We start from the raw sequence: 56,981 nt of genomic DNA on the forward strand, positions 1-56,981 counted from the left end.
GGCCGGACGGCTGGCCGCCGCGCGGGTGGAACACCCGCCGTGGCCGCTGCACCACGCCCATCTCGACGGCCTGGACCAGAATCTGGTCCAGGCCGCGGGCCTGCCGGCTCCCGCGGGGCGGCCCGCGCTGCACGCCTCGCCCGGGGTGCCGGTCAGGGTGGGCATGTGGAGCTGGTGACCGCCGGAAGCGCGCGCCGTACATCTTCTCCCGCCGCCCGCTCCTTGTTATGGGCCGCCATTCCGGGGCAATCGGGTTCAGGCCGACACATATGCCACGCAACGTATTGCCCTGACGACGGGTCGTACAGCCCAAGCGACGACGATCATGAGGACGACGTATGCACACCGACAAGTACGCCCGCGCGCTCGGGTGGGTCAGTCTCGCGTTGGGAGCGGCGCAACTGACGATGCCCCGCACGATCACCCGCCTGAGCGGCCTGGACGACGCCCCGGCCGCCGCGACGATCACCCGGCTGGTGGGCGGGCGTGAGCTGCTGCACGCGGCCATGCTGCTGGGCGGCCGCAGCCCCGCTCAGTGGGCGTGGACGAGGGTCGCGGGCGACACGATGGACCTGGCCCTGCTCGGCGGGGCGATGCGGAACCGCGAGGGCGCCCGGCGCCGCCGGGCGGGCGCCGCGCTGGCGGTGGTGAGCGCCCTCACCGCGCTCGACACCGTGTGCGCCGCCGGCGCCCGCAGGCGGCCGCAGGGCCCTGCGGAAGTGCGGGCCTCGATCACGGTCAACCGGCCCAGGGACGAGGTCTACCGGTTCTGGCGGGACCTGGAGAACCTGCCGGCGTTCATGATCCACCTGGAGTCGGTGCGCGAGCTCGACGAGCGCCGCTCGCGCTGGCAGGCCAAGGGCCTCGTCTGGGAGGCCGAGATCACGGACGAGCGGGCCGGCGAGCACCTCGTGTGGGGTTCGGCGCGCGGCTCCGGCGTCGAGGCCGGCGGCGCCGTCACCTTCACCGACGGGCCAGGAGGCCGCGGCACGGTCGTGGACGTCGTCCTGCGCTTCGGCATGCCGGGCGGCGTGCTCGGCGCCGCCGTCGCGCGGCTCATCGGCGAGCATCCCGAGCAGCAGATCCGCGACGACCTGCGCCGCTTCAAGCAGATCATGGAGACCGGCGAGGTGCTGCGCTCGGAGGGCAGCCCCGAGGGCACCTACGCCGTCCGCCAGCGCGGGCAGCGCCCCGCCCAGCCCGTGGGAGGCCGGCCATGAAGGCCAACTGTTTCGCCGGTCGCAACACCGTCGAGGTCAGGGACGTCCCCGACCCGCGCATCCTCAACGCCCGCGACGCCATCGTGCGCGTCTCGTCCACGGCGATCTGCGGCTCCGACCTCCATCTGCTGGACGGCTACATCCCGACCGTCAAGCGAGGCGACATCCTCGGCCACGAGTTCATGGGCGAGGTCGTCGAGGTCGGTCCGGCGGTGACGAAGCTCAAGGCCGGCGATCGCGTGGTCGTGCCGTTCCCGATCGCCTGCGGCGCCTGCTTCGCCTGCGAGGCGGACCTCTACTCGCTCTGCGAGAATTCCAATCCCAACGCCGGCATGGCCGAGAAGCTCATGGGCCACAGCCCGGCCGGCATCTTCGGCTACTCCCACATGCTGGGCGGTTTCGCCGGCGGGCAGGCCGAGTACGCGCGCGTGCCGTTCGCCGACGTCGGCCCGATCAAGATCGAGGACGACCTGCCGGACGAGAAGGTGCTGTTCCTTTCCGACGTCCTGCCGACGGGCTTCATGGGCGCCGACATGTGCGACATCAAGCCCGGCGACACGATCGCCGTCTGGGGCGCGGGAGCCGTGGGGCTGCTCGCCGTGGCCAGCGCCTTCCTGCTGGGAGCCGAGCGGGTCATCTGCGTCGACCGCTACGGCTACCGGCTCAGGAAGGCCCAGGGACTCGGCGCTGAGGTCCTCGACTACAGCCAGGCCGACGTGCTGGACGCGCTGCGCGACATGACCGGCGGGCGCGGCCCGGACGCCTGTGTCGACGCCGTCGGCATGGAGGCGCACCACCCCACGCCCGCCATGTACGCCTACGACCGCGCCAAACAGGCCACCCGCCTGGAGACCGACCGGCCGTACGCGCTGCGCGAGGCCATCATGGCCTGCCGCAACGGCGGCGTCGTCTCCGTCATCGGCGTCTACGGCGGCATGGTGGACAAGTTCCCGATGGGTTCGGTGATGAACCGGTCGCTGACCATCCGGACCGGGCAGTGTCACGTCCAGCGCTACCTGGAACCGCTGCTGGGCCGGATCCGCGAGGGCGCGATCGACCCGAGCCTCGTCGTCTCGCACACGCTGCCGCTGGCCGACGCGCCACGCGCCTTCGAGATGTTCAAGCACAAACAGGACGAGTGCACCAAGGTCGTGCTCAAGCCCTGACCGCCGGAACGATCCGCGGCCGGGCGGCCTCGTCTCCGCCGCGCGGCGGTGGCGGCGTCGGCCGATCAGGTGGGACAGGGCGTGTAGAGCGCCCGGGTGCCGGTGGGGTAGGCGGTGGCGTCGGTGAAGCGGCAGCCGTAGGCGGGGGCGGCCAGCGTGGCGGGGGTGGTCACGTCGTCGCCCGCGGGCCGCCGGCCGGTGCGCTGCCAGCGTACGAGGTCGTCCCAGGCCGCGCCGGCCTCGGCCGCGCTGAACTCGCAGTGCCCCGCCGTGCGGATCGCCCGCTGCACCAGCAGCCCGGACCGGCCGTGCGCGGCCACGTCGGCGCGATAGTACTGCTCCATCGAGAACGGCACGAAGTTGTCGCCCAGGCCGTGCAGCGACAGCACGGGCACGTCGATCCGGCCCGAGACGGCGGGCACCGCGGTCAGCGCCCGCGTGCGGCGGGCCACCGGATCCGCCGGATCCACCCGCTGGACGGTCGCGTTGACGTTCACGGGCGTGGCGGGCCGGTAGACGGTGCCGCGGTTGGTCGCCACCCTGCCGGGCTCCTCCGCCAGGCCGCCGCCCTCGTCCGGCCCGGCCAGCCCGAACAGGAAGTCCTGCCAGTACGCGAACGCCGCCGCGGCCCCGGGACGCTCCCCGCCGCCGAGGCCGACGACGATCGAGCGGAACTGCCCGCCGAGCTCACCGGACGGATCGGCCCCGCCGGTGAGCCCCAGCCGCTCCTTGATCCGGGGCACGACCGAGGTCGTGTAGTCGGCCGGGATCGGATAGGCGGGCACGTCGGCCAGGTCCTGCGCGACGAGGTGGAAGTCGAGGAAGAAGTCGAACAGCTCGTGGTCGCCGAGCACCCCGCACATGGGCAGCGCGGCGGCGTACCGGCCGGGGTACTGCTCGATGGAGCGGGCGGTGACGTGACCGCCCATCGACACGCCCATGAGGTACGTCCGGCGCGGCCGGCCCACCGTCCGCGCGAAGCGTTCGGTGAGCGCGTGCGTGCTGAGCACGCCCGAGCGCACGTCGTACCCGTTGGCGTAGTAGGAGGAGGCGGCCCAGGCGTAGCCCTGGTCGAGCAGCCGCTGCCGCAGCCCGTAGGCGGGCTCGTCCACGGTGAGCACCCGCGTGTCGCCGCGGTAACCGTGCGCCCACATCACCAGGTCGCCGTTCCAGCGCGGCGGCACCTCGGCGGTGAAGGCGGCGTGCTCGTGCACGCCCTGGTGGACCCGGCTGGGCCGGCCGCCCACGAGCGCCGGAGCCAGGGGCGGGTTGTCGATGGTGTACCCCGGTAAGGGCCGGTCGCCGGGGGTCGCCGACGCGGCGGACGGGGGCAAAACCACGCACATCGCGGCGGCCAGGACGACCGCGAGGGGGGAACGCATCGGCCGTCACCCTTCTTCTCGACGGGAGTGCCGCTAGGCGGCCGGCTCCCGTGCCCGTTCGTCGCGCCGCCGCCGGATCCGCTTCAACCTGCGCTGCACCCGCCACGCCGCCCACATCACCCGTTTGACGGCACGCCGTTTCGTCCGCAGGTCCGCCGGAGACTGCTGGAGGACCTTGATCGCCAGGTTGAGGTCTGTGAGGGCCCGCTGGACCTCGAGATCGTCTGCCACCACCTCACGTTACGCCGCCCCCGTGGACACGTCACCGCCGATGTCCGGCACCGGCCGTCCCGGGGTTCAGCCGGGGCGGTCGGCCAGATCCCTGACGTCGCCGGTAAGGCTGGTGGCCGCCAGCGCCGTGGCGAACAGGATGAGCTGGTTGAGCACCTTGAGGAAGAGCAGCATCGCCACCGCTCCGGCCACGACCTGGTAGGCGGGGTTGGAGGCGGTGATGTTGAGCAGGGCCTGGCCGACGGTCTTGAGGATCTCCAGGCCGATCGTGATGACGAGGGCCGGCCCGACCACCCGGCGCAGCGGCAGGTGCAGCCGCGGGGGCGCGGTCAGCAGCGCCATGGCCAGCAGCATGTTGACGCCGATGCCCAGCACGAACGCCGCCACCGACAGCACCCCGCGGGCGGGGGTGGCCTCCACGCCGACGGTGTTGACCGCGATCCAGGTCAGCACCCATTCGGCGGCGAAGGCGACGCTGAGCGACAGCGACAGCAGCACCCCGAGCCCCGCCACCACGCCCAGGTCGATGACCTGACGCAGGAAGAAGTTGCCCGGATACTCCTCCAGCCGCCAGATGGCCCTGGTCGCCGAGCGCAGCGTGTCCATCCAGAACAGGCCCGTCAGCGGCAGCACCACGCAGGCCACCGCCCCGGCCGTCCCGCCGGCGTCGCGCAGCGCCCGCACGTCGAGGCGCGGGAAGGTGTCGCTCAAGTAGCGCTGCACCTGGGCCAGCGCCGGCGGATAGTCCAGGAAGTGGCTGAGGATGGCGAAGCCGAGCAGGGCCAGGGCGAACGTGGCGAAGAAGGAGTAGTAGGTGAGGGCGGCCGAGAGCCGGCCGGCGTCGGACTTGTCGTAGCGGATCAGGGCGCGCACCGTGTGATCCAGCCAGCCGTGCCGGCTCCTCGCCCGCTTCCAGCCCGCCGCCATCCGGCCGGCCCAGCGCCGGGCGGCGTTCATGGCCGGAGCCGGTACGCCGGCGGGACGTGGGCGTGATCGCCCGCCGTGGTCGTGTCAGCGAAAATGGCTCACCGCGCCGTTGTGAGAAAGCTGCAGGGGGGAGTGCATCCTACCCCGCGTCATCACGTTCACCGCCCTGCCGGGGCACGATCGGAACCGCCCTGCGCGGCCGTCGCCGGGTTGTGACGGAAGGGGCTGCCGGGGTTACAAGGGCGGGAGGCGCGGCTAGGTAAGCACACACGGCACGTTCACCGGGGCATCGGTGGTCGTGACGGGCATAGGTCAGCATGTCTATACAAAGAGATGACATTGAGGTACAACCAGGGCTAGCTCGTTGGTCTTGGAGGTGTCCTGTGAGACGTACCCCGATCGTGCTGGCCCTGCTGGGCGCGCTGGCCCTGACCGGCTGCTCATCCTCGGGAGGTCAGAGCGGGCAGAGCGCCCCTCCCGCGACCTCCGCCGCCGCCCCCGCCTCCGGAGGCGGGGGCGACTTCGCCGTGATCACCCACGGAGCCCCCGGCGACTCCTTCTGGGACGTGGTCAAGAACGGCGCGGAGGCCGCCGGCAAGCAGTACGGCGTGAGCGTGACGTACCAGGGCGACGGTGACCCGGCCAAACAGTCGCAGCTCATCGACCAGGCCGTCTCCGAGAAGGTGGACGGCATCGTGGTCTCCCTGGCCAACCCCGACGCGCTGAAGGAGGCCATCGGCAAGGCCGTCGCGGCCAAGATCCCCGTCGTCACCATCAACTCGGGCGCCGACTCCTCCAAGGCGCTGGGCGCGATCACCCACGTCGGCCAGTCGGAGGACGTGGCCGGGCGCGGCGCCGGCGAGCAGCTCAAGACGGCCGGCGTCAGCAAACTGCTGTGCGTCATCCACGAGGCCGGCAACGTCGGCCTCGACCAGCGCTGCAAGGGCGCCGAGGAGACCCTGGGCGGCACGGTCGAACGGCTGCAGGTGGACGTGAGCAACCTGGCCGACGTCACCTCGAAGGTCACCGCCAAGCTCCAGTCCGACCAGGCGGTCAACGGCGTGCTGGCGCTCAACCCGGCCGTCGCCGTGGCCGCCAGGGACGCGATCAAGGACGCCGGCTCGCAGGCGAAGCTGGCCACGTTCGACCTGTCGGCCGACGTGGTCACCGCGATCAACGACGGCGAGATCCTCTTCGCGGTGGACCAGCAGCAGTACCTCCAGGGCTACCTGCCGATCACCTTCCTCAACCTGTACAAGGCCAACCTCAACACCGTCGGCGGCGGCCTGCCCGTCAACACCGGGCCCGGCTTCGTCACCAAGGACAACGCCGCGCAGGTGGCCCAGCTGGCCGAGGCGGGCACACGATGACGATGACGGCGGATGAGCGGGTCGCCGACGTCGGGATGGCCCGGCGCCTGCTCATCAGGCCGGAGCTCGGCGCGGTCGTCGGGCTCGTGGTGGTGTTCGTCTTCTTCTCCGCACAGTCCCCGGTCTTCCGCTCGCCGGCCGGCATCGCCAACTGGCTCGACCCGGCCGCCACGCTCGGCATCATGGCGGTCGCGGTGGCGCTGCTGATGATCGGCGGGGAGTTCGACCTGTCGGCGGGCGTGCTCACGGGCACCAGCGGGCTGATCCTGGTGACGCTGGCCACCCGGTTCGGGTTCAACGTCTGGCTGGCCATGCTGGCCGGGCTGGTGGTCGCGCTGGCCGTCGGGCTGGCCAACGGGCTGATCGTGACCAGGACGAGGCTGCCCAGCTTCATCGTGACGCTGGGCACGTTCCTCATGCTGCAGGGCGTCAACCTCGGCGTCACCAAGGCCATCACCGGGACGGTGCAGGTCAGCGGGCTGCGCCGGGCCGAGGGGTTCGAGGGCGCGAGCGCCGTGCTGGCCGGCACGATCGAGATCGGCGGCACCTCGTTCCGGATCGCCATCCTGTGGTGGATCCTGGTGACGGCCGTGGCCACGTGGGTGCTCATGCGGTCGAGGGCGGGCAACTGGATCTTCGCGGTGGGCGGCAACGAGCAGGCCGCGCGGGCGGTGGGCGTGCCCGCGGCCCGTACGAAGATCGCGCTGTTCATGACCACGGCGTTCGCCGCCTGGCTGGTCGGCTCGATCCTGGCGCTGCGCTACACGTCCGTGCAGGCCAACATCGGCATCGGGCAGGAGTTCATCTACATCATCGCCGCCGTGATCGGCGGCTGCCTGCTCACCGGCGGGTACGGCTCCGCCATCGGGGCCGCCATCGGCGCGGTCATCTTCGGCATGGCCGACAAGGGCATCGTCTTCCTGGGCTGGGACGCCGACTGGTTCAAGTTCTTCCTGGGCGGGATGCTGCTGCTGGCGACGCTGGCCAACCGCCTGGTCAGGCGGTACGCCGAGGAGGTGAAGCATTGATCCTGGAGACCAGGGGCATCGGCAAGACGTTCGGCTCGGTGCTGGCGCTGCGGGACGTGTCGATGGGCGTCGCGGCCGGGCAAGTCACCTGCGTGCTCGGCGACAACGGCGCGGGCAAGTCCACGCTCATCAAGATCCTGTCCGGAGTGCACCAGCACGACGCCGGCAGCTACCTGGTGGACGGGCAGGAGGTGCGCCTGTCCAGTCCCCGCGACGCGCTCGACCGCGGCATCGCCACCGTCTACCAGGACCTGGCGATGATCCCGCTCATGTCCGTCTGGCGGAACTTCTTCCTCGGCTCCGAGCCGCGTAAGGGCCTGGCCTTCGACGTGGCCAAGGCCAGGCGGGTGGCCAGGGAGGAGCTGCGCGCGATGGGCATCGACATCCGCGACGTGGACCAGCCGGTCGGCACGCTGTCGGGCGGCGAGCGCCAGTCGGTGGCCATCGCCAGGGCCGTGCACTTCGGCGCCCGGGTCCTCATCCTCGACGAGCCCACGTCGGCGCTCGGCGTCAAGCAGGCGGGCGTGGTCCTGCGCTACATCGCCCGCGCCCGCGACCGGGGGCTCGGCGTGGTCTTCATCACCCACAACCCCCACCACGCCTACCCGGTGGGGGACCGGTTCCTGCTGCTCAACCGGGGTACGAGCGTGGGCGAGTACGCCAAGGCCGACATCACCACGCAGGAGCTGACCGCGCTCATGGCGGGCGGGGCAGAGCTGGAGGAACTGGCCCACGAGCTCGAACGCGAGTGACCTTGGCCGACATTTGACGTGTTCGGGCGATCCCCTGGACGGCACTTCAGGCAGGAACACCTCAAGGCAGGTGTGCGCCGAGTGATCGGGGGATCGCCATGACCACCGTGCCCGAGCGGGCGGCGAGGCGGCTCGCCCCGCTGGGACCGTTATTACCCCGCGCCCTGCACCGGCCTGGGGCAGGACCCCGGGCCGGTCAGGGCGGCCCCGCCGGGACAGGCCTCGCTGGGACAGGCCTCGCTGGGACGGGGCGGCCCCGCGGGGAGAGGGCGGCCGCGCGGGGGAGCAGGGCGGGCCGCACAGGGCGGGAGGCCGGGCCGGGCGCTCCGCACAGGGGCGCCGCCGCGGGCCCGCCGTAGGGTGCGGCCCAGATTCCGCCCCCTCCGAGGAGCAGCCATGACCGCCATCGACTCCGGCACGATGCCCATCGGCCAGGCGTTCGACCGCATGCCGTTCACCCGCCGGCACGTGCTCATCGCGCTCGCGCTGTTCATCGCGTTCGTCATCGAGTCGTGGGAGCAGCTCGCCCTCGTCTACGTCTCCGGCGACCTCGGCGCCGAGCTGGGCATCGACGAGGCGGGCGTCGGCCTGGTGCTGTCGGCGGTCGCGTTCGGCATGATCCCCGGCGTGCTGGTGTGGGGGCCGGTGGCCGACCGGCTCGGACGCAGGCCCACGGCGTTCTGGTCGCTGCTGGCGTACGGGATCGTCGCGCTCGCCTCCGCGTTCGCCCCGAACGCGGAGGTGCTGGTGGCGCTGCGGGTGGTCTCGGGGCTGGCGCTGGCCGGCGTCTACACGATCACGTTCCCCTTCTTCCTCGAACTGCTGCCGACCCGGCACCGGGGGCGGGCCGCCGTCTACCTGTCGATCGGCTGGCCGATCGGCATGCTGGCCGCGATCGGGGCGTCGGTGACACTCGGCGATCTGGGCTGGCACGTGGTCGTGGTCGCCAGCGCGGCGGCGGGGCTGTGGGCGTTCGCGATCAGGGCGTGGGTGCCGGAGTCGCCGTACTGGCTGGCCGGGCGCGGCCGGCAGGAGGAGGCGCGGGCGGTGCTGCGCTCGCTGGGCAGCCCGGACGCGCAGGCCACGTTCACGGTGGCGCGCGGCCGCGCGGGCCGGCCGCTGGACCTCTTCAAGGGCGGGCTGGCCCGCATCACCGTCGTCATGCTGCTGCTGAACTTCGTCTTCAACTGGGGCTACTGGGGCCTGCAGACGTGGCTGCCGACGCTGCTGCAGGAGAAGGGGCTGACGCTGTCGGCCTCGCTCGGCTTCGCCGCGCTGAGCGCCCTGATGATGATCCCCGGGTACGTCAGCGCCTCCTTCCTGACCGGCCGGTTCGGCCGCAAGAAGGTCTTCCTCGTGTACGTGGTCGCGGCGGCGCTGGGCGGGCTCTGGTTCGCCACCGCCGACTCCATGACCGGGCTGTACCTGGGCAACTTCGTCCTGTCGTTCTTCAGCCTGGGCGCGTGGGGCGTCTGGAACACCTGGAACGGCGAGTTCTACCCCACCGCGCTGCGCGGCACCGGCTACTCGTGGGCCACGGCCGCGCAGCTCGTCGCCACCACCGTCGCGCCTTCGGCGGTGGGCGCGCTGCTCGCGAACGCCACGGGCTTCACCGCTACCATGCTGATCATCAATGCGTTCATGGTCGCCACGGCGCTGCTGGCGGTGCCGCTGCCGGAGACGGAAGGACGCGAGCTGGAGTGATCCTCGGCGTCGCCCTCGGGGAGTCACCGCCGCCGATGGTGGCGGTCAGTGACGGCACGCCCACCTGGCCGGTGCCCCGCACCGCGGCCCGTACGGCCGAGCGGGCCTTCGTGGCGGTGGACCTGAGCGGGGCGCCTCTGGCGGCGGTCGCGGCCGTCCGGGTCGGCGGGCCGTGCCCAGAAGCGCTGCGCCCGGCCGCCGGGCCGGGGGTCGCCACCATCGTGCGCGGCGGCCACAGCGTGACGGGCCGGCCGCTCGCGCCACTGGACACCGAGGCGGTGCGCCGGTTCGCGGGCACGTGCGGGCTGATGGACTTCGCGGTGACGGCGACCGGGTCGCCGATGCTGACCGATCACGAGCTGGCCGTGGCGGCGATCATCGCGGCGGAGGTGCCGGGGGCGCGCATCACGTTGTCGTACGAGTTCGGGCATCCCGGGCTGCGCGAACGGGAGACGGAGGCGATCCGCAACGCGGCGCTCGGGCCGGCGGCGGGGCGGATCGCCGACGAGGTGGCCGGCGAGCTGCCCGGGGTGCCGGTGTACTTCGCCAGGTCGGACAGCGGGGTGGTGTCGGCGCACTACTTCCGGCGGTATCCGCTGGCCTGCGACCTGGGGGCGACGGCGAGCCTGGCCCACGGGCGCGCGGCACTCGAACGGCTCCGCTCCGGCGGCGGTCCAGGTGGAGGGGAATTCGGCGGGCCGGCGTCCAGCGGCGGGGATTCGGGCGGAGGTCCCGGCGGTCCCGGCGGGGGTTTCGGCGGGGTGGAGTCGGGCGGCGGGGAGGGGTCAGACGGGGTGTCGGACGGGGTGTCGGACGGGGTGTCGGACGGGGTGTCGGACGGGGTGGTCGCCGCGTACGGGGCGGCGCTCGGGCGGCCGCGGGCGCAGGTCGAGCGGATCGTGCAGGCGCGCGGCCGGGCCGAGCTGGACCGGGCGCTCCAGGACGCCAGGGACGAGGCGCTGACCCGGGCGGTCAGCGCCGGGGCGGCCCCGGGCGCGGCGACGATCACGGAGACCACGGTGAACCCGCTGTCGTACCTGCCGGACGGGCTGTACCGGGTGCGCGTGACGGCGGACGGGCGGCCATGGGCCGGCTGATCGACCGCGGCGGGCTCGACCGGCTGTCGGCGGGGTCACGGGTGTTCGCGACGGGGGCCGCGGAGTCGTCGTACAACCTGGCGCTCGACTGGGCCCGCTCGGTGCTCGGGCGCGGCGTCGAGCTGGTGCGGGCGGACGAGCCGGCGCCGGAGACGCGCTGCGTGGCGGTCAGCCTGGTCGGCTCGACGACGGCCCTGGGCGAGCAACTGCCCGCCGGCGACGAGCCTGAGCGGGCCGTACGCGCGCTGGAGCGCCGGCTGGGCGAGCGGGCGGGCGCGGTCGTGGGACTCAACCTGGCGGCGGAGAACGCGCTCATCCCGCTGATCGCGGCGGCCGCCCTGGGGGTGCCGCTGGTGGACGGAGACGGCACCGGGCGGGTGTTCCCGCTGGTGGAGCAGACCACGTACACGCTGGGCGGGATCAGCCCGGCACCGCTGGCGCTGGCGGGCGGATCGGGCGAGCTGGTGCTGCTGGAGACGGCGGCCGGCCGGGTGGAGGAGCTGCTGCGTCCCGTGGTGCTGTCGGTCGGCGGCTGGGCGGTGGCGGCGTGCTATCCGATGACGGCGGGCGAGCTGACGCGGGTGCTGGTGCCGGAGACGGTGAGCCTGCTCATGCGGGCGGGCGAGCCGGGCGTGCCCCGGTCGGCGGCGGCGCCGTACGGGGTGCGCACGTTGTGCCGGGCCCGGATCATGAGCGTCGAGGGAAGCACCGGGCACGGCGCCGACCCGGGGCCGCCGGCCCTGCCGTCGTTGCCGTCCCTTCCGTCCAGCATCGTGCTGCGTGAGTCGGAGGGACTGGGGCGGCTGGTACGGCTGGAGGCGCACAACGAGATCGTCCTGGCCCTGGCCGACGGGGCGGTGGTGGCGACGGTCCCGGACCAGATCTGCATGATCTCGACCGGCGACGGGATGGTCGTGGACGTGGACAAGGCCGAGCCGGGCCTGGAGGTGGACATCATGGTGGTCAGCGCGGCACCGGTGTGGCACACGGAGCGGGGCCTGGCCCTGGGCGGCCCCCGCGCGTTCGGCCTCCCGCTGTGATGAGCGCGGTGCGGGCGTCCGGGTGGGAGGCGCCGGTCACGGTGGCCGAGCTGGTCGACGCGGGGCCGCTGGCCGGCGCGCGCATGTACGGCGGGGGCGAGAACCCCGTGCGCGGCGTGCGGATCGTGGACGAGCTGTCGGTGTTCGCCACGGTCGCCCCGCACACGGCGGTGGTGCTGATCGGCACGGCGGCCGGCGGCGGCTGGGCGGTGGAGATGGCCATGCGCCGGGCCTGGGAACAGGCGGCGGCGTGCGTGATCGCGCCGGCGGGCGGGCTGAGCGAGGGGTCGGGCGAGGTGCTGGCGGAACGGCTCGGCGTGACCCTGATCTTCGTGGACGAGGACCCGCTGATCGTCGCCGTCCGGGTGGCCTCGGCCGCCTCCCGTCCCGACGCGGCCCGTACCCAGCTCGTCGCCCGCTGCGCCACCCGGCTGGCCGAGGCGGGAGCGTCGGCGCGGCGGGTGCTCGGGGTGCTGAACGCCGAGCTGCCCGGCACGTCGGTGGCCTTCCTCGACCGCTACGGCCGGCCCCTGGCGGGCCGCCGCGACGCCGCGGCCGGGCGCTGGTCGGCCGAGGTGACGGTGCCCGACCGGGAGGGCGGTGTGCTGGGCACCCTGGTGGCCGGCGGGTCGTCGCGGTCGCCGGGCTGGCCGGCGGTCGTGCGTACGGTACTGGGCCTGGCGGTGGCGCCGCTGACCGCCTGGACGGCGCAGGAGAGCCTGACCGCCGCGCGCGACTTCGCCCTCCAGTCCGCACTCGCCGAACGTCTGATCGGCAGCCAGATGAGCGAGGCAGGCGGGTCCGGCAAGTCCGGCAAGTCCGGCGAGATCGGCGAGCGCAGCGGGTCCGGCAAGCCCGGCGATTCTGGCGATTTCGGCGAGGCGCGGGTGGCGGCGACCGCGCTGGGCTGGCCGGTCGGCGGCCCGATCGCCGCCTACCAGCTCCGCCCGCTCACGCCGGCCGCCGACGCGTCGCTGGTGCAGGCGCTGGTGACCGGCGCGCTCGGTCAGGTGCCGGTGCTGGTCAGGGGTGAGGGGTGGGCGGGCTGGTCCGCGTCCGGTCCGGAGGAGCTGGCGGAACGCCTCCACCACTGCCTGCGTACGCTGCCGTGGCCGTGCGCGGGAGGCGTCGGCGCGCAGGTCGACGGACTCCCGGCGGTGGGGGAGTCGCTGCTGGGCGCGGAGGCGGCTGCGTACGTGGCGGGGGAGGGCAGCGTGGTGCGGGCCGACCGGATGGGCCCGGCCGAGCTGCTCGGCGCCCTGCCCACCGGCGTCCTGCGCGCGCCGGCGGCCGTCGTGCTGCGCCCGCTGCTGGAGATCGACAGGGACGGCACGCTGCTGGAGACGCTGGCCGCCGTCCTGGACGAGGGCGGCGCGCTGAAGGCGGCCGAGCGGCTGGGCGTCCACCGCAACACGATCACCACCCGTCTCGACCGCATCAGATCGGCGGGCTTCGACCTCGACGACGCCGCCACCCGGCTGGCGCTCCAGCTCGCCTGCCATGTGATGCTGAGCTGATCATGGCATGCTCGTAGAGGCCATCCCCGGAAGAGGAGACACCCGGTGCCCGCTCCCCGTACGGACGCCAAGCTGCTGGCGGTCAGCGACCTGCACGTCGCCTATCCCGAGAACAGAGCCGTCGTCGAAGCGCTGAAACCCCTGACCCCCGGCGACTGGCTGCTGGTGGCGGGCGACATCGGTGAGCGGCTGACCGACATCACGTGGACGCTGCGCCTGCTGGCCGGGCGCTTCGAGCGCGTCGTGTGGGTGCCGGGCAACCACGAGCTGTGGGCCAGGCCCGGCGAACCCGACGGGCTGCGCGGCGTGGCCCGCTACGAGCACCTGGTGAGCATCTGCCGCGACCTCGGCGTCATCACCCCCGAGGACGACTACCCGCTGTGGGAGGGCGCGGGCGGGCCGGTGCGGATCGTGCCGCTCTTCCTCCTGTACGACTACACGTTCCTGCCCGAGGGTCACCACACCAAGGAGAGCGCGCTGGCCTACGCCCACAGCACCGGCGTGGTCTGCACCGACGAATACGTCCTGCACCCCGACCCGTACCCGACCCGCGACGCCTGGTGCCGCGCCCGCGTGGAGCTGACCGAGCGGCGGCTGGCGGAGCTGGACGACGACGTGCCGCTGGTGTTCGTCAACCACTATCCCCTCGTCCGCGAGCCGACCGACGTCCTGCGCTACCCCGAGTTCGCGCAGTGGTGCGGCACCACGGCCACCAGGGACTGGCACCGCCGTCACCCGACCGCCGCCATGATCTACGGCCACCTGCACATCCCGCGCGTCACCTGGTACGACGGGGTCCGCTTCGAGGAGGTGTCGCTCGGCTACCCGCGGGAGTGGCAGCCGCGCCCCGGTGTCCGCCGCCTGCTGCGCGAGGTCCTGCCCGAGAGCTGAGCGCCCTTGATCAGGAGGCGGTGAACACGGGATTGCGCCGCAGCAGCGCCGCGCACCAGCGGAGGTGGCCGTCGTCGGCGCCCATGCCGAACAGGTCGTAGCTGATCAGGGCGTACACGGCCTGGTAGACGGCGAGGGTCTCCTGCGGGTGGCCGAGCCGGTCGGCGAAGAGCCGGGTGAGCTCCGTGGCGTGCTCCTCGGCGTACGGGCCGTACATGTCCCAGAAGGCCGCGGTGACCGCCGCCTCGAACGCCGGGTCGCCCGCGGTCGTACAGAAGCCGAAGTCGAGCACCGCGACCGGCCGGCCGGCGGCGTCGACGTGGATGTTGGGCGGGACCAGATCGCCGTGGATCGCGGTGACCGGGCCGGTGGGCAGCGACCGCAGCGCGTCCAGCGTGCGCTTGACGCCCGCGCCGAAGTCCGGCGCCCGCGAGCCCGGTGCGGCGCCGGGCCGGCCCGCCGTCCGCTCGACCAGGGCGGCGAGCGCGTCGCCGTTGCGGGCCACCGCCCGGCCGACCAGGGCCGCGAGCGCGTCCTGGAAGCGGTCGTGCCCCTGCCACAGCGGGCGGTCGTCGCCCTGGAACGTCAGCCGGCGCATCGCGTCCGTGCCCGGCACGGAGGCCAGCCCGCGCAGCACGGTGAGCAGCGCGTCCGCGTGGTGGGCGGGCAGCTCCCGCCCGAACTGCTCCTCGGGGTGGTCGCGGCCCATCGGGACGCCGGGCAGTTCGCGCTCGTACGTCACCAGCACGCCCTCGTGCTCCACCACCTCGAAGATCTCCGGGGTGGCGAACGGCAGCCGGTGCCGCGCGAGGTCCGCGTACACCCGGCGGGTGAGCTCGATCGGCGGCCGACCGGCCCACACCTTGGCGACCCGGCCCAGGCCGAGCCGGTAGACGACGCCCTCGGCGCCGGAGCCGATCCGGAGAGCTCCCGGGTGGCCCCGGCCGGCGAAGTATCCGGGCCACGGATCGTCGGCCCGTACCTCCTGGGAGATCTCCATCCGCGCATCAAACCACCGCCGCGACGGGACGGCCAGGCGTTTTCGCCGGCCGCGGGCCGACCAGCGGTAAGGGGCATGACCCGGGTCCACTCCGTACGGCGGGATGATCGCATACGGCCTCCTTCTCGTGGCGCGGCAGGGCAGGATGCGCCCTCACCTGCACAGATCGCGCTGGGCCCGATCTGATTCAGGCCTTGAAGTAAGAAGTGGCTAACCTAACGTGTTCGTTCGATCACGTTGCGTATAGCGTGCGGGATGTCCACGCAGTCAGCGAAAGGAATCCCCCATGAAATCCGTCAGCCTGCTCCTCGCTCCGGTCCTCGCCGCCGCCGTCGTGGCCGCGCCCGCCGCTCCCGCCCAGGCGGCCGTCCCGGCCTGCCACGCCCACGTGTGCCTGTGGACGGGGGCCAACTACACGGGTGCCGTCTACACCTGGTGGGAGGCCAACGGCAACCGGTTCATCGGCGGCACGCACGCCGACAACGTCGGGTCGTTCGTGGCCACGAGCGGGGCCTGCTTCGTCGACACCGCCGACACCGAATGGAACTGGCGGGCCAAACGGCTGGCCTCCGGTGGCGACTACAGCTCCAACTATCGCGGCCGGTTCGGCGGCGTGATGGACCGCATCGCCCCTGCCCGCTACTGCTGACCCGGCACCGGCCGGACCTCCCTCACCCGGCCCCCCGTCCGTGACCGGACTGTCACCTGCGGCTGGGTCTCCCTCACCCAGCCGCCCGCTGCGACCCGCCCCTCACCGGCGGCCCGGCGCGGTCAGCAGGTGGCGAGGGCGTGTCGCCACACCTCGTCCAGCGCCATCTGGATCGCGCCGGTGAGCACCGTGCCCTCGGCCAGCTCCGACAGCTCCACCCGGGGCGCCGTGAGCGTCAGCCCTTCGAGGTGTCCGACGATCGCCTCCAGCAGGACCGTGCCGGCCCGGGCGATGCCGCCGCCGATCACGATCGCGTGCGGCGACAGCACCAGGACGGCGGGCGCGACCGCCTCGGCGAAGACGGCGGCGACCCGGTCGACGACCTCGGCGGCGAGCACGTCACCCGCCGCGGCGGCCGTGAAGACGGCGGCCGCGTCCGTCACCTCGGCCAGACCCGACCCCGGTCGCCCGGCAGCGTGGCGACGGGCCAGGCCGACGATCGCCTCGGCTCCGATCGCCCGCTCCAGCGGCCCCCGCCCATCGCCGTCCCCGCCACTGCCGGTCTGACCGGAGGGACGGATGAAGCCGATCTCGCCGGCCTGGCCCGCGCCCCGGTGCAGGCGGCCGTCGATGACGACGCCGGCCCCGAGCCGTTCGCCCCACTGGACCGCGAGCAGGGTGCCCGCGTCGGTGTGCCGCCGGGCGGCCGCCAGGGCGGCGAGGTCGGCGTCGTTCTCCACCGTGACCGCGCACCGGAACCGGTCCCGCAGCCGGCCGGCGAGGTCGATCTCCGACCAGCCCGGCACGCTCGGCGCGAACAGGACGCGGCCGGTGCCCGCCTCGACGATGCCAGGGGTGGCCGCGGTGACGGCCTTGACCTGGTCGGTGGCCAGACCGGCGGTCGCCAGCGCCTCCTGCGCCGCCTCGTCCACCGCCTGGAGCAGATGCCGGGCGTCGCCGTGCCCGACCGGTCGGCGGACCTCGGCGAGGCGCTCGCCGGCCAGGTCGGCGACGGCCGCCGCCACGGTGTGCGGGCCGACGTCCAGGCCCAGGACGGGCGCGGCCCGGCCGTTCAGCGAGAACCGGGTGGCCGGCCGGCCCACCGCGGCCGGTCGCGGCGCGTGCTGCCGTAACCAGCCGGCGGCCAGCAGGTCCTCCACGGCCTGGGCGACCGTCGGGCGGGTGAGCTCGGTCAGCCGGGCGAGTTCGGCCACCCGTACGGGCTCGGGCGCCTGCCGCCGGATCGCGTCGAGCACCGCTGCCCGGTTCATCCTCCGCAGCACCGGCGTCCCCGGCGGCCTCTCCTGCTGCATGCGCACCCCTCGACCATCCGTTTCCCCACAGATCTTGACCTCGGGCGGACTGCAGCTGAGTATCTTTCCGCAGCGATTTTACGAAAAGTCCTTACATATCGGACTTTTGCTCACCAGAGGTGGCCGTCATCATGCCCCACTCCCGCCCCCCACAGAGTCCCCTATACCGCTTACGACACCGTCTGGCGGCGGCGCTCGCCGTTCTGCTCACGGTGCTCGCCGCCCCGTTCGTCTCCCCACCGGCCGCCGTCGCCGCCACGCCCGCGCCACCCACCTCGCCTCCCGCCACCTCCTCCGAACGCCCCGGCGGCGGAGGCGGGTCAGGCAGCACAGGCGGCCCGGCGGCGCAGGCCCTGGAGCGGCTGATCGGCGCCCCGCGCGCCGCCCAGGTCACCCTGCGCACGATCGACAAGGGCACAGGCAAGGACAGGTTCGAGGTGTACGCCGAGCGCGGCCGTCTCGTCGTCGCCGGCACGACCCCCGCCGTCCAGCTCACCGGCTTCGGCCACTACCTGCGCCACGTGGCCCACGCCGACATCGCGATCAACGGCTCCCAGACCGACCTGCCGCACCGCCTCCCGCTCCCCGCGTCGCGCCTGGCCAGGGACTCCTCGGTGGATCACCGCTTCGCGCTCAACGACACCAACCAGGGCTACGCGGGCCCGTACCTGAGCTGGCAGGAGTGGCAGCGCCGGATCGACGTCCTCGCGCTGCACGGGATCAACGAAGTGCTCGTGTACGAGGGCCAGGAGGCGGTCTACCAGCGCACGTTCACCGAGTTCGGCTACACCGACGCGGAGATGCGGGCGTGGATCCCGCAGCCGGGCCACCAGGCCTGGTGGCTGCTGCAGAACATGTGCTGCACCGACGGCCCCGTCTCCCAGCACCTCATCGACCAGCGGATCGACCTCGGCCGCAAGATGGCCGACCGGCTGCGTTCGCTGGGCATGGTCCCCGTGCTGCCGGGCTACTTCGGCACGGTGCCGACCGACTTCAAGGCGCACAACCCGGCCGCCAACACCGTCCCGCAGGGGACCTGGAACAAGCTCGAACGCCCCCACTGGCTCGACCCGACCGACCCGATCTTCGAACGCGTCGCGGCCACGTTCTACCGGGTCCAGACCGAGCTGTTCGGCCCCAGCGCGATGTACAAGATGGACCTGCTGCACGAGGGCGGCACGCCCGGCAAGGTCGACGTCGCGCGGGCCTCGCAGGCCGTGCAGCGCGCGCTGAACACCGCCCACCCCGACGCCCTTTGGGCGATCCTCGGCTGGCAGAACAACCCGCTGCCCGCGACGCTCCAGGCGATCGACCGGGGCAAGATGTTCATCGTCGACGGCATCAGCGAGGAGTCCGGCGTCACCGACCGTGACAAGGACTTCTTCGGCACCGGATACGCGTTCGGCACCATCTGGAACTTCGGCGGGCACGTCAACCTCGGCGCCCGGCTCACCGTGTGGAACGAGAAGTTCCACGCCTGGCGGGAGAAGCAGGGCACGGCCATGAACGGCATCGCGCTGATGCCGGAGGCCATCGACAACAACCCGGCGGCGCTCGCGTTCTTCACCGACCTGCCGTGGCAGGACGGCCGCGCCGACATGCCCCGCTGGTTCGACGACTACGCCACCGCCCGGTACGGCCGCGACGACCCGCACGCCAAGGCGGCCTGGCGGATCCTGCTCGACACCGTCTACAGCTGGCCCGCCGCCGCCGACACCCGCCACGTCACCGGCCTGTACGACGACCAGCCCGGCCTGGCGAACACCGGCTACCCCCTGCAGTACGACATCGCCGCCTTCGACCGGGCCCTCGACGAGCTGCTCCAGGTCGACCGGCGGCTGCGCGGCTCGGGCGCCTACCGCTACGACCTCGTGGACGTCGCCCGCCAGGTGCTGGCCAACCACAGCAGGCTGCGGCTGCCCGAGATCCGCGCCGCCTACCGGGCCAGGGACCTCGACCGCTTCGAACGCCTCACCGGCCAGTGGATGGACGGCATCCGGCTGATGGACCGGCTGCTGGGCACCGACGAGAACTTCCTGCTCGGCGTGTGGCAGAAGGAGGCCCGCCGCCAGGCCGCGACCCCGGCCGAGGCGGCGACCCTGGACTACAACCTCAAGTCGCTGGTGACGCTCTGGGCGGCCGGCTCCGACCTGCAGGACTACGCCCGCAGGGAGATGAACGGCCTGGTCGGGCAGTACTACGCGAAACGCTGGCAGCTGTTCTTCGACAGCCTGAAGGCGGCGCTGCGCTCGGGCGCCGACTACCCCGAGCCGATCGACTGGCGGGCCGTGGCCGAGGACTGGTCCAGGGCCGGCACCAAGCTCGCCGCCGAGCCGCGCGGCGACGCCTATGCTCTGGCGGGCGAGGCGGCCGCGCTGCCGGACGGCGCGGTGAGCGTCGAGGCCGACCGCAGGGGAGTCAAGGCGGGTGAGAACGTACGGGTGACGGCCACGTTCCGCAACGCCAACACGTTGCGGCCCACCGGGCGGGTGACGCTCGGGTTGGAGGTTCCGCGGGGATACCGGGTGCGGGCCACCTCCCCGGCCCGCGCCGACCGCGTCGCCGCCGGCGGCACGTTCACCACGACCTGGACGGTCACCGTGCCCGCCGCCGAGACCCCGGGCACGACCCCGAAGCTGTACGTCACCGCCGACTGGCGATCGACCGGATCCGACCGGCAGTCCGGCGGGACACGGCGCGACACGGCCTCGGCCGGCCTGCTGATCGCCGGGACCGTGCCCTCCTCCTACCGGACGATGAGCAACACGCAGGCCGAGTTCGCCACCACCGGCGACGGGGTGGCGATCGCGGCGGGTGGGGCGGACCTGTGGCGGGAGACCAACGAACTGGCCGCCGCCTACCGCCCGGACGTCCTGGCCGACGGGCAGCAACTCCAGAGCACCGTGCTCGTCCAGGACGGCGCCGCCGAGTACAGCCGCTCCGGGCTCGTGGTGAGCGACGACCTGGCCACCCCGGGAGCCACCGGCTACGCCAACATCGCCGTCACCCCGGGTCACGGCTGCCTGTTCAGCTGGGACTCCGACGGAGACGGCCGGCTCGACTCCAGCGCGGAGGCGGGCGGGTTCACGCCGCCCGTACGGGTGCGCATCGGCAGGTCGGGCGACCGACTGACCGGCTCGTGCGGCACAGACGGCCAGAACTGGACCGTGGTCGGCTCGGCCGCCGTACCGGGCGCGGGAGCCGCCGCACTCGACGTCGGGGTGTTCGTCAGCGCGGCCACCCGTCAGACCGGCCGGCAGGCGATCTCGGTGCTGACCGAGCCCGTACCGGCGTCGTCCACCGCGCGTGACAGCTCAGGCGACACCCTGCGCAGCCTCCGCAAACCGGTCACGGCGCTCAGCTCGGAGCCCAGCCGAGGCCCCGCATACGCCAACGACGGCAACCGCGCCAACTCCCCGTACTTCGCCTCTCAGATGAACTGGGACACCACCTGGTGGCAGGTCGACCTCGGAGAGGTCGACGACATCTCCCGCGTCAACGTCCGCAACTATGTCAGCGGCGGACGCCACTACGAATACCGCCTGGAGGGCAGCCTCGACGGCACCACCTGGTACACCCTCGGCGGCCGGCGCGGCCCCCGCGCCGCGACGGACGCCGGCGACACCATGACCACCGAGGCCAGCGCCCGGTACGTCCGCGTGGTCGGCACCCACAACACCGCCAACCTCTCCTTCCACCTCACCGAAGTCAGCGTCTACGGCACCCCGGCTCCCTGACCCACCCCCTACGACCGGCGTCCCCTGCCCCGCCCCCGTCCGGCCGGCGTCCCTGCCCCGTCCCATCCGGGCGGGGTCGCCGGCCACGGTCGTGTGCGCGGTCCCCACGGGTACGCCGTCCGGATGATCCACCCTGGCGGTACTTTGTACGCGTGACCACCGAACCTCCCGAGGCCGCGTCCACGCCCGCTTCCGGCGTGGGCGGCGTGGTCAGGCGGATCGCCTGGGGCGCTCTCACGCTCTTCCTCGCCGCGTTCGCCGTCTTCGAGAGCCAGAAGTACGGCCTGCCCACCACGGCCGCCGCGCTGCTGTTCTTCGCGTTCCCCGACCTGACCAGGCTCGCCGGCGTCCGCCCGCCGGGCGTGCTGTACCAGGCCGTGAACCGGGTGTGGATCCCGCTCGCGGTGCTGGTCGGCTACAGCTTCGGGCCGATCGTCTGGCCACCCCTCTTCACGGCCGGCCTGGGCTGGCTCACCCGCATCGCCCTCGACCGCACCCTCGGCCGCGGCCCAGGGTCACTCGACCCCACCCCCGGCCGCGGACCGACCACCACCTGACCGCACCCCGGTCGCAGACTCACCACCACTTGACCGCACTTTGCGGCACGGGCACACCGCCACCTGACCGGACGTCCGCGCCGCCTCTGATCATCGAGAAGGCGCGGCACCTCCCGCCGCCGGTCCGCGCGGCTCAGGCATCGCGCCCCGCACAGTCGCCCTGGCAATATCCGTTGGTGACGATCAGGCGCGCACGGGCGGTCGTGTAGGCGGAGGTCTGCGCGCCGACGATCACGCCGTGGCAGCGGGGACAGGTGAGCGGCTGTTCGGCTTCCTCGGGAGCCCTTCCCGCCGTCTCAGGCGAACGGGCCCTCACCCCGTCCGGCTCAACCGGAGCCCTCCCGATGGTCTCCATCGAACGGCTCCTTGCCCCGCTCGGCCCTGCCGGAGCCCTTCCGATGGTCTCCGTCGAACGGGGTCTCGTCTCGTCCAGCTCCGCGGGCGTCCTTCCAGGCGGCTCGGGGAACGCGCGGCTCAACCCCGTCGGCTCTGCGAAAGTCCTGCTTGGGGTTTCGGGCGGACGGGAGCTCGTCCTGTCCGGCTCGGCAAAAGCCCGACCTGCGGTCTCATATGGACGGTGGCTTGCCCCATCCGGCTCCGCAGCAGCCCTGCCCGGGGTTCCGGGCGAATGGTGGCGCATCTCGTCGGGCTCAGGTGCCCTTCCCATGGTCTCGGGCGGGCGGCCTCTCGTCCCGTCCGGGGCCGGCTCGGGTGGGGGATCGGTGTTGGCGGGGTGGGTCACGGCATGGCTCACTGGCGACTCGGTCATACCTGTCACTGTCCAGGACGCCACCGACAATTCCTCCGACTTGCCCGCCCTGTGAGAACCAGCAGGTCACGGCAGCACTCAGGCGCTCTCCCCGACGCTGCGCGCATGCCAATCCGCCAGCGCCACCAGCAGACCGTCCGCCACACCGCCGAACATCGCCGCCAGCTCCTCCGCGTTGTCCACCACCACGACGTGATCGAGCAGCTCCGCGCGCAGTTTGGCCGCCCTGGTGTCGCCTCCGCCGTCGGGGTCGAACGCGGTGGCGGCCAGGAACAGGCCGCCGACGCCGGCCGCGGTCGCGGTCTGCCGGGCCTGGGTGCCCAGGACCGCCGCGGGATCGGCCGGTACGGCGGGCAAGGCCGGGCGTCCGTCGCGGAGCAACAACGTCAGGGGCCGGACGGGCACCGACTCCGGCACCACGCCTTCGGGCACATGAACGCCACCGTCGTCCCGGCGGGTCACCCCACCCGGACGCCCCCATGGCAGACCTCGTTCGTGATCGTCAAAAGCGCCGGCGCGCGTGAACAGAGCGCCGCCGGCGTCGACGACAAGATCTCCAGGCTGCCATCGCTCGCCGTCGAGCGGCGCGTGCGCATTCGTCATGGTGGGCACGGTACGCGGCAGGTATGACAAATACGCCCTCGGCCCCGTTCGGCCCCGCCCTGCCGGTCCCGGCGTCGGTGCCTACCCGCACGTCGGCCTCGTCGGCCCCGTCCTGGCCGGCCTTGGTGCCGGTGCCGGCCCGCCCGGACGGCGGAGGGTCAGGGGGCGTCGGCGGTTTCCGGGTGTTCGGTGTTCAGGGAATCGATCAGGGCGTCGGCCTCGGGGTCGCGGGCCGGGGCGGCGAGGCCGACGAGGACGAACACCGCCAGCGAGGTCAGCACCGGCGCCGCCACCTCGACGGTCTGCGTCTGGCCCGGGAAGACGTACTTCACCAGGGCGAAGACCACCAGCCCAGCCGCCCACGACCCGATCGCCGCCGCCGGGCCGCAGCGGCGGAAGGCCGGCAGCATGCCGAGCAGCATCGGGATGGCGATCGGCCCCACGAGCGCACCGAACCAGAGGATCAGCAGGCCGAGCACGCCGCCGAAACTGTCCGCGGTGAGCGCGATGCCCATCGACAGCGCGATGAACAGGAACGTCGACACCCGCCCTGCCAGCAGCTCCGACTGGGACGAGAGCCGGCCGGCCCGCTTCCACACCGACGGGATGATGTCCCTGATCACGACCGAGGAGATCGCGTTGGCGTCGGACGACGTCATCGCCATCGTGTGCGCGAACATCCCGGCGAGCACCAGGCCGATGAGCCCGCCGGGCAGCAACTGCTGGGTCAGCAGCGCGTACGACTGGTCGGGTTCGGACAGGCCGGGCAGCAGGATCGGCGCGGCCCACATGGGGAAGAACAGCACGAGCGGCCAGAAGAGGTAGAGCGCCGCCGAGAACAGCGCGGCCCGTCTGGCCGAGGCACCGGTGGGCGCGGCGATGAAGCGCTGAGCCAGGTTCCAGGTGCCGCCGTTGTACGACAGCGTGTTGATCAGCAGGTAGACCAGGACGAAGCCCACGGTGTACTTGTCGTTGAACGGCTGGCCGTGCCCTTCGGGCAGCCGGTCCCACAGTGTCCAGATCGCCGTCACCCCGCCGAGCTGGGCGAGCACGGCGACGAACATGGTGATCCCGGCGACGAGCTGGATGACGAACTGGCCGAGGTCGGTGAGCGCGTCGGCCCACAGCCCGCCGATCGTCGAGTAGATGAGCGTGACCCCGCCGGTGAGCAGGACGCCCCAGGCGATCGGCACGCCCGCGAACACCTGCAGCAGCAGCGCGGTCGCCGCCCACTTGGCGCCCACGTCGAAGACCTTGAGCGCGGTGCCGCTCCATGCCAGCACCTGCTGCGCCGGCACGTTGTAGCGGGTGGCCAGGTACTCCAGCGGCGAGATGATCCCGAGCCGCTGCCGCAGCCGTGGCCAGCGCGGCGCGAACAGGAACGACCCGATCACCATGGCGAACGTGATGCCGATCGCCCACCAGACGTACAGGGTGAAACCGGCGGTGTACGCGATGGCCGCGTACCCGACGAAGACCGCGGAGCTGTAGCCCGACATGTGGTGGGAGATGCCGGACAGCCACCAGGGCATCTTGCCGCCGGCGGTGAAGAAGTCCCGGGCGTCGCGGATGCGGGATTTCGCCCAGACGCCGATGGCGATCATCACGACGAAGTAGCCGCAGATCACTAGCCAGTCGAGAAAGCCCATGAGATCTCCCAGGTCGGGGGTGGGGGAGCGGGGGAGCGGTACGGGGTGCGGATGGCAGTAGGGAGGAAGGATGCGGTCAAAAGGTGCAGGTCAGGAGGGGTGGACGGGGAATCCGTTCACGAAGGTGTGCAGGACGGAGGACAGGTCGGGGGTGGTGACGATGAGGTCGGCGGGCGCGCCGGGCTCGACGCGGCCCCGGTCGAGGCCGAGCAGCCGGGACGGGTTCGCCGCGGCCAGCCGTACGGCGGTGCCGAGGTCCACCTCGGTCCGCGTGACCGCCCAGGCGAGGCACTCGAGCAGTGAGCTGCCCGACCCGGCCAGCAGTTCGCCGCCGGGCAGCGTCACCCGGCCGTCCCGCCGGACGGTGACCCGCCCGCCGACCGGGGTCGTGTAGTCGCCGGGCGCGCGGCCTGCCATCGCGACGGAGTCGCTGACCAGCAGCGAACGGCCCACCCCCTTGGCGCGCAGCATCACGGTGAAGGTGTCGGCGGGCAGGTGGTGCCCGTCCGCGATGAACGTCGCGGCGAGCCGGTCCTCGGCCAGCTGCGCCCAGAGGTGGTTGGGATGCCGGCGGATCATGGTGTGGGCGCCGTTGCCCAGGTGGGTGGAGAGCCGGGCGCCCGCCCGTACGGCGGCCTCGATGTCGGCGGGGGTGGCCGCGGTGTGGCCGATGGAGGCGATGACGCCCTGCCGGGCGAGGCCGGCGATGTAGCCGGCGGCGCCGGGCCGTTCGGGGGCCAGCGTGACGATCCGCACCAGCCCGCCGGCCGCCTCCTGCCAGCGCGCGAACTCGGCGAGGTCGGGGTCGCGCAGGTGGCGGGCGTCGTGCGCGCCGCGCGGCCCGTCCTCGGCCGCCAGGTACGGGCCCTCCACGTGCACGGCGGGAATGGCGTGCCGGACCAGCGGGTCGGCCTCGCGGGCGGCCGCGATCACACGCAGGTTGCGCAGGATGGCCGCTTCCGGGGCGGTGATGATCGTGGGGCACAGTGTGGTGGTGCCGCGCCGCCACAGCTCGCGTACCAGGTCGGAGACGTCGCCGGGCGATAGGTCGGGGGCGTTGAAGTCGAGCCCGCCGTATCCGTTCACCTGGAGGTCCACCAGCCCGGGCAGGATGAGCGCGTCGGACGCGCCGCCGACGTCGGTGACGGCGGCGATCCGCGACCCCTCCAGCTCGACCCGTACGGAACGCCCATCCGTGAGACGGCCCTCGACGTGCACGGGACGTCCGTTCGTCAGGCGGCCCTCGACGGGTACGGAACGCTCGCCCTCGATGCTCATCCCGCCTCCCCGAGCAGTTCCCTGGCGGCGGCCATGACCAGGCGACCCGCCTCGGGCGTGAACGCGGCCCGCAGCCCGTAGGCGCGGTGAGCCTCCTCGATCTCGTACCCGCCGGCCCCGTAATGCGACTCCGGATAGGGCAGGTAGCCGGGCACGCCGCCGGTGTACCCGGCGACCAGCAGCCCGGGATCGCCCAGCGCGGCGCGCAGCTCCAGGGCGAACTCGACGAAGGGCTCGCCGGGCAGGAACACCAGCGGCACGCCGGCCCACCGGTGCACGGCCACCTGCACCTCGACCGCCGCAGGCCCGGGGTCGCGGAGCTGGACGCGGGCCCAGCCGGCCCAGATCCCGCCGGGTTCGCCGGCCAGCGTACGCAGCTCGGCAGGGGTGAGCGGGTCCCCGACGGGCAGGGCGACGGGCGCGGCGGCCGCCGACACCGGCCCCGTGACCGCTCGCGTGCCGGCGTCGAGCACGGCCTGCCCGACCAGGGTCCCGTTCCCGCGCGCGGCCTCGAACGTGCGGCCGGGCAGCGACCCGGCCCCGGGCCGCAGGCTGTCGACCGCGGCGTGCCCGGTGTTGAGCTGGCCGCAGCAACCCTGGAGGAACAGGGCCACGCCGCCGATCGCGGACTCGACGTGCCGCCGCGCGTAGCCGGGCCAGTCCGCGGTGACGCTCAGGTTGTCGGGGCCGAGCGTCACCGGGTGGCAGGCGTGGGAGAACACGGTGGCGATCGGCTCGCCGTTCTCGCGCTCCAGCCGGACGACGGGGACCGCCGGATCGGTGAGGGCCGCGCCGCGCCGGTTGTGCGCGACGCCGTGCAGCGTGCCGTGGCCCCGGCGCATCACGGCGGGCGTCAGCGCGGCGAGCGCGGCGGCCCCGGCGTCGGCCAGCCGCGCGCGGGCGTGCGCGACGTAGGCGGGATCGGCGACACCGCCGATGCCGCCCCTGGTCACGGCGGGCCCGGCGTGGGTGTGGGTGACCGCCACGGCCACCGCCTCGGCCGGGATCCCGGTGCGCTCGTGCAGGTCGGCGGCGACGTTTCGTACCGTGTCGGGGTCGAGCGCGATGAGGTCGGCGCAGATCACGACGGACGTGGCCGCGCCGTCGGAGACCGCCACGGCGGTGGCGAGCAGCGGATCGTGCACCGCCGCCGACGGCGACCGCCGGGCGGCGTAACCGGCCAGCGAGCCGCCGACCGGCGGCGTGATGTCCGCGACCGCGGCCCCGGCCAGCAGCGTCACAGCCATCGCACCCGCCCGCGGAAACGGTCCTGGAAGAGCGCGTTGCGCTCGTCGCCGTCCGGCGCGTTCCCGCTGCGCCAGATCTCGGGGACGGCGCCGCGCCCGGCCAGTTCGGCGATGGCCGCCGCCATGAGCACGTTGAGCGCGTACGCGTTGGCGAACGTCGAGATCGCGCCCACCCGCTCGGGCACCCCTTCGATCTCCAGCACGGCGTCACCGACCGGCACCTTCGTGTCGATGTGCAGGTCCACCAGGTCGTGCAGGTTGCGCCTGGTCGGGTGCCTGGCCGGATGATCGGGCGCGGTCCTGTCGGCGTGCTCCCTGGAGGAGACGCCGATGAGGGTGACGCCGCGTTCGCGGGCGGTCAGGGCCGCGTCGATGAGCGCGGCGTTGATGCCGTACGCGTTGACCAGGACGAGCAGGTCACCCGCGCCGAGCCGGTTGTCCTCGATGACCACGCGGCCGTAGCCGGGAGTGCGTTCGATGGCCATCGAGCGCAGCGCGCCGCCGGACAGCAGCGTGCCCTCGTCGAGGATCGCGCTGACGTTCACCAGGCCGCCGGCGCGGAAGAACACCTCCTGCGCGGCCAGGTTCGAATGCCCTCCGGGGCCGTAGACGTAGATCAGTCGCTCCGCGTCCTGGTGCCCGGTGAGGTGGTCGGCGATGAGCGTGGCCGCCGCCCCGACGGCGTCGGCCTCCTCGGTCTCGATCCGGCCGATCAGGCCCGCGACCTGTTCGGCGTACGTTCGCATGAGCGACACGTGCCGTCCGTTTTGCACCTGCAGGCTCCCTCATGACCGATGAAAGCGATTGCAGGCATTCAAGACCAAGACAGAAGCCCGGTCAAGAGGTGGAACGCGGCCCCGTGGAGTCGCGCGCGACGAACACGCCGGGCAGCGCGACGTGCTCGGCCGGCCCGCCGGGCGTCTCGATCTGCCTGGTCAGCACCTGCACGGCGGTCGCCCCGAGATCGTCCATCGGCGCGGTCACCGTCGTCAGGCTCGGCGTCACGGTCCTGGCGAGCAGCACGTCGTCACACCCGACGACGCTGCGCTCGCCGGGCACGGAGACGCCCCGGCCGGCCAGCTCGGCCAGCACCCCGCACGCGGTCAGGTCGTCGAACGCGAAGGCCGCCGTGGCATCGGTCGCGAGCAGCGCGGCGCCGGCCTGCCTTCCGCCCTTGAACGTGGCGCGGAACGGGCCGAGCTCGATCAGCTCCACCCCGCGTCCCCGCGCCCACCTGCGGATCGCCTGCGAGCGCCGGGCCGCCGCCCACGACGCGCTCGGCCCCGCGAGCAGCGCGAACGAGCGATGGCCGTGCTTGTGCAGATGCTCGCCCGCGTCGAAGAGCGCGCTGGTGTTGTCGCAGATCACCGAGGACAGCTCGCGCAGCGGCCGGTTGAGCAGCACGCACGGCAGGCCCCGCGCCGCCTCGCGCAGCGCCGCCGACGACGAGCGCGGCGAGGCCACGATCACCCCGTCGACCCGGCTGCGCAGCTGGGCGACGTGGCGCACCTCCGCCGCCGCGCTCTCCTCCGCGTCGATCAGCATGACCGAGCTGCCCATCCGTTCGGCGGTGCGCTGGATCGCGCGGACGAGCAGCGGGAAGAACGGGTTGGTGATGTCGGGCACGACCAGCCCGATCATCTCGGCCCGCCCGGTGACCAGACCGCGCGCGGCGGAGCTCGGCTGGTAGCCCAGCTCGCGGGCGGCGGCCATGATCTGCTCCCTGACCGGCGCGCTGACCAGCTCGGGGCGGTTGAAGGCGCGCGAGACCGTGGCGGCGGAGACGCCGCACCGCTGGGCGATCGAGTAGATCGTCGGCTTGCTCACGGCACGCTCCTCGGGGGGTGGGCTCGACCGGGGTTGACCGAAGTACTCTAGCGAAGCCAGAATCCATGCAATCGCTTTCATTATTCCTCGGCGAACAGGCCCGGTGAAAGGACGGTATGAGTTCGGAGCAGCCGGAGCGGGTCGCCCGCGGGCAACTCGAAGACGTCATCCTCCCCTTCTGGCTCGACCACGGCATCGACACCGAGCACGGCGGGTTCTACACCTGCTTCGACAACCGGGGCCGGCGGCGCCTGTCGACGGACAAGTTCACCTGGTCGCAGGGCCGGTTCGTGTGGCTGCTGGCCCGCGCCGCCAGGCTCGCCGAGCGCGGCCTGCTCACCGCCGACGCCGCCGCCCTCGTCCGGCTCGCCGAGCGCGGCGCGTCCTTCCTCCTCGCCCACGCCGTCCGCCCCGACGGCAGTTGCGCGTACGTCCTGGACGAGAGAGGCGGGCCCGCGCTCGGCGAGGACGGCCTGCCGCTGCCCGTGCGGCGCAGCGTCTACGCCGACGCCTTCGTCGCCATGGGGCTGTCCGAGCTCACCGTGGCCACCGGCTCGCCCGAGCACCTGCCGGTGATCGACCGGATCGTCCAGCGGGTCGCGGACGACGTGGAAGCGGGCGACCCGCCGACGCCGCCGTACCCGCTGCCGCCCGGCTGTTCGGGGTTCGGCGCGCGCATGATCGTGCTCAACGCCCGGCTCGACCAGGCCCGCGCGCACCTGGCCGGGCCCGGCGCGAAGGCCGACCTGGGGGAACTGCGGGCCGCGCGCCGGGCCATGCTCGCGCACCGGGAGGACGGCGGGCTGTTCACCGAGACGTTCGTGCCCGACCCCGGCCTGCGTGACACGATCCTCGCCCGGCACCGCACCCCCGGCCACGCGCTGGAGGGGATCTGGATGGCGCTGGAGGCCGGCGAACTGCTCGGCGAGACCGGCGACCAGGCCGGCCTGCTCGCCTCCGTGTCCGCGCTGTGCCGGGTCGGATGGGACGACGAGCACGGCGGGCTGTTCCGCTACGTGGACGTCTCCGGCCGGCCGTACGGGGGCCCGTACGAGGACCTGGTCACGCGGACTTGGTCCACCAAGCTGTGGTGGGTGCACACCGAGGCCGCGTACGCCACCCGCCTGGCGGCCGAGCGTTACGGCGACCGGGAGGCGGCCCGCTGGTTCGAGCGCGTCTGGGACTACACGCTGCGCACCTTCCCCGGAGGGGCCGAGGGCGCCGAGTGGATCCAGATCAGGGACCGGACCGGCGCCCCGCTCGACGAGGTCGTCGCCCTGCCGGTCAAGGATCCGTACCACATCGCCAGAAACCTCATGCAGATCGTCGAGCTCCACGCAGCCGGAGCACCAGGGGAGCAGCCGTGACGGCCACCAACACCGGCCCCGTGATCGAACGGACCGCCGGCAACCTCGAAGCCCGGATCTACCGCGACCGGCCGGCGGCCGGCGCCGCAGCCGCGCGGGTCGCGGCCGAGGCACTGCGCTCGGCGCTGGCCGCGCGCGGCGCGGCCAGCGCCGTCTTCGCGGCCGCGCCCTCGCAGCGGGAGACGCTGGCCGGCCTGCGCGCCGCCGCCGGGATCGACTGGTCCAGGGTCACCGTCTTCCACATGGACGAGTACATCGGCCTGCCCGCCGACGCCCCCCAGCGCTTCGGCCGCTTCCTGCGCGAAGAGCTCTGGGACGCGGTACGCCCCGGCGCCGTCCACGTGATCGACCCCGGCGACGACCCGGAGGCGGAGAGCGCCCGCTACGCCGGGCTGCTCGGCCAGGGCCCGATCGACCTGGTCTGCCTCGGCATCGGCGACAACGGCCACCTGGCCTTCAACGACCCTCCCGTGGCCGACTTCGCCGACCCCCTCGCGGTCAAGGTGGTCGAGCTCGACGACGCCTGCCGTACGCAGCAGGTCAGCGACGGCTGCTTCGCCACCCTCGCCGACGTGCCCGCGCGGGCGGTCACGCTGACCGTGCCCACCCTGATGGCCGGGCGCACGCTGGTCGCCACCGTGCCGGGCCGGAACAAGCGGGCGGCGCTCGCCGCCGCGCTCGACGGGCCGATCTCCGAGCGCTGCCCCGCCTCGGTCCTGCGCACCCACCCGGCCTGTACGCTCTTCGCCGACGTGGAGGCCTACCAGTGAAGCTCACCGGGATCGTCGCCCGGCAGCTCGTGGAAGGGAGCGTGCCCCGGTGGTGAGGCTCAGCCGTGCCACCCTGTCCAGGGTCGCAGCCGAGGCGCGCCCGCTCGCCGAGCCGCGCGCCACCGGCGTCGTGCACCTGGGCATCGGCGCCTTCCATCGGGCGCACCAGGCCGTCTACACCGAGCAGGCCATGGCCGCGACCGGCGACGACCGGTGGGGCGTCTGCGGGGCAAGCCAGCGCAGCACCGCCGTGGCCGGCCTGCTGCGCCCGCAGGACTGCCTGTACGGCGTGCGCGCCGGGGACGACGTCCGCGTGATCGGGTCCGTACGCGAGGTGCTGGTCCCGGGCGACGACCTCGCCGCCCGCCTGGCCGCCCCGCAGACGGCGGTCGTCACGCTGACCATCACGGAGAAGGGTTACCGCCGCGCCCCGAGGCCGGACGGGCCGCCCACCGCGATCGGGCGGCTGGTGGCCGGGCTGCGTGCCCGGGCCGCCGCCGACGCCGGCCCGCTCACCGTCGTCTCCTGCGACAACCTGCCCGGCAACGGCGCGACCCTCGCCGCGCTCGTCACCGAGCTGTGCGAGCCGCCGCTGCTGAGGTGGGCCGAGCAGAACGTCACCTTCCCGGCGAGCATGGTCGACCGCATCGTCCCCGCTACCACCCCCGCCGACCTGGACGACATGGAGGCCAGGCTCGGCGTGCGCGACCTCGGCGCGGTGGTCACGGAGCCGTTCACGCAGTGGGTGATCGAGGACGACTTCGCCGGTGACCGCCCGGCCTGGGACCGGGCGGGCGCGCTGCTGGTCGGGGACGTCCGGCCGTACGAGCGGATGAAGCTGCGCCTGCTCAACGGCAGCCACTCGGCCATCGCCTACCTGTCGGGCGCGGAGCACGTGTCCGAGGCGGTGGGCGACGCCGCGTTCGCCGGATACCTGCGCCGGCTCATGGACGAGGACCTCTCGCCCACCCTGCACGGGCTCGACGCGTTCGACCTGGCCGGATACAAGCGGTCGCTGCTGACCAGGTTCGCCAACCCCGGCCTGCGGCACCGCGTCACGCAGATCGCGGCCGACGGCTCGCAGAAACTGCCCCAACGCCTGCTCGACCCGGCCCGCGAGCGGCTGGCCGCCGGGCACGAGCCCCGCTTGATCGCGCTGGCGGTGGCGGGCTGGATGCGGTACGTCACGACGGCGCGCGAGCTGGACGACCCCCTGGCCGACCGGCTCACCGGCGACCCGCACGCCGGCGCCGCGGCCACCGTGGAGCGCCTGCTGGCGATCGAGGAGATCTTCGGTCCCGACCTGAGGGACGACCGGGTCTTCCGTGACCTGGTCACCGACGGCCTGCACCGCCTCACCGCCGACGGCCTCGCCGCCACCCTCCGCACCCTCGACACCTGACCGCCCCCCGAGAACGCCTGGCCGCCCCCGCGAACGCCTTCGCCTCAAGGCGCTGAGCGTCCCGGGCGCGGCCGAAAACCGGTTGAGCCCCGCGCCGGTGTTCCCATAGGTTGCCTGCGGCCCGCCATCGTGAGGACAGAGGACATCAACCGCGTGACCCCGCCTGCTCGCCAGACCTGACACGTACTTCCGCTCTCTTCCAGCCGGCCCGGGTGGCCGGCTCCGCCGGGCTGCCCGCGTGCGCCCGGTCGTTCAGCGTCTGAGGCCGCGCGTAACCGGCCTCGTGTCAGGTCTTGAGAGATCATGTCTTCACAACCTCATATCGTGCTGCCCTGGGTCGTCCGCCGGACCAGGCTGCCCCTGCTGTCGACGCGCTGCGTCGACTGCCCGTCCGAGTCGGCCACCACCGGCGAGGGCAGGTTCCGGATCAACGCCCAGGGCAAGGTGCTGGACGTGTGGCTGCTGGTCCGCTGCGTGTCCTGCGACCGGACGAGCAAGCTCACCGTGCACGAGCGGGTGCCGGTCAGGACGGTCGATCCGGCCGCGCTCGACCGCTACCACGCCAACGATCCCGAACTGGTGGTGTCCACGCTGTTCGATCCGGCGTTCGCCAAGCGCAACCGCTACACCCTCGACTGGAGCGGGGCCTGGCGGCTGGCCCTCACCCCGGTGCCGCTCGACGAGCCGTGGCCGGTGCGGGTGGAGGTCGGCTTCGACGATCCGGTGCCGGTGCGTCCTGACCGGCTCATCGCGCGGGGCCTCGGCCTCAGCAGGAACGACGTGCGGCGCCGCGTCAAAGGCGACTTTGCGCTGCGCCGCACGGTGAGCACCGGGTTCGCCTTCACCGTGATGCCCCTGGACTGACCGGACGCGGGTGGCCGGAGCTCCTCCCGGCCACCCGCCTCAGTCCGGCGCGGCGGTGATGGGGCGGTGGGCGAGCGGGCTGGAGAAGATCATCGTGCTCGACGGCTTGCCGTAGGCGGCGAGCCGGTCGATCAGCCGCTCGAACGCCGCCATCGACGGCACGGCGATCTTCAGGATGCTGCACACGTCGCCGGTCACCCGGTGGATCTCCCTGACCTCAGGCCAGGTCGCCACCTCGGGATCGCGCAGCACGCAGGTCGGCCCGTAACAGGTGAGCTGCACGAACGCGGACACCGTCCAGCCGGCCCGGGCCGGGTCCACCGTGGCGTGGTAGCCGGTGATCACCCCCGCCTCCTCCAGCCGCCGGACCCGTTCGGCCACGGCCGGCGGCGACAGGTGCACCCGGCGCGACAACTCGTTGAACGACAGCCGCGCGTTCTCCTGCAGCTCACGCAGCAACTCCCAGTCCATGGCGTCCACCAGCGGCTCCTTTCGTTCGGAAACAGCATGCCCGAGATGGATGACGAACATGAACCGATCCACGGCGAAGGCCGTTCGGACGGCATTCCTTGGAGTGCTGTCGCCGCACCATCATGAGGTGCCGACACACGCCGACACAACGAAGGGAGCGCGGCGCGATGAAGACGACAGGACGGGTACGCCCCGTCTCGGCGGCCGAGCGGGCCGAGCGGGCCCGCATGAGCGGCGGGCTGCCGACCCTCGAGTTCGAGCGGGAGATCCCCTACGACGCCTACGTCCGCACCGACGTCCTGCACGACCTGCAACGGCCGCTGACCGACGCCCCGGGCGAGATGTCGTTCCTGGTCATCACGCAGGTGATGGAGCTGTACTTCAACCTCGTCGCCCACGAGTTGCTCGCCGCGAGGGAGTCGCTGCGGGCGGACCGGGTACGGGACGCGGTCGCGGCGCTGCGCCGCACCGCCCTGCACCTGGAGGCGGCGAACGCCGGCTGGCTCGGCCTGCGCTGGATGACGCCCGCCGACTTCAACAGCTTCCGCGACCGGCTCGGGGAGGCGTCGGGGCTGCAGTCGGGCATGTACCGGCTGGTGGAGTTCCGGCTGGGGCTGAAGAGCGAGGCGCTGCTGCGGCCGTTCAGGGGCGGCGCGCGGGAGGAGGCGCTGCGGCGCGCGTTCGACGAGCCCAGCGTCTGGGACGCCGCCACCGCGCTGCTCGCCCGGCGCGGCCACGACCTGCCGGCGGCCGTGCTCGGCCGGGACTTCGGCGCGGAGTACGAGCCCCACGAGGCGGTCGAGCGCGCCTGGGTGCGCGTCTACCAGGACGACGCCGCGGCGGACCTGGAGGGTGACGCAGTGGGCGGGGACGGGCTGCGGGCGCTCGGTGACGCGCTGGCCGAGGTCTCCGAGCGGTTCGGCGACTGGCGTTACCAGCACGTGGCGGCCGTGCGCAGGGCGATGGGCGCCAAGCCGGGCAGCGGCGGCTCCAACGGGCTGGCCTGGCTCGAACGCAGCATGGCCCGGGTGGTCTTCCCCGAGCTCTGGTCCGCCCGTACCTACATGTGATGCCCGTATCCGCATGCGGGAGGCGCGGGGCAGAGCCCGGGGAAGCGCCGCTCCGCGCACGCGCGGAGCGGCGGGACTGGCCCGTCAGCAGCTGAGGTTGCCGCCGGGGGAGACGCCCAGGATCTGGGCGAAGCGCTGGTAGGAGTTGATCCGGCTCTGCACCTGGGCGGGGTTGCCGCCGTTGCACTCGATGCTGCCGTTGATGCTGCGGATGGTCTCGCCGAAGCCGCGGCCGTTGACCATCGCGTTGTGCGCCGTCATGGTGCCGGGGCCGTTCTGCGTCATCCAGTACCACAGGGCGGTCTTCCAGGCCACGGCCGCGTCCTGTTGCACCAGCCAGGGGTTGGTCAGCAGCGGCAGGCCGAGCGCGTCGCCGGCCGCCTTGTAGTTGAAGTTCCAGCTCAGCTGGATGGGGCCGCGGCCGTAGTAGGCGGCCTGCCCGGCCGGGCACCCGTACGACTGGTTCGGGTCGCAGTAGTGCGGGTAGTTCGCGGTGTTCTGCTCGACGATGTGCACCAGCCCGCCGGTCTCGTGACCGACGTTGGCCAGGAACGCGGCCGCCTCCTGCTTCTTGACGGTGTCACTGCCCGTCTTGGCGAACGCGGGGAAGGCGCTCAGGGCCGAGACCAGGCCGCTGTAGGTGTAGAAGGAGTTGCGGCCGGGGAACATCTGGTCGAACTGGGCCTGGCCGACCACGAAGCCCGACGGGTCGGGCGGGTTCGTGGGGCCGCCGGAGCAGGTGTAGGGGTCCCAGTACCAGTGGCTGATCACCGGGTCGTAGCCGGGGTTCTCGTGGACGGCGATGTAGTGGTTGCCGTCGGTGTAGCGGACGATGCTGCCGACGGCGTAGAACTGCCCGGCCACCCAGTTCGGGTAGGAGCAGGCCGTCCCGCCGCTGCCGCCTCCCGTGCAGGAGCCCTGGTCGCCCCAGACGTCGGCGCTGCCCGGGGTCTCGTTCTGGGTCCACCACTTGGCGGTCCAGTTGTGCCCGTTGTGCGACGCGACCGCGCCGCCGGTGTAGACCGCCCCGGCGTTCCACGCCGTCGCGCAGGCGGCGGCGTTCGCCGCGGACGGCAGCAGCACCGCGAGCAGCCCCCAGACCAGTGATAAGACGGCCGGCAGGATCAGGATCCTTCGCACGTGCGCCACTCCTCGGATTTCATAGGAAAGTTTCCTAAGGATTAACGATGGAGCTGCCACCGCGCAAGGCCCAAAGTCAGACTCGCCCGGTCCGGCCCGCGCTCCCTGGCCGCCGGGCGAAGGACCAGCCGAGCCGCGTCCCGGCCACCACCGTGCCGGCGACCGCGGCCGTCACCAGCCAGACCATGAACGTGGGGTACAGGTAGACCACCTGGATCCACATGATGTCGCCGCCGCGGGCCAGCACGCGGAAGACCGGCGCGGCCGACAGGCACAGCGCCAGCGGCGCCAGCCAGATCACCAGCCGCACCCGCCGCCACCCGGTGCACCTCCCGGCCCAGCGCCGGGAACGCGCCACACCGCGCACCGCCAGCCCGGCGGTCACCAAGGTCAGCAGCAGGAACACCAGATCGACCGGCAGGTACGGCGGCGCGGACGGCACCCGCGGCGTGTCTCCCTCGATCAGCGCGACCAGGCCGTCCATCAGGGCGTGGGCGTCGGAGTGGGTCATGCCGGTGTTCGCCATGACGGCGACGCCGTACCCGGATCCGGGCATGAGCAGCTGGTCGGCGGTGGAGGTGAACAGGTCGCCGCCATGGTGCACGGTGGGGGCGCCGTGCGGGGTCCGGCCGAGGAACCAGCCGAGGGCGTACCTCTTGTTCGCGCGTGAGGGGGTGCGCAGCTCCTTCATGCTCGCGGGACTCAGGACGCCGCCGTTCTGCGCGATCAGCCACCGGGCCATGTCGCCGGCGGTGCTGACCACGCCGCCCGAGCCGTTGCCGAACCCGGGCGGCTCGGGCAGGGCGACGGCCCGGCCGAGGACGACCAGGTGGCCGCGCGCACGGGCGGGCAGGTCGCGTTCGCGGTCGATCGTGGTGCTGGAGTTCATGCCGAGCGGGGTGAACACGTGGGCGCGCAGGTAGGACGCGAACGGCTCGCCGCTCACCACCTCGACCAGGCGGGCGGCGACCTGGAAGTTGGTGTTGTGGTAGCTGAAGACGGCGCCCGGCGCGGCGGCGAGCTTCGCCGTCCTGAGCCGGGCCACGGAGCCCTTCAGCGTCTTCGGCTGGGGCAGGCTCTTCTCGCGGAACGTGGTGTCGGCCATGCCGGAGGTCTGGTCGAGCAGCTGCCGTACGGTGATCGCGGCGGCGCGGGGATCCGCCATGGTGAACTCCGGCAGATAGCCGCGCACCGGCCGGTCGAGCTCGACCCGCCCCTGCTCGACCAGCTGCATCACGGCCAGCGAGGTGAAGGACTTGCTGACGGAGGCGACGGCCATGGGCGTGTCCGCCGTCACCGGCTCGCCGGTCGAGGTGTGGCCGTACCCCGCGACGTGGACGACCTCCGTACCCTTGACGATCGCGACCGCCGCGCCCGGCAGCCCGGTCGCCTCCCGGTAGCGCGCGACGAACGCGTCCACGGACGCCGGCGCTGGCGACGGCGGGGGAGGGCGGGGGTCAGGGCAAGGCTGATCGCGGCGAGCACGTTGATGAGCATCCGACGAAGCTAGCCACGCCCGGGGCCCGCCACCATTGCGGTCCGCCTCCGTCTTCCCTGCGGAAACCCGCCATCCCAGCGCCGGGACACAGGCTCGCGCTGCCTTCTGGGTGGATTGAGGACCAAAGGCACTGACGCGCGGGACCTTGTCCCCGGGCGCCGCCCCGTCCCGCCGGGCGAAGCTGAGGGCACAGGCCCGAGAGCAGTGGAGGTGCGCGATGACCCGACCCATCGTCGTAGGAGTGGACGGATCGCTCCCGTCGGCGGCAGCGGTGGAATGGGCGGCGGCCGAGGCCGGGCGCAGAGGTCTGAGCCTGCGCCTGGTGCACGTGTACGAGGAACGTCCCTACGACGGCTACGACGCCGACGACCCCTCGGGCCCGCTGGCCATCGCGGCCGACCGGGCGCGCGGCACCGCCCCCGGCGTCGAGGTGGCCACCCGGGCGCTGCCCGGCAACGTGCGGGACGTCCTGATCGCCGAGTCCGCCGGCGCGGACACCGTGGTCGTGGGCAGCAGAGGGCTCGGCGGCTTCACCGGCATGGTGATCGGCTCGGTCAGCACGGCCGTCGCCGGCCACGCCGCCGGCCCGGTCGTGGTCGTCCACGGCCGTCCCGCGCGGTCGTACGGGCGCGTGGTCATCGGGTACGACCGCTCACCGCACTCCGAGGCGGCCATGGAGTACGCCGTCGAGCAGGCGCGCGTCCGCGGCGTGCCGTTGCACGTCGTGCACGCCTGGCAGACGCCCGTCTTCTCGCCGCAGGCCACCGCGTACAACACCCTGCTCGTGGACGTCTACCGGGAGGAGTCAGGGGCGGTGTCCGAGAGCGTGGAGCGGTGGCGGGAGAAGCACCCCGACGTCGAGATCACCTGTGAGACCGTCTCCGGGCACCCCGTGAGCGTCCTCGCGGCGGAAGGGTCCACGGCGGACCTGGTCGTGGTCGGCTCGCGCGGGTACGGCGGCCTGGTCTCGGCGGTGCTCGGCTCCGTCAGCCACGGTGTGCTGCACCACGTGACCTGCCCGGTCGCGGTGGTACGTCCCCGGTAGGCGACCCGCCCTCAGCTTCGGCGTTCCGCTTCGCCCCGCGTGTCGGCGACCCGGGCTCTGGACCAAGAGCGTCAAACGCGGTCGGATGGAGCTGACAGAGGGAGGACACCGTGATCATCGTGGGAGCGGACGGCTCGGCGCCGTCACGGGCGGCCGTGGAGTGGGCGGCGGACGACGCCGCCCGGATGAGCCTGCCCTTGCGGATCGTGCACGTGATGGACACCTCGTGGTACCTGGTCGGCCGGCGCCCCGGCGCCGCCCTGCCCGGCGCGCTGCTCAGCGAGGGGCAGCGGATCCTGCGCGAGGCGGAGGAACTGGCCCGCGAACGGCAGCCGTCCGTGCGGGTCAGCACCAAGGAGGTGGAGGGCGCGCCCGCCGAGGTGCTGCGCGAGCAGGCCGGGGACGCCGCCGAGCTGGTCGTCGGCAGCCGCGGCCGGGGCGGGTTCGCCGGTGCGCTGCTGGGCTCGGTGAGCACGGACGTGGCCGGGCAGACGCACTGCCCCGTCGTGGTGGTCCGGGCCGAGCCGCGCCAGGAGCACGGCGAGGTCGTGGCGGGGGTGGACGACTCGCCGGAGTGCGAGCCCGCCCTGGCCTACGCGTTCGACCAGGCGCGGCTGCGCGGTGCGACGCTGCGCGTGGTGCACGCCTGGCAACTGCCGGCGCTCGCGCTCGATCCCGAGGCGGTCTACGACATGGACGAGGTCCGTACGGCGCAGCACCAGGTCGTCCGCGACCGGCTGCGGTCGCTCACCCGCGACCACCCGCAGGTGAAGGTGGTCGAGGACGTGCGGTCCGCGCATCCGGTCGACGCGCTGAACCGGGTCGCGGAACAGGCCGACCTGCTCGTCGTGGGCTCACGCGGGCACGGCGCGGTACGGTCGGCGCTGCTCGGCTCGGTCAGCCGCGGCGTCCTGCACCACGCGAGCTGCCCCGTGGCCGTGGTCCGCGCCTGACTGTCAGGGCGTACATTTCCGGAGGTCGTCCCGCAGCCCCAGCCGCCCCTCGTACACGGCCACCTTCTCGGTGATCAGCTTGAGGCACTCGTCGAGGTCGTGCATCTGGGCGAGCACCCGTTCCCGGTGCGCGCGCAGCACCTCCAGCCGTTCGACCTCGTTGCCCTGGCCGGCCCGGACGAGCTCGGTGTAACGCCGGATGTCGGTCAGGGGCATGCCGGAGGCGCGCAGCCGGATGCACACGTCGAGCCAGCCGATGTCGTCCTCGTCGTAGACCCGGTGCCCGGCGACGCCCCGGCGTACCGGCTGGGTCAGCAGACCCTCCCGCTCGTAGAAGCGGAGAGTGTGGACGCTCAGCCCCGTGCGTTCGGCGACCTGGCCGATGCTCAACCCTGACATGCCGCCAGTTTGACTTAGAGCCCGCTCTAGATTCTACGGTTCCGAGGCATGAGATATCGCGTTCTCGGCGGCACCGGCATCGAGGTCAGCACCCACTGCCTGGGCACGATGATGTTCGGCGCGGCCGGCAACCCCGACCACGACGACAGCATCCGGATCATCCACACCGCCCTCGACCACGGGATCAACTTCGTCGACACCGCCGACATGTACTCGGCGGGCGAGTCCGAGGAGATCGTCGGCAAGGCGCTGCAGGGGCGGCGGGACGAGGTGGTCCTGGCCACGAAGGTGCACTTCCCGATGGGGGAGGGGCCCAACAGGGGCGGCAACTCGCGGCGCTGGATCGTGCGCGCGGTCGAGGCCAGCCTCAAGCGGCTGCGGACGGACTGGATCGACCTCTACCAGATCCACCGGTTCGACCATCGGACCGACATCGAGGAGACCCTCTCCGCGCTGACCGATCTGGTGCGGCAGGGCAAGATCCGCGCGTTCGGCAGCTCGGCCTTCCCCGCGCACGAGACGGTGGAGGCGTACCACGTCGCCAGACAGCGCGGCCTGTACCGGTTCCGCACCGAGCAGCCGCCGTACAACATCCTGGCCCGCGGCATCGAGGGCGACGTGCTGCCCACGGCGCAGCGGCTCGGCCTGGGCGTGCTCACCTACAGCCCGCTGGGCTGGGGGTTCCTGACCGGCCGCTACCGCAAGGGGCGGCAGATGGACCTGACGCGGGGCCGCGCCGCGCGGGCGCCGGAGCGCTTCGACCCGTCCATCCCGGTGAACGCGGCCAAGTTGGAGGTCGTCGAGGAGCTGGTGAAGCTGGCGGACGAGCTCGGCAGCACCCTGCCGGAGCTGGCCGTCGCCTTCGTCGCGGCCCATCCGGCGGTCACCTCGGTCATCCTCGGCCCGCGCACGATGGAGCAGCTGGAGGGCCTGCTGAAGGGCTCCTCACTGGTGCTCGACGACGCCGTGCTCGACCGGATCGACGAGCTCGTGCCGCCCGGCACCGACGTCTACCACCCGGTCGGCCTCTGGAGCCCCGCGCCGCTGACCGACCCGCTCCTGCGCCGCCGCCCGGTGGGCGACCGCGCCGCGAGCTGACCGGACGTTCCTGGGTCGCCGCCTTGGTGATGCCGATCACACATAAGTCATCTGCGTCATTCTACGCAGAACGCCCACCCCGGTGATCCGTACCTTCTGAACGCGGCCACCAAGTGCCGCGAAAGACGGGTGGAAGGAACACGATGAACAAGTCTCAGAGCCTGAGCAAGGGGCGAGCGGCGCGGCTGCGCGCGGCCCGGTCGGCCGCGACGGCGGCGGTGCTCACGGTGGCGGCGGGCGCGATGATCGCCGGCCCCGCCTCCGCCGCGAGCCGGCCCGCGCACGGCCACACGCACACTTCGGTCAGCACGACCGGCGCCACCGGCGCGGCCGCGTCGGCCGGCTTCGCGCGGAAGTACTACTTCGCCGCCGGCCTCCTGGGCCGGAACGAGGTACGTGAGCCGGGCAAGAAGGTGAACGACCGCGACGGGGTGGCGGTCGCCAAGTTCCGCATTCACGGCAACCGCTTCTACTACTTCGTCCAGTGGAAGAACACCGGCAGGCCCACCGCCTTCCACATCCACCGGGGCAAGGCGGGCGTGAACGGCCCCGTCGTCATCGACCTTCTGTCCAACGGCCGCATCCGCGGCAACACCAGCTTCGGCTCCGTCCACGTCAAGAGCAGCCTGCTCAAGGGCATCAAGAAGAACCCGAAGAACTGGTACGCGAACCTGCACACCGCCAAGTTCCCCGACGGCGCGGTCCGCGGCCAGCTCCACAAGGGCGGCCACTGGTAAACCGCCGCCCCCCGCATGACCCGGCCGGCCCGTCACCTTCATGGTGGCGGGCCGGCCTTCGCGTGGTCACGGGGCGGAAGCCGGCCATCCGGATCGCGCAACAGAGAATGCGTTCACCGGATATCCGGAGATTCCGGCGCTCCGTACCATCGGCTCTGCACGTGAATTCCCGGAGCTGAGAAAAGGAAAAGATGAAGCTCGTCCGAAAAACTGTGCTCGCCGCCTCGATGGCCATGGCCCTGTCGACCGCGGGCATGCTCGCAGCCGCACCCGCGCACGCCGAGGTGTGGGACTGCGGGGCATATATCGCGAACAATGTGGGAGCCGGCAGCTGCAACAGCGGATTCGGTTCCTATCAGGTACGGGTTTCCTGCGCCTCGGCGCACTGGCCCTATACGAGGGAGATCCACGGTCCCGTCGTGTACAAGGCGCAGGACCAGTGGGTCGGACCCGAGTCCTCGGTCAGCGGCGCGGCGAACGGCTGCCACATCACCGACGCCTGGGTGCACGCCTTGTAAGTCTGCACCACACGCCTGCGACCAGTGAGGCGGCCGTGACCGCTTCTCCAAAGAAGGCGCTGGGGGACGTGTGGTCCCCCAGCCGCCGCTCTCTCACCCGGGCTCTAGGGTGCCGGGTAGTCGGTGACGTACACCGGGGCGCCGACCTTGGTGGTGTCGGCCGCTTCGCCGTCACCGTTGACGACGTGGTCGATGACTCCGGCGCTCAGGTTGACGGTCATGATGTGGTGCAGCCGCACTCCCGGCCGGCGTGGCACCTCGAAGCCGTTCTCCGTGTGGATCTGCGGGTTGTTCTGGTTGAAGACGTAGACCCCCGCCCCGTACAGGCGGTGCTTTCTGACGCGGTCGCCGACCTTGTAGCCGGCCCAGCCCTCTACCGCGCCGTTCATCCAGTCGGCCTGCGTCGGCGGGTCGTACGGCAGTTCGTTCTGGTACAGGATCGTGGTGCCGTCGTCGCCGTTCCAGATCGTGTTGTACTGCTGGAAGTGCTCGACGAACAGTCCCGTCGCGGTCACGTGGTCGCCGTTGACGACGGCGCCGTTGCGGCCCAGGTTGGTGTTCCAGCGCTGCGTGTCGGTGAAGCCCTCGACCCCGTGGTCGGCCCGCCACACCCAGGTGTGGTCGATGAGCACGTGGTCGCTGTTCACCTCCAGCGCGACGTCCGTGCTGCCGGCGTGCGGGCCGCCGACGCGGAAGTACACGTCCGAGAGGGTCGTGGGGTTCGACGGGCTCGACTGGTTCGCCGGCGAGCCGTGGCGGTGCCCGTGCTTGGCGCCCACCCGCAGCAGCACCGGTGACTTGCGCGGGCCGGCGTCGATGGTCACGCCCGCGATGACGACGCCGGGGACGTCCGCGACGTCGATCGGGGTCGAGCCGCGGGAGGCGGTCAGCGTGGCGTGGCCGAGCCCGAGGACGACCGTGTCGGGGCGCCGGATCTCGATGCTGCGCGCGATGTCGTACACGCCGGGGGTGAGCAGCAGGTTCTTGCCGCGGGCCAGCTGCCGGTTGATGTCCTGCGCCGAGTCGGACGGCCTGGCGACGTGGAAGTCGCTGATCGGCAGCGTACGCCCGGGCGTCAGGCCGGCCGCCCATGAGACGCCGCGCGTGTTCCTCCTGGCGGCGGGCACCCGCACGTTGTACCGGCCCCGCGCGTCCACGTACAGGTAGGGCTTCTCGCGGCTGAGCGGCGTGGTGTCGAGCGTGGTGTACGGCGGGTCCGGGAAGCCGGCCTCGTCCGGCGCGCCGACGACGCCCGAGAAGACCTGGTTCCACACGCCGTTCGACCAGCCGGCGACCTCGCTGTTACGGGTCAGCCACTGCTGCTGCGAGCCGTTCGTGACGGCGGGCAGCCTGGAGTCGGCGATGAAGCCGCCGCTGGCGTACTGCGGGCCGGCGGTGCAGTAGTCCATCAGCGACAGGGTGCCGCCGGTGACGTCGAGCCGGCGCAGTGACACCGCCTGCGAGACGGCCCAGAAGTTGGCCGACGAACGGCAGCCGTCCTGCCCGGCCGCGTTCACGTTGATCGACAGGTTGGACAGGGTGCGCCAGAAGTTGACCAGCGCGAGGCAGTTGGCGGTGCCGCCGTCCGCCAGGCAGCGGTTGTAGACCTCGACCTTGCCGTTGATGACGACGTCGGTGGGGGAGGCGCCCAGGCCGGCGATCTCCGTGTAGTACCCGACCTTGATCTGCAACGGCTGCTCGGCGGTGCCGTACGTGCCGGGCTTGAACAGGTACGCGTGGCGGTTGACGCCCATCTCGTCGTCGACCTGGGCGGCGTGCGCGGCGTCGAGGACGGCCTGGATGTCGGCGACCGGCATGCCGGGGTCGAAGACGGTGACGTTCTGGCCGAGGTCCGGGGTGGCGTGCGGCGGTGAGGCGGCGCCGGCCGGGCTCGTACCCGCCGATAAGGAGGAGATCAGGACGGCGGTCATCAGCGTGAGGCCGATGCGCGGCCGCCTGCCACGGGATGGCTGGGGTATCGTCGTTGCCATTCGGTCCGTCTTTCACAGGGGGACTGGTGGGTTCACGCCCGTTCGAGAGAGCGCTCTCTCGAACGGGCGTGGCCGGATCGGGTGCGGTGAAGTGTGGTCGCCCGTTTCTACCGCGCCGACCGGTCCTCTCACAAGACGCACTTCGCCGCGGTGCCGTCCGCTTCCGGTGCCTGCTGACGTTCGTGCCGCCGGGGTCCCGGAGAATGAGGGGCATGACGCGTGCCGTGTACGTCGCCGCCGGTGAGGCGGAGAGCAACAAGGGAACCGTGGCCCTGGGCCTGGTCGAACTGCTGTCCCGGCAGGTGGAGACCGTGGGCGTGTTCCGGCCGGTGGTGCGGGCCGGCCGCGAGGACGCCCTGATCAACACCGTCCGGAGCAGGTTCCAGCTGGCCCTGCCCTACGAGGCGTGCGCGGGCGTCACCTACGACGACGTGCACGCCGACGTCGAGCGGGCCGCGGGCGACGTCGTGGCCCGCTTCCGCGCCCTGGCCGGACGGTGTGACGCGGTGGTGGTGATCGGCACCGACTACACCGACGTGGGGGCGCCGACGGAGTTCGGGTTCAACGCCAGGCTGGCCGCCGACCTGGGCACTCCCGTGGTCAACGTGGTGAGCGGCAGGAACAGGACGGCCGCCCAGATCGCCGCCGCGGTCGAGCTGTCGTCCAGGGAGCTGGCGCACCACCACGCCGGCGAGCTCGCGGTCGTCGTCACCCGGGCGGACGCGCCGGGGCCGCTGCCGATCGAGCATCCGACGCCGGTGTTCGTCCTGCCGGAGACCCCCTCCCTGCGCGCCCCGACGGTGACCGACCTGCTCGACGCCTGCGACGGCCGGTTCTTCCTGGGCGAACGCGACGGCCTCGGACGCGAGGCGAGCGCCCTCATGGTGGGCGCGATGTCGCTGCCCAGCATCCTGGACCGCCTCACCGAGGGCGCCACCGTGATCATCCCGTCCGACCGGGCCGCCGCGCTGCTGCCGGGGCTGATCGCGGCGCACACCACGGCGGGCTTCCCCGCCCTGTCGGCGGTGCTGCTGACGGGCGGGAGCGAGTTGCCTCCCTCCGTCGACCGGCTGCTGCGCGGCATGGTGATCCCGCTGCCGGTGATCGCGACCGACCACGACACCTTCGACACCGCCACCCGCCTGTCGGCGGTGGAGGGCCGGTTCACGCCGGAGGCCGGTGGGAAGATCGACACGGCGCTGCGGGTCTTCGAAGAGCATGTGGACGGGCCGCTGCTGCTCGACCGCCTCGACATCGCCAAGACCGACGTCGTCACGCCGCTCATGTTCGAGTACGAGCTCCTGGACCGGGCACGGGCCCGCCGCCGGCGCATCGTGCTGCCCGAGGGCGAGGAGCCGCGGATCCTGCGCGCGGCCGACACCCTGCTGCGCCGCGGCGTGGCCGAGCTGACGTTGCTCGGCGACGAGGCACGCATCAGGACCCGGGCCGCCCAGCTCGGCCTCGACCTGGACGCGGCCCGGGTGCTCAGCCCCTTCGACGCGGAGCTGCGCGAGCGGTTCGCCCGCGAGTACGCGGCGGTCAGGGCACACCGGGGGATGACCGTCGAGCTGGCCCGCGACACCGTCACCGACGTGTCCTACTTCGGCACGCTGATGGTGCACACCGGCATGGCCGACGGCATGGTGTCGGGCGCGGCGCACACCACCGCGCACACGATCAGGCCCGCGTTCGAGATCCTGCGCCTGGGTCTGGTCTCCAGCGTGTTCTTCATGTGCCTGGCCGACCGGGTGCTCGTCTACGGCGACTGCGCGGTCAACCCCGACCCGACCGCCGAGCAGCTGGCCGGCATCGCGATCGCCTCGGCCGGCACCGCCGCGCTGTTCGGCGTCGATCCCAGGATCGCCATGCTGTCGTACTCGACGGGAGCCTCCGGCGCGGGCGCCGACGTCGACAAGGTCCGCGCCGCCACCGACCTGGTCCGCGACCTCCGCCCCGACCTCCAGGTGGAGGGGCCGATCCAGTACGACGCCGCGGTCGACCCCGCCGTGGCCAGAACCAAGATGCCCGACAGTCAGGTGGCCGGCCGCGCCACGGTCTTCGTGGTGCCCGACCTGAACACCGGCAACAACCTCTACAAGGGCGTCCAGCGCAGCGCCGGCGCGGTGGCCGTGGGGCCGGTGCTGCAGGGTCTGCGCAAGCCGGTCAACGACCTGTCCCGCGGCGCCACGGTGGCCGACATCGTCACCACGGTCGCCGTCACGGCCGCCCAGGTGACCGACGCCCCGCCGGTCGACACCGACGGCTGACAACGAGGCGCGTCTCCTCCGAGCTCTTTCGTGACACCTCGATCGTGAGGGCTTCACGGGGGGATTTGATGAAAATTTCAAGCATCGGCGGGCCGGCGGCCGAGGTGTTCCGCCATGTGAGGCGTGTGCCGGCCGTCGGACGGGGTTCGCTGGGATGGGTGAGGCGTTGACGGTCGGACCGGGCGGCGGAGACCCTTGCTTTTGGGAGCGCTCCCAAAAGTCGCACGGCAGATCACCGGCGTTCGCAGCGTCGCCGACGCCCGGTCCACCACGTGAACCCCCGTAGAAAGGCCGCCTTCGTGGATTCCCTGTTCAAGGATCAAGGGCTGTTCCTGGCGCTGTACCGGATCGTGATCGGGCTGCTGTTCGCCTGTCACGGCGCGGCGACGCTCTTCGAGGTGCTGGGCGGACCCCAGGGCCAGGCGCCCGCCTTCGGGCAGTGGCCGGGCTGGTGGGCGGCCGTCATCCAACTGGTCGGCGGCATCCTCGTCCTGCTTGGCCTCGCCGCCCGCGCCGCCGCCATCGTCTGCTCCGGCACCATGGCGTACGCCTACTTCGTCGTCCACCAGCCGCAGGCGCTGTTCCCGATCGAGAACGGCGGCGAGAAGGCCGCGCTGTTCTGCTGGGGCTTCCTCCTCATCGCCATCCTCGGCCCCGGCCGCTGGGCCCTGTCGGCCGCGTTCACGCCCTCGCGGCTGGTCGCGGAAGAGCGGACATGACGGCGGACGATGAGGCGGGGCACGCAGCCGAAGGTCGCCACGGCCGCCGTCACAGCCGCCCAGGCGACTGACACGTCGCTTGTACGGAGCCGTTCCCGCGCCAGACAGCTTGCCCATCCAGCTCTTCACGAAGAACCAGTAATACATGTTTTGCGTCAAATGTCTGGACGATTCCGAGAACGGCGATGACGATGGAACTGTCGAGCCTAATAGGTGAAGGGGTCCGAAGCTAAGGGCAGCGACGATACGGAGATAATGACTGGTAGACCAGCCTACTCGCGTATGGGAGGCGCTCTCGTGTGGCAAAGTCATGCAGTTAGGCACGCCATCATGACGCTGGTGGCTTCGGTAGCTCTGGTGACAGGAGTTGTCGCTCCTGCGGCCAGCAATTCTATCAGGCAGGACCCATACATCGGCCTTGATTACGACACCGGGCCTGCGGGAACCGAGGTGACGGTCTGGGGAAATCTTTTCCTACCCAACCTCCCCATCACAATCTCCCATCCAGGGCTAAGCGGCCCTGACAGCACCAAAGCAGACGATGTCGGAGCCATTCCTAACTTGACATTCCGAGTTATGGAAAACGCTCCAATAGGCAAAATAACTATCCAATACCGGCAAGCCGAGCACATCATCGCCTCCGCCGACTTCACCGTTCAGCGACGGTAGTCCAGACGCACCGCCTCGGGAGAGCTGGGCTCGGGAGGGGCCCGTGGCACGGCTCTCCGGGGCTGGGTCGAGTAGAAGCTCCATCAAGGAACCTTAGCCAGGAGGTGTCATGAATCAAGGCACCCGAAAAATCATCATGGTAACGGTAATCAGTTCGATCCTTGCAATGGGAAGCACCGATGCCCTTGCCATTACCCCTTGGGACCCCGGCGTGCCCAGCACTGGTTCGGTAGAGCCCTCCACATCGCCTTCTCGCGAAGAAGGTCGAAAGGCCGGTTACCGTACCGGTTACCCCGAAGGGGCGCAGCGGGCTAGAAAAGTGCGGTGCATGGTCGTTGAAGTAGATCCTCCGTCAGGCACCTTGCCTGTGGGTATGGAGGGAGACCCATACTGGACGGAAGGTTATTTGGAGGGATACCCGCAGGGGTTCGGTGCAGGCTTTCTATCCGCCTGTCCCGCCGGGCCCCTTCTTGCGCCCTGAGGTCATCTCGCTGGAGCTTGTGAAGACTCCGCGCCGAGTCGGAGACGTACCTGACTGACGCCGACCGCCGAGCCGTGATCGAGAAGCTCACCGTGGGCGAGCGATCGGCAAGGTTGGTTATCAACGGCGCAATTTGATTACGTCACCGACTTTTCACCCTTGTAGCACGCTCCAATGGGAGCCGTGCTTGACATCCTCATCCAGTTGCTTATCGGCGTCGTCTCGTTGGGGTCGCCTACCTGGCATACAAATCCGCAGTCGAAGCAAACCACCGAGCCGAGAAGCTCCGCTTGGCAGCGGCAGGCGTTGGCTCCACGAGCATTCCTGACCGGATCGCCGCAGTCAACAAAGCCTTCGCCGAAGCTGGGCTGGTGATGGAGGATCTTCGTCGTGAACTCGAAACGCAACAGGCTGCTCGCGATGTGCTCCTTACACGCGCCAAGGAGCAGCAGCGGCTTCTAGAGCTGAACGAACAACAGGCCCAGAGAATCCAGCAGATCCTTGTGGGCGAGACGAAGGCAACCATCCGGGCGGAGGGGCGCAAGCAGTGGCTGTTCTTCGCCTTGGGCGTGGCAGCCTCGGTCCCGGTCGGCGTCCTGATCAACATTCTGGTGCCCTGACCGGCATGCCGCTCATGGATCAGTGAAGCGTGGCATTCAAGGCGATGATTTCCGGCTAATGTCAAGAAACCCCTGAGTGCCTGTCATACGGTGGCGTCCGCTTGTGTCCCTCGTGAAAAGGGGAACCCTGCCGGCATCGTTCAGGTCAGCAGGGTCAGAGTCTGGTGTGCGATTTCCTGCTCCTCGTCGGTGGGGATGACCAGGACGGGCACCTCGGCGGTGGGTGGTGACACCGGGCGTTCGCCCCGGTGCTCCGACTCGTTGAGTTCGGTGTCCACGGTGATGCCGAGTCGGTCGAGGCCCTTGAGCGCGGCGGCGCGGGTAAGGGGGTCGTTCTCGCCGATGCCGCCGGTGAAGACGATCGCGTCGACGCGGCCGAGGAGGGCGTAGTAGGCGCCGACGTACTTGCGGATGCGGCGGGTGTAGACGTCGAGGGCGAGCCTGGCCTCGGCGTCGTCGCGGGCGCGGATCGTGCGCATGTCGCTGGAACCCGCGAGTGCGAGCAGGCCGCTGTCGTGGGTGAGGGCGTGTTCCACCTGCTGGGCGTCCATGCCGTCCGTACGGGCGAGGTAGCCGCCGAGTGCGGGGTCCACGTCGCCCGAGCGGGTGCCCATGACGAGGCCCTCCAGCGGGGTCAGGCCCATGGAGGTGTCGACGCTGCGGCCGCCGGAGATCGCGGTGGCGCTGGCGCCGTTGCCGAGGTGCAGGACGATCAGGTCGAGGGCGGCCAGGTCGCGGCCGAGGAGGGCGGCGGCGCGGCGGGAGACGTAGGCGTACGAGGTGCCGTGGAAGCCGTAGCGGCGCACGCCGAGCCGGTCGCGCCAGTCGCGGGGCACGGCGTACGTGTACGCCTCCGGCGGCAGCGTGAGGTGGAACGCGGTGTCGAACACGGCCACCTGCGGGACGTCGGGGAAGACCTTGCGGGCCAGCCGGATGCCGGTCAGGTTGACCGGGTTGTGCAGGGGTGCGAGGGGTGACAGCTCCTCGATGGCGGCGATGACGTCGTCGTCGATGAGGGCCGCTCCGGTGAAGCGGTCGCCGCCGTGGACCACCCGGTGTCCGACCGCTACCGGCGCCAGATCGGGGCCGGCGGCGGCGAACGCCTCCATCATCGCGTCCAGCGCCTCCCCGTGACCGGGGAAGGGACGGTCACGAACGTACGGGGGGTCGTCCCCGTTGCGGTGCGTGAGCCGTCCCCGCTCCTGCCCGATGCGTTCGATCAGGCCCTTGGCCGCGCGGCCGCGGGTGCCCGGGTCGACGAGCTCGTACTTGACGGAGGAGGAGCCGGTGTTCAGGACGAGGATGGGGGTGTCCATGCCGCCGAGCTTATTGGGCGGCGGCGTCGCGGTCGTACCGCATCACCACCACCTGACCGTCGCAGACCCGCGACTCCACCAGCCGCAGGCCCAGCCGGTCGGCGCGCGGGACGAACAGCGGCCGGCCGCCGCCCAGCACGAGCGGGTGCACCGCGATGTGGTACTCGTCGATCAGGCCGTGCTCGGTGAGCGCGGCGGCCAGGCCGGAGCCGCCGGTCAGCAGCAGGTCCTTGCCGTCCTGGCGCTTCAGCTCGGCGACCTGCTCGGCGAAGTCGTGCTCGCCGATGACCCGCTCGGCCCAGTCGGCCTTCTCCAGCGTCCGGGAGAAGACGATCTTGGGGGTGCTGCGCCAGAGCGGGGCGAACTTGAGCACGTGGGGGTGGTCCGACATCGACTCGGCCTCCGGCCAGAAGGCCGCCATGCCCTCCCAGACGCCGCGCCCGTACAGGAAGGTGTCGGAACGGTTGCTCAGCGTCTCGGAGTAGGCTGACAGCTCCTCGCCCATCACGGGCCAGTCGAACTCGCCGTTCGGGCCGTCGATGTGGCCGTCGATCGAGGTGTGCACCCAGTGAATGATCTTACGCATGTCTCGGCTCCTGGTTCTTTTCGGCCTTTGTGGCTTGCTTCGTAGGTAGGTCGGTGCCGTGGTGGCGTTCTGTACATCCCGCGCATGGTTTTTTCGGGAAATTTCTGGACGAGGTTTTCCGCGGGGGTGTCGGCGCGCGGGAGCACCAGCCCGCGGTGTGCCGGCCGCGCTTCGGGCTGCCCGGGGGCATGCGGACAGCGTGGCGGGGGCCGGGGGTTCGTCTCTGCTGACGGGCGTCCGGACTGTGGCAGCCGTTGGTTGCTTGTTCAGGTGCTTTGGATGCCATGGCTGGTGGCTTTGGTCGTGGTCCATGGGTGACCTTGGTTGCTTACGCGGGGCTTCGGGGCGGGCTACGATCGGCGGTTGTGTTCCTGACCAGCGCGGATGAAGTGCGGATCGGCGGGATGAGGCCGCGGCCCGGCTGGATGGTGGGCCTGGCCGGGTTCGTGCCGGCGTTCGCCGCGGCGGTGGCGGTGGTCCTGGGGGATCTGGCGGGCGCTCCCGGCTGGCATCTGGTCGCCGACCTGGTGGGCGGCGTGGTGGCCTGCGCGGGGGTGTGGCTGTGCCGGAGGTGGCCCGTGGCCGCGGGGCTGGTGGTGATCGCCGTGTCGGTGCCCGCCGCCTCCGCGTCGGTGGCCGCTGGGATCGCCGCGCTGCTCGCCGCCCTCTACCGGCGGCCGCGCGTGGCGATCATGATGGGGGCCGCGGGGGTGGTGGCGACGCTGGTCAGGTTCGCGGTGCGGCCGCCCGGGCTCGCGCCGTACCCCGTGTGGGCGCTGGTCGGCGTGCTGTTCGGAGCCGCGGTGACCGCGTGGGGGATGCTCGCGCGTACCCGCAGGGAGCTGCTGCTGTCGCTGGCCGAGCGGGCCCGCCGGGCCGAGGCCGAGCAGCGGCTGCGCGCCGAGGAGGCGCGCCGCGCCGAACGGCTCGGGATCGCCAGGGAGATGCACGACGTGCTCGCCCACCGGCTGTCGCTGCTGGCGGTGCACGCGGGGGCGCTGGAGTTCAACCCGGACGCCACGGCGGGCGAGGTCGCGGAGACGGCTGGGGTGATCCGCTTCAGCGCCCGGCTGGCGCTGGAGGAGTTGCGTGCCGTCATCTCGGTCCTGCGCGATCCGGGCTCCTCGTCGGACGCCGGGGCGCCGATGGATCAGGGGATGGATCTCGGGGCGCTGGTGGAGGAGTCGCGGCGGGCCGGGATGCGGGTCGAGCTGCGTGATCACGGGGTACGTCTGTCCGAGGCGCCGGACGTGGTGGGCCGCGCCGCGTACCGGATCGTGCAGGAGGGGCTCACGAACGCGCGCAAGCACGCGCCCGGTCAGCCCGTCACGGTGGTGGTGGGGGGTGCGGGGGAAGGCGAGCTGGTGGTCGAGGTACGCAACCCGCTGCCGGGCGGACCGGCTGCCCTGACGGGAGACGGTCGGGGGGCGGAGCCGGTGGGGTCGGGCGCGCTGGGGGAGAGCGGTGCGCGGCCAGGGCCGGCGGGATCGGGCGCGACGGCCGACAGCGGTGTGGGGCCGGGCTCGGCTGAGGCAGGGCCGGCTGGAACAGGGCTGGCTGGGTTGTCAGGGAGCGAGGCCGAGACGAGGCCGGCCGGGTTGTCGGGGAGCGGCGGCGGGACGGGGCTGGTCGGGCTGGCGGAGCGGGCGACGCTGGCCGGTGGGCGGCTGGAGTGCGGCGAGACGGCGGACGGCGAATTCCGGCTGGCGGCCCGGCTGCCGTGGCCGCGGTGATGGCTGCGGCGTGGTGAGGGCGTGGTGAGGGCGTGGTGAGGGCGTGGTGAGGGCGTGGTGAGGGCGTGGGCGTGGTGAGGGCGGGGCGAGTGCGGGACGTGGTTGCGGTACGGATGTGGCTGTGGGTGAAGGGACGGTTGCGGTGAGGGCGTGGCCGGGTCGCGGTAAGGATTAACATGATCCGGGTGAGAGCCGACCCGAGTGCGCCGATCCGGGTGCTGATCGTCGACGACGACGCCCTCGTGCGGGCCGGTCTGACGCTGATGCTCAAAGGCGCCCCCGACCTGCACGTCGTCGGCGCCGTGGCCGACGGCGGCGAGGTGGAGGGAGCGGTGGCCGAGCACGGGCCCGACGTCGTGCTCATGGACATCCGGATGAACGGCCTCGACGGCATCGAGGCGACCCGGCGGCTGCGGGCGCGGGCGGGGGCGCCCGAGGTGGTGGTGCTCACCACGTTCGACGCCGACGAGCTGGTGTTCAGGGCGCTGCGGTCGGGGGCGAGCGGGTTCCTGCTCAAGGACACCCCGCCGGAGGGCATCGTGGACGCCGTACGGAAGGTCGTGGCCGGAGAGCCGATCCTGTCGCCGAGCGTCACGCGCAGGCTGATCGCCCACCTCCTGCCCGAGGAGGAGGACCGGCGGCGTGGCGACGCCCGCAAGGTGCTGGAGCGGCTGAGCGAGCGGGAGCGCGAGGTGGCGCTGGCGGTCGGCCAGGGCAAGCCGAACGCGGTGATCGCGGGTGAGCTGCACATGAGCGTGGGCACCGTGAAGGGCTACATCTCCCGCATTCTCACCAAGGCGGACCTGGACAACCGCGTTCAGCTGGCCCTCATCGTGCACGACGCCGGGCTGGGGTGACTCAGCCGTACGGCATCCACTGACCTTCGGGGAAGTAGTACGGATCGGCACAATACCCGGGGCCGATGGAGAAACCGCCCGCCTTACCGTCGGAAGCCGCCGTGGCTTCGGCCGGGGCCGGCCGACTTCCGCAGCACGCCGGCCCCGCCGGTCCTCATGACACCACGCCGGGGCTTCATCGCGGCTTCATCCCGATGTCACCTCGGAATACGCCACACTCAGGTGGCGGGCGGGCGGCACACCGTGCCGGGAGCGGGCAGCCGCAGGCTGATCAGGTAGCGGTTGACGTGGGCGATGATGCAGGAATTGCCGGCGTTGTACAGGCCGTGGCCGGTCGAGAGGTACTGGACCGCGGCCGAGCCCGGCACCCGCCGGACGATGTCCGCCGACCGGCCGAAGTCCGTCCAGGAGCCGACGCCCAGGTAGGGCGGCAGTTTCCCGGCGGGCAGCGGCGCGGGCGGGTTGGTGACGGGGGTCGGCCAGCCGACGCAGCCGAGCGGGTGCCAGAGCTCGATCCCGGCGAGGTTCGGCAGCAGGCGCTCGCCCTCGCGGCGCTTGGCTCGGTACTCCTCGTAGTCATCGAAGACGATGCCGTCGAGGCAGTGGGTCATGTTCATCCCGGTGGCCGAGGGAACCTTCGGGCTTTTCGTGCTCTGCCGTACGTAATCGGCGAACCCGGAGGCATCACCGTCGGCGGCCCGCTTGATCGCCTCGGCGAGCTGGGTCCACCGCGGGAACTCCGGCGCCGGGCCCGGCTCGATGACGCTGGGGGCGGCGGCCTGCTTGATGTCGAGCCCGCTGTAGGCCGCCTTCGCCGGCTCGCCCCTGACCGGCACGGGGGTGCGGTCGGCCCGCGCCACCAGCGCCCGCCAGACCGCGCCCACGTCCTGGCCGTGTAGCGCGCAGGTGGTGTTCGCCGCGCACCAGGCGGCGAAGCGGGTGAAGGCCTCCTCGTGGGGGCGCCGGCCCACCGCGCGGTCCATGAACGGGTCCATCGCACCGTCGAACACCATGGCGCGCACCCGGCCGGGGAACAGCCGGGAGTAGTCGATCCCGGGCCTGCCGCCGTAGGAGTTGGCGATGAAGCTCAGCTGCTCCTCGCCCAGCGCGACGCGGATCGCCTCCATGTCCCGCGCCACGGAGGCGGAGTCCATGTGGTCGAAGAACTCGGGGTCGGCGGCGCGGCAGCGCTGCGCCGCGGCCCGGTTGCGCCGCCCCAGCTCGGCCCACTCCCGGGGGTTGTCGGGCCAGGTGATCCACGGACCGGAGAAGAGGCAGTCGAACGACAGCACACCCTTGTCGACGGTGTTGCGCGGCTCGACGCTGACCACGTCGAAGTGGTCGCGCAGCTCGGCGAAGCTGCCCGCGTTCGCGCTCAGGTCCTCCACGCCCGAGCCGCCGGGGCCGCCGGGGATGGCGAACACCGTGCCCGTCCGGCGCTGGGCGCCGGTGGCCGGCAGCAGCGCCACCGTCAGGCCGATCTTCCGTCCTGACGGCCGGGCCCAGTTCACCGGTACGTCGATCGAGGCGCAGCGCATCTCCTTGACGAGTTCCTCGTCCGCGCAGTCCGCCCAGGCCAGCGTCGACCGGCCGGAATCCGGCGGGCCGGCCGCGACGGCGGGCACCGCCGAGACCAGGAGGGTCGCGGCCACGCCGATCGCCACCGCCTTGATCCGCCGCCCGGTCGTCGCGATCCGCGCGGCGCCCGCCGTCAGAGCGGCGATCACGTACGCGACCAGCAGCCCGGCGGCCGCGACGGGCGGCAGGGTCCCGCCGCCGGTCCCGGCGATCTGCAGGGGCAGATTCTCGATCATGAATGAGCCGGCCTGCGCGCGCAGCGGCATCGGCAGCGTCTTGGCCACCACCGGCAGCACCACGATGATCACGGTCAGCACCACCAGAGCCCCCGGCGTCGAACGGACCGCGGCCCCGACGCCCAGCCCGATCAGCGCGACCGCGGCCATCGACAGCCCGGCGGCGATCACCGAGGCGAGCACGCCCGGCTCGGAGAGCGGCGTGCCCAGCGTCACCCCGTCGCGGAGCAGCTGCCCGGCCCGGTCGCCGAGCACCGCCATGGAGACGGCGTGCATGGCGAACGCCAGGACCTGCCCCGCCACCAGCGCGACCGCGGCCAGCCCCGGCACCTTCGCCAGCAGGAGCAACTGCCGGCGCGGCACGGCCACCAGGCTCGTCCAGATCATCGTGGTGCCGTACTCGGAGGTGATCGCCAGGGCGCCCAGCAGGGCGAACACGAAGTAGGCGACCGCGATGCCGTTGCCGAGACCGTCCCCGTTGCCGGGGAAGGCCGGCTGCTCGGCCGCCGTCTGGTGGTCGAACCCGCGGCCGATCATGAACGCGATCCCGGCGCAGGCCAGGACGGCCGCCACCGAGCAGGCCAGCAGATAGAGGTTGGAGCGGAGCGAGCGCAGCTTCATCCACTCGGAGACGATCACGTCGATCATCGCACGGCCTCCTTCGCGCCGGTCGCGCCCGCGGCCGAACCCGGGGCCGTCCCCGAGCTCGTGCGCGCCGCCGGGCCGGGAGCCGTCCCCGAGCCCGTGCCCGCCGCCGTACCCGCCGTCATGCTCGTGGTCCTGTATTCGGTGCTGTCCTGGGTGAGCCGCATGAACGCCTCCTCCAGGGACGCGCCGCGCGGCGTCAGCTCCGCCAGGGCGATCCCGGCGGACAACGCGAGCGCGCCGATCCCCGCCGCGTCCAGGTCGCGCACGGACAGGGCGCCGTCGTCCTCGTCCGTCACCGCCGCCCCGTGCGCGCGCAGGACGGAGGCGAGCCGTTCCGGGTGGGACGCGCGGACCAGCACGTCACCACGGAAGTGCGTGGCCAGGGCGGTCACGGAGGTGTCGGCGATCAGCCGGCCCTGCCCGATGACGACGACGTGGTCGGCGGTCAGCGCCGTCTCGTTCATCAGATGGCTGGACAGCAGCACGGTACGGCCCTGGTTCGCCAACGTACGCAGCAGGTCGCGGAGCCAGCGGATGCCCTCGGGATCCAGCCCGTTCAGCGGCTCGTCCAGCATCAGCACGCCGGGATCGCCGAGCAGCGCCGTGCCGATCCCCAGGCGCTGACGCATGCCCAGGGAGAACCCGCTGATCTTCGCGCCGGCCACGTCCGCCAGGCCGACCTGGTCGAGGACGGCGGCCACGCGGGCGCGGCCGATGCCGTTGCTGCGGGCCAGGCAGGCCAGGTGCGCGTACGCACTGCGGCCCCCGTGCACCGCTCCCGCGTCGAGCAGCGCTCCCATCGACCGCATGGGACGGGGGATCGAGGCGTACGGGCGGCCGTTCACCAGCGCCTCGCCCCTGCTGGGCGGCTCCAGGCCGAGCACGGCGCGCATGGTCGTGGACTTGCCCGCGCCGTTCGGGCCGAGGAACCCGGTGACCAACCCTGGTTCCACCGTGAACGTCAGGTCGTCCACAGCGAGCCGGCCCCCGTACC

Annotated in this window: 52 protein-coding genes (2 of these 52 running past the window's edge); 31 read left to right on the plus strand and 21 right to left on the minus strand. The window is 72.3% G+C overall.

All coding sequences use genetic code 11. The features are described from left to right. The 3 genes from B0I32_RS47970 to B0I32_RS47980 form a co-directional block, all read left to right on the plus strand. Positions 1-178, plus strand: partial view of a YqjF family protein gene (locus B0I32_RS47970; protein ID WP_106251178.1) — the 3' end only. It extends 539 nt beyond the left edge of the window; 178 of the gene's 717 nt are visible here — the last part of the coding sequence; the start codon falls outside the window, past its left edge; it ends in the stop codon at positions 176-178. Between the two features lie 160 nt (positions 179-338). After that, positions 339-1,220, plus strand: a complete 882-nt coding sequence (locus B0I32_RS47975; protein ID WP_106251180.1) for an SRPBCC family protein — start codon at positions 339-341, stop codon at positions 1,218-1,220. Then, positions 1,217-2,386 carry a zinc-dependent alcohol dehydrogenase gene (locus tag B0I32_RS47980; protein WP_106251181.1) on the plus strand — a complete coding sequence of 390 codons (1,170 nt, stop codon included), beginning with the start codon at positions 1,217-1,219 and terminating at the stop codon, positions 2,384-2,386. The genes B0I32_RS47975 and B0I32_RS47980 overlap by 4 nt, the downstream gene beginning before the upstream one ends. Positions 2,387-2,451: 65 nt before the next feature. Here the strand turns inward: B0I32_RS47980 and B0I32_RS47985 are convergent, their stop codons facing one another. The 3 genes from B0I32_RS47985 to B0I32_RS47995 all read right to left on the minus strand — a co-directional run bounded on the left by B0I32_RS47985 (position 2,452) and on the right by B0I32_RS47995 (position 4,956). Then, entirely contained in the window at positions 2,452-3,768 is a 1,317-nt protein-coding gene (locus tag B0I32_RS47985; protein WP_106251183.1) for a hypothetical protein, read from the minus strand. Positions 3,769-3,801: 33 nt separating this feature from the next. Further along, positions 3,802-3,999 carry a hypothetical protein gene (locus tag B0I32_RS47990; RefSeq protein WP_146178573.1) on the minus strand — a complete coding sequence of 66 codons (198 nt, stop codon included), beginning with the start codon at positions 3,997-3,999 and terminating at the stop codon, positions 3,802-3,804. Positions 4,000-4,065: 66 nt separating this feature from the next. Beyond that, complete coding sequence (locus tag B0I32_RS47995) at positions 4,066-4,956, minus strand: YihY/virulence factor BrkB family protein (RefSeq protein ID WP_106251186.1); 891 nt, start codon at positions 4,954-4,956, stop codon at positions 4,066-4,068. 353 nt (positions 4,957-5,309) lie between these two features. Here B0I32_RS47995 and B0I32_RS48000 point away from each other — a divergent pair, with 353 nt between their 5' ends. The 8 genes from B0I32_RS48000 (at position 5,310) to B0I32_RS48035 (ending at position 14,325) form a co-directional block, all read left to right on the plus strand. Next, positions 5,310-6,296: a sugar ABC transporter substrate-binding protein gene (locus B0I32_RS48000; protein WP_106251188.1), complete on the plus strand. Its 987-nt coding sequence runs from the start codon at positions 5,310-5,312 to the stop codon at positions 6,294-6,296. Continuing rightward, positions 6,293-7,324: an ABC transporter permease gene (locus tag B0I32_RS48005; RefSeq protein WP_106251190.1), complete on the plus strand. Its 1,032-nt coding sequence runs from the start codon at positions 6,293-6,295 to the stop codon at positions 7,322-7,324. The genes B0I32_RS48000 and B0I32_RS48005 overlap by 4 nt, the downstream gene beginning before the upstream one ends. After that, positions 7,321-8,076, plus strand: coding sequence for an ATP-binding cassette domain-containing protein (locus B0I32_RS48010; RefSeq protein ID WP_106251191.1), 756 nt, complete (start codon positions 7,321-7,323; stop codon positions 8,074-8,076). Before B0I32_RS48005 ends, B0I32_RS48010 begins: the two co-directional genes overlap by 4 nt. A 396-nt stretch (positions 8,077-8,472) precedes the next feature. Beyond that, positions 8,473-9,780 carry an MFS transporter gene (locus B0I32_RS48015; protein WP_106251193.1) on the plus strand — a complete coding sequence of 436 codons (1,308 nt, stop codon included), beginning with the start codon at positions 8,473-8,475 and terminating at the stop codon, positions 9,778-9,780. Further along, a complete protein-coding gene (locus tag B0I32_RS48020) occupies positions 9,777-10,877 on the plus strand; it encodes a hypothetical protein (protein ID WP_106251195.1) in 1,101 nt (366 codons plus the stop codon). Before B0I32_RS48015 ends, B0I32_RS48020 begins: the two co-directional genes overlap by 4 nt. Next, entirely contained in the window at positions 10,865-11,917 is a 1,053-nt protein-coding gene (locus B0I32_RS48025; protein ID WP_106251197.1) for a DUF917 domain-containing protein, read from the plus strand. The genes B0I32_RS48020 and B0I32_RS48025 overlap by 13 nt, the downstream gene beginning before the upstream one ends. Before the next feature lie 8 nt (positions 11,918-11,925). After that, on the plus strand, positions 11,926-13,434 hold the full coding sequence (locus tag B0I32_RS48030) for a PucR family transcriptional regulator (RefSeq protein WP_106251198.1): 1,509 nt from the start codon (positions 11,926-11,928) through the stop codon (positions 13,432-13,434). A 45-nt stretch (positions 13,435-13,479) separates the two neighbouring features. Then, a complete protein-coding gene (locus B0I32_RS48035) occupies positions 13,480-14,325 on the plus strand; it encodes a metallophosphoesterase family protein (RefSeq protein ID WP_106251200.1) in 846 nt (281 codons plus the stop codon). A 10-nt stretch (positions 14,326-14,335) separates the two neighbouring features. On the opposite strand, the gene B0I32_RS48040 is transcribed toward B0I32_RS48035, so the two are convergent. Continuing rightward, positions 14,336-15,325, minus strand: a complete 990-nt coding sequence (locus tag B0I32_RS48040) for a phosphotransferase family protein (RefSeq protein ID WP_106251201.1) — start codon at positions 15,323-15,325, stop codon at positions 14,336-14,338. A 286-nt stretch (positions 15,326-15,611) separates the two neighbouring features. On the opposite strand from B0I32_RS48040, the gene B0I32_RS48045 reads away from it, so the two are divergent. Beyond that, on the plus strand, positions 15,612-15,974 hold the full coding sequence (locus tag B0I32_RS48045) for a peptidase inhibitor family I36 protein (RefSeq protein WP_106251203.1): 363 nt from the start codon (positions 15,612-15,614) through the stop codon (positions 15,972-15,974). A gap of 122 nt (positions 15,975-16,096) precedes the next feature. On the opposite strand, the gene B0I32_RS48050 is transcribed toward B0I32_RS48045, so the two are convergent. After that, positions 16,097-17,287 carry an ROK family transcriptional regulator gene (locus tag B0I32_RS48050; RefSeq protein ID WP_106251205.1) on the minus strand — a complete coding sequence of 397 codons (1,191 nt, stop codon included), beginning with the start codon at positions 17,285-17,287 and terminating at the stop codon, positions 16,097-16,099. 212 nt (positions 17,288-17,499) lie between these two features. On the opposite strand from B0I32_RS48050, the gene B0I32_RS48055 reads away from it, so the two are divergent. Together B0I32_RS48055 and B0I32_RS48060 are read left to right on the plus strand one after the other, a co-directional pair. Beyond that, complete coding sequence (locus B0I32_RS48055) at positions 17,500-21,024, plus strand: alpha-N-acetylglucosaminidase TIM-barrel domain-containing protein (protein ID WP_181308589.1); 3,525 nt, start codon at positions 17,500-17,502, stop codon at positions 21,022-21,024. A 152-nt stretch (positions 21,025-21,176) separates the two neighbouring features. Next, a complete protein-coding gene (locus B0I32_RS48060; RefSeq protein WP_181308590.1) occupies positions 21,177-21,581 on the plus strand; it encodes a DUF4260 domain-containing protein in 405 nt (134 codons plus the stop codon). A gap of 133 nt (positions 21,582-21,714) precedes the next feature. On the opposite strand, the gene B0I32_RS48065 is transcribed toward B0I32_RS48060, so the two are convergent. Both B0I32_RS48065 and B0I32_RS48070 read right to left on the minus strand, forming a co-directional pair. After that, a complete protein-coding gene (locus B0I32_RS48065; RefSeq protein WP_106251208.1) occupies positions 21,715-21,936 on the minus strand; it encodes a hypothetical protein in 222 nt (73 codons plus the stop codon). A 492-nt stretch (positions 21,937-22,428) separates the two neighbouring features. Further along, positions 22,429-22,782: a hypothetical protein gene (locus tag B0I32_RS48070; RefSeq protein WP_106251210.1), complete on the minus strand. Its 354-nt coding sequence runs from the start codon at positions 22,780-22,782 to the stop codon at positions 22,429-22,431. Between B0I32_RS48070 and B0I32_RS48075 the strand changes: the two genes are divergently transcribed. Then, positions 22,783-22,980, plus strand: coding sequence for a hypothetical protein (locus B0I32_RS48075; RefSeq protein WP_106251211.1), 198 nt, complete (start codon positions 22,783-22,785; stop codon positions 22,978-22,980). It abuts the gene before it with no gap. Positions 22,981-23,111: 131 nt separating this feature from the next. Here B0I32_RS48075 and B0I32_RS48080 read toward each other — a convergent pair whose 3' ends face one another. The 5 genes from B0I32_RS48080 to B0I32_RS48100 all read right to left on the minus strand — a co-directional run bounded on the left by B0I32_RS48080 (position 23,112) and on the right by B0I32_RS48100 (position 28,954). Further along, positions 23,112-24,602: a sodium:solute symporter family protein gene (locus B0I32_RS48080; RefSeq protein WP_106251213.1), complete on the minus strand. Its 1,491-nt coding sequence runs from the start codon at positions 24,600-24,602 to the stop codon at positions 23,112-23,114. 90 nt (positions 24,603-24,692) lie between these two features. Continuing rightward, the gene (locus B0I32_RS48085; RefSeq protein WP_106251214.1) at positions 24,693-25,880 is read right to left on the minus strand and encodes an N-acetylglucosamine-6-phosphate deacetylase; all 1,188 of its coding nucleotides are present in this window, start codon (positions 25,878-25,880) and stop codon (positions 24,693-24,695) included. After that, complete coding sequence (locus B0I32_RS48090) at positions 25,877-27,127, minus strand: neutral/alkaline non-lysosomal ceramidase N-terminal domain-containing protein (RefSeq protein ID WP_106251216.1); 1,251 nt, start codon at positions 27,125-27,127, stop codon at positions 25,877-25,879. Before B0I32_RS48090 ends, B0I32_RS48085 begins: the two co-directional genes overlap by 4 nt. Beyond that, the gene (locus B0I32_RS48095; protein WP_106251346.1) at positions 27,118-27,873 is read right to left on the minus strand and encodes a sugar isomerase domain-containing protein; all 756 of its coding nucleotides are present in this window, start codon (positions 27,871-27,873) and stop codon (positions 27,118-27,120) included. The genes B0I32_RS48090 and B0I32_RS48095 overlap by 10 nt, the downstream gene beginning before the upstream one ends. A gap of 91 nt (positions 27,874-27,964) precedes the next feature. Continuing rightward, on the minus strand, positions 27,965-28,954 hold the full coding sequence (locus B0I32_RS48100; RefSeq protein WP_181308592.1) for a LacI family DNA-binding transcriptional regulator: 990 nt from the start codon (positions 28,952-28,954) through the stop codon (positions 27,965-27,967). Between the two features lie 116 nt (positions 28,955-29,070). Between B0I32_RS48100 and B0I32_RS48105 the strand changes: the two genes are divergently transcribed. The 4 genes from B0I32_RS48105 to B0I32_RS48120 all read left to right on the plus strand — a co-directional run bounded on the left by B0I32_RS48105 (position 29,071) and on the right by B0I32_RS48120 (position 33,357). Next, on the plus strand, positions 29,071-30,321 hold the full coding sequence (locus B0I32_RS48105) for an AGE family epimerase/isomerase (RefSeq protein ID WP_106251219.1): 1,251 nt from the start codon (positions 29,071-29,073) through the stop codon (positions 30,319-30,321). After that, positions 30,318-31,091, plus strand: a complete 774-nt coding sequence (locus B0I32_RS48110) for a 6-phosphogluconolactonase (protein WP_181308594.1) — start codon at positions 30,318-30,320, stop codon at positions 31,089-31,091. Before B0I32_RS48105 ends, B0I32_RS48110 begins: the two co-directional genes overlap by 4 nt. A gap of 52 nt (positions 31,092-31,143) precedes the next feature. After that, a complete protein-coding gene (locus B0I32_RS48115; protein ID WP_219912396.1) occupies positions 31,144-32,493 on the plus strand; it encodes a mannitol dehydrogenase family protein in 1,350 nt (449 codons plus the stop codon). A gap of 324 nt (positions 32,494-32,817) precedes the next feature. Beyond that, entirely contained in the window at positions 32,818-33,357 is a 540-nt protein-coding gene (locus B0I32_RS48120; RefSeq protein WP_245956619.1) for a DUF1062 domain-containing protein, read from the plus strand. A 39-nt stretch (positions 33,358-33,396) separates the two neighbouring features. On the opposite strand, the gene B0I32_RS48125 is transcribed toward B0I32_RS48120, so the two are convergent. Further along, positions 33,397-33,828, minus strand: coding sequence for an Lrp/AsnC family transcriptional regulator (locus B0I32_RS48125; RefSeq protein WP_219912400.1), 432 nt, complete (start codon positions 33,826-33,828; stop codon positions 33,397-33,399). A 167-nt stretch (positions 33,829-33,995) separates the two neighbouring features. On the opposite strand from B0I32_RS48125, the gene B0I32_RS48130 reads away from it, so the two are divergent. Beyond that, on the plus strand, positions 33,996-34,898 hold the full coding sequence (locus B0I32_RS48130; RefSeq protein ID WP_106251224.1) for a tryptophan 2,3-dioxygenase: 903 nt from the start codon (positions 33,996-33,998) through the stop codon (positions 34,896-34,898). A gap of 84 nt (positions 34,899-34,982) precedes the next feature. Here B0I32_RS48130 and B0I32_RS60580 read toward each other — a convergent pair whose 3' ends face one another. Next, positions 34,983-36,038 (minus strand): glycoside hydrolase family 19 protein, encoded by a 1,056-nt coding sequence (locus B0I32_RS60580; RefSeq protein ID WP_425438147.1) that lies wholly within the window; start codon positions 36,036-36,038, stop codon positions 34,983-34,985. A 76-nt stretch (positions 36,039-36,114) separates the two neighbouring features. Then, the gene (locus tag B0I32_RS48140) at positions 36,115-37,458 is read right to left on the minus strand and encodes a serine hydrolase domain-containing protein (protein WP_181308596.1); all 1,344 of its coding nucleotides are present in this window, start codon (positions 37,456-37,458) and stop codon (positions 36,115-36,117) included. 295 nt (positions 37,459-37,753) lie between these two features. Here B0I32_RS48140 and B0I32_RS48145 point away from each other — a divergent pair, with 295 nt between their 5' ends. Then, positions 37,754-38,581, plus strand: coding sequence for a universal stress protein (locus tag B0I32_RS48145; RefSeq protein ID WP_106251228.1), 828 nt, complete (start codon positions 37,754-37,756; stop codon positions 38,579-38,581). A 110-nt stretch (positions 38,582-38,691) separates the two neighbouring features. Continuing rightward, on the plus strand, positions 38,692-39,534 hold the full coding sequence (locus tag B0I32_RS48150; protein WP_106251230.1) for a universal stress protein: 843 nt from the start codon (positions 38,692-38,694) through the stop codon (positions 39,532-39,534). 3 nt (positions 39,535-39,537) lie between these two features. Here B0I32_RS48150 and B0I32_RS48155 read toward each other — a convergent pair whose 3' ends face one another. Beyond that, on the minus strand, positions 39,538-39,933 hold the full coding sequence (locus B0I32_RS48155; RefSeq protein WP_181308598.1) for a MerR family transcriptional regulator: 396 nt from the start codon (positions 39,931-39,933) through the stop codon (positions 39,538-39,540). A gap of 48 nt (positions 39,934-39,981) precedes the next feature. Between B0I32_RS48155 and B0I32_RS48160 the strand changes: the two genes are divergently transcribed. From B0I32_RS48160 to B0I32_RS48170, 3 genes are all read left to right on the plus strand, one after another. Next, entirely contained in the window at positions 39,982-41,031 is a 1,050-nt protein-coding gene (locus B0I32_RS48160; protein WP_106251234.1) for an aldo/keto reductase, read from the plus strand. Positions 41,032-41,174: 143 nt separating this feature from the next. Further along, entirely contained in the window at positions 41,175-41,768 is a 594-nt protein-coding gene (locus B0I32_RS48165; protein WP_106251235.1) for a CHRD domain-containing protein, read from the plus strand. A 191-nt stretch (positions 41,769-41,959) separates the two neighbouring features. Beyond that, positions 41,960-42,286, plus strand: a complete 327-nt coding sequence (locus B0I32_RS48170) for a hypothetical protein (RefSeq protein ID WP_146178575.1) — start codon at positions 41,960-41,962, stop codon at positions 42,284-42,286. 104 nt (positions 42,287-42,390) lie between these two features. Here B0I32_RS48170 and B0I32_RS48175 read toward each other — a convergent pair whose 3' ends face one another. After that, positions 42,391-44,217, minus strand: coding sequence for an adenylyl cyclase (locus tag B0I32_RS48175; RefSeq protein WP_245956620.1), 1,827 nt, complete (start codon positions 44,215-44,217; stop codon positions 42,391-42,393). 272 nt (positions 44,218-44,489) lie between these two features. Between B0I32_RS48175 and pta the strand changes: the two genes are divergently transcribed. The 4 genes from pta to B0I32_RS56955 all read left to right on the plus strand — a co-directional run bounded on the left by pta (position 44,490) and on the right by B0I32_RS56955 (position 49,033). Next, the gene (pta, locus tag B0I32_RS48180) at positions 44,490-46,544 is read left to right on the plus strand and encodes a phosphate acetyltransferase (RefSeq protein WP_106251240.1); all 2,055 of its coding nucleotides are present in this window, start codon (positions 44,490-44,492) and stop codon (positions 46,542-46,544) included. A 272-nt stretch (positions 46,545-46,816) separates the two neighbouring features. Continuing rightward, complete coding sequence (locus tag B0I32_RS48185; protein WP_245956621.1) at positions 46,817-47,263, plus strand: DoxX family protein; 447 nt, start codon at positions 46,817-46,819, stop codon at positions 47,261-47,263. 330 nt (positions 47,264-47,593) lie between these two features. Beyond that, positions 47,594-47,932, plus strand: a complete 339-nt coding sequence (locus tag B0I32_RS56950) for a hypothetical protein (protein ID WP_146178576.1) — start codon at positions 47,594-47,596, stop codon at positions 47,930-47,932. A 771-nt stretch (positions 47,933-48,703) separates the two neighbouring features. Continuing rightward, complete coding sequence (locus tag B0I32_RS56955; protein ID WP_146178577.1) at positions 48,704-49,033, plus strand: hypothetical protein; 330 nt, start codon at positions 48,704-48,706, stop codon at positions 49,031-49,033. A 140-nt stretch (positions 49,034-49,173) separates the two neighbouring features. Here B0I32_RS56955 and B0I32_RS48195 read toward each other — a convergent pair whose 3' ends face one another. Together B0I32_RS48195 and B0I32_RS48200 are read right to left on the minus strand one after the other, a co-directional pair. Further along, entirely contained in the window at positions 49,174-50,349 is a 1,176-nt protein-coding gene (locus B0I32_RS48195; RefSeq protein ID WP_106251244.1) for an acetate/propionate family kinase, read from the minus strand. Positions 50,350-50,359: 10 nt separating this feature from the next. Next, on the minus strand, positions 50,360-50,935 hold the full coding sequence (locus tag B0I32_RS48200; protein ID WP_106251246.1) for a dihydrofolate reductase family protein: 576 nt from the start codon (positions 50,933-50,935) through the stop codon (positions 50,360-50,362). Positions 50,936-51,300: 365 nt separating this feature from the next. On the opposite strand from B0I32_RS48200, the gene B0I32_RS48205 reads away from it, so the two are divergent. Beyond that, entirely contained in the window at positions 51,301-52,668 is a 1,368-nt protein-coding gene (locus tag B0I32_RS48205) for a sensor histidine kinase (protein WP_181308600.1), read from the plus strand. Between the two features lie 176 nt (positions 52,669-52,844). Further along, positions 52,845-53,525 carry a response regulator gene (locus B0I32_RS48210; RefSeq protein ID WP_106251249.1) on the plus strand — a complete coding sequence of 227 codons (681 nt, stop codon included), beginning with the start codon at positions 52,845-52,847 and terminating at the stop codon, positions 53,523-53,525. A 218-nt stretch (positions 53,526-53,743) separates the two neighbouring features. Here B0I32_RS48210 and B0I32_RS48215 read toward each other — a convergent pair whose 3' ends face one another. Next, positions 53,744-55,987 (minus strand): alpha/beta fold hydrolase, encoded by a 2,244-nt coding sequence (locus B0I32_RS48215; protein WP_181308602.1) that lies wholly within the window; start codon positions 55,985-55,987, stop codon positions 53,744-53,746. After that, positions 55,984-56,981 carry the 3' portion of an ABC transporter ATP-binding protein gene (locus B0I32_RS48220; protein ID WP_106251251.1) on the minus strand. The gene runs 28 nt beyond the window's last position, so only the last 998 of its 1,026 coding nucleotides appear in the window; its start codon lies beyond the right edge, outside the window; its stop codon occupies positions 55,984-55,986. Before B0I32_RS48220 ends, B0I32_RS48215 begins: the two co-directional genes overlap by 4 nt.

It is taken from the genome of Nonomuraea fuscirosea (assembly GCF_003001935.1).
GTDB lineage: Bacteria > Actinomycetota > Actinomycetes > Streptosporangiales > Streptosporangiaceae > Nonomuraea > Nonomuraea fuscirosea.

What these genes read in the sequence shown, in the direction of transcription:
- B0I32_RS47975 (WP_106251180.1), top strand. Translation starts at nt 339, where the DNA reads ATGCACACCGACAAGTACGCCCGCGCGCTCGGGTGGGTCAGTCTCGCG.
- B0I32_RS47980 (WP_106251181.1), top strand. Translation starts at nt 1,217, where the DNA reads ATGAAGGCCAACTGTTTCGCCGGTCGCAACACCGTCGAGGTCAGGGAC.
- B0I32_RS47985 (WP_106251183.1), bottom strand. Translation starts at nt 3,768, where the DNA reads ATGCGTTCCCCCCTCGCGGTCGTCCTGGCCGCCGCGATGTGCGTGGTT.
- B0I32_RS47995 (WP_106251186.1), bottom strand. Translation starts at nt 4,956, where the DNA reads ATGAACGCCGCCCGGCGCTGGGCCGGCCGGATGGCGGCGGGCTGGAAG.
- B0I32_RS48005 (WP_106251190.1), top strand. Translation starts at nt 6,293, where the DNA reads ATGACGATGACGGCGGATGAGCGGGTCGCCGACGTCGGGATGGCCCGG.
- B0I32_RS48015 (WP_106251193.1), top strand. Translation starts at nt 8,473, where the DNA reads ATGACCGCCATCGACTCCGGCACGATGCCCATCGGCCAGGCGTTCGAC.
- B0I32_RS48025 (WP_106251197.1), top strand. Translation starts at nt 10,865, where the DNA reads ATGGGCCGGCTGATCGACCGCGGCGGGCTCGACCGGCTGTCGGCGGGG.
- B0I32_RS48040 (WP_106251201.1), bottom strand. Translation starts at nt 15,325, where the DNA reads ATGGAGATCTCCCAGGAGGTACGGGCCGACGATCCGTGGCCCGGATAC.
- B0I32_RS48045 (WP_106251203.1), top strand. Translation starts at nt 15,612, where the DNA reads ATGAAATCCGTCAGCCTGCTCCTCGCTCCGGTCCTCGCCGCCGCCGTC.
- B0I32_RS48050 (WP_106251205.1), bottom strand. Translation starts at nt 17,287, where the DNA reads ATGCAGCAGGAGAGGCCGCCGGGGACGCCGGTGCTGCGGAGGATGAAC.
- B0I32_RS48065 (WP_106251208.1), bottom strand. Translation starts at nt 21,936, where the DNA reads ATGGAGACCATCGGGAGGGCTCCGGTTGAGCCGGACGGGGTGAGGGCC.
- B0I32_RS48075 (WP_106251211.1), top strand. Translation starts at nt 22,783, where the DNA reads ATGAACGCCACCGTCGTCCCGGCGGGTCACCCCACCCGGACGCCCCCA.
- B0I32_RS48080 (WP_106251213.1), bottom strand. Translation starts at nt 24,602, where the DNA reads ATGGGCTTTCTCGACTGGCTAGTGATCTGCGGCTACTTCGTCGTGATG.
- B0I32_RS48085 (WP_106251214.1), bottom strand. Translation starts at nt 25,880, where the DNA reads ATGAGCATCGAGGGCGAGCGTTCCGTACCCGTCGAGGGCCGCCTGACG.
- B0I32_RS48090 (WP_106251216.1), bottom strand. Translation starts at nt 27,127, where the DNA reads ATGGCTGTGACGCTGCTGGCCGGGGCCGCGGTCGCGGACATCACGCCG.
- B0I32_RS48095 (WP_106251346.1), bottom strand. Translation starts at nt 27,873, where the DNA reads ATGCGAACGTACGCCGAACAGGTCGCGGGCCTGATCGGCCGGATCGAG.
- B0I32_RS48105 (WP_106251219.1), top strand. Translation starts at nt 29,071, where the DNA reads ATGAGTTCGGAGCAGCCGGAGCGGGTCGCCCGCGGGCAACTCGAAGAC.
- B0I32_RS48125 (WP_219912400.1), bottom strand. Translation starts at nt 33,828, where the DNA reads ATGGACTGGGAGTTGCTGCGTGAGCTGCAGGAGAACGCGCGGCTGTCG.
- B0I32_RS48130 (WP_106251224.1), top strand. Translation starts at nt 33,996, where the DNA reads ATGAAGACGACAGGACGGGTACGCCCCGTCTCGGCGGCCGAGCGGGCC.
- B0I32_RS48145 (WP_106251228.1), top strand. Translation starts at nt 37,754, where the DNA reads ATGACCCGACCCATCGTCGTAGGAGTGGACGGATCGCTCCCGTCGGCG.
- B0I32_RS48155 (WP_181308598.1), bottom strand. Translation starts at nt 39,933, where the DNA reads ATGTCAGGGTTGAGCATCGGCCAGGTCGCCGAACGCACGGGGCTGAGC.
- B0I32_RS48160 (WP_106251234.1), top strand. Translation starts at nt 39,982, where the DNA reads ATGAGATATCGCGTTCTCGGCGGCACCGGCATCGAGGTCAGCACCCAC.
- B0I32_RS48165 (WP_106251235.1), top strand. Translation starts at nt 41,175, where the DNA reads ATGAACAAGTCTCAGAGCCTGAGCAAGGGGCGAGCGGCGCGGCTGCGC.
- B0I32_RS48170 (WP_146178575.1), top strand. Translation starts at nt 41,960, where the DNA reads ATGAAGCTCGTCCGAAAAACTGTGCTCGCCGCCTCGATGGCCATGGCC.
- B0I32_RS48175 (WP_245956620.1), bottom strand. Translation starts at nt 44,217, where the DNA reads ATGACCGCCGTCCTGATCTCCTCCTTATCGGCGGGTACGAGCCCGGCC.
- pta (WP_106251240.1), top strand. Translation starts at nt 44,490, where the DNA reads ATGACGCGTGCCGTGTACGTCGCCGCCGGTGAGGCGGAGAGCAACAAG.
- B0I32_RS56950 (WP_146178576.1), top strand. Translation starts at nt 47,594, where the DNA reads ATGACGCTGGTGGCTTCGGTAGCTCTGGTGACAGGAGTTGTCGCTCCT.
- B0I32_RS48195 (WP_106251244.1), bottom strand. Translation starts at nt 50,349, where the DNA reads ATGGACACCCCCATCCTCGTCCTGAACACCGGCTCCTCCTCCGTCAAG.
- B0I32_RS48200 (WP_106251246.1), bottom strand. Translation starts at nt 50,935, where the DNA reads ATGCGTAAGATCATTCACTGGGTGCACACCTCGATCGACGGCCACATC.
- B0I32_RS48210 (WP_106251249.1), top strand. Translation starts at nt 52,845, where the DNA reads ATGATCCGGGTGAGAGCCGACCCGAGTGCGCCGATCCGGGTGCTGATC.
- B0I32_RS48215 (WP_181308602.1), bottom strand. Translation starts at nt 55,987, where the DNA reads ATGATCGACGTGATCGTCTCCGAGTGGATGAAGCTGCGCTCGCTCCGC.